Source organism: Amycolatopsis sp. NPDC058986 (assembly GCF_042741125.1).
Classification (GTDB): Bacteria; Actinomycetota; Actinomycetes; order Mycobacteriales; family Pseudonocardiaceae; genus Amycolatopsis.
In genome coordinates this window covers 55,250-112,098 of sequence record NZ_JBHYJW010000027.1, presented here as the reverse complement: position 1 = coordinate 112,098, position 56,849 = coordinate 55,250, and the positions used below count along the sequence as shown (strand labels likewise).

54 protein-coding genes (2 of these 54 running past the window's edge) are annotated in these 56,849 nt (G+C 70.6%); 36 read left to right on the top strand and 18 right to left on the bottom strand.

From position 1 onward, the window contains the following. Positions 1-56 carry the 3' end of an anti-sigma-D factor RsdA gene (locus tag ACFW0G_RS23890; RefSeq protein WP_378327583.1) on the top strand. 925 nt of this gene lie to the left of the window's left edge, so only the last 56 of its 981 coding nucleotides appear in the window; its start codon lies beyond the left edge, outside the window; the stop codon is at positions 54-56. A 66-nt stretch (positions 57-122) separates the two neighbouring features. Here the strand turns inward: ACFW0G_RS23890 and ACFW0G_RS23885 are convergent, their stop codons facing one another. After that, positions 123-518 (bottom strand): DUF5319 domain-containing protein, encoded by a 396-nt coding sequence (locus ACFW0G_RS23885; RefSeq protein WP_345397513.1) that lies wholly within the window; start codon positions 516-518, stop codon positions 123-125. A gap of 130 nt (positions 519-648) precedes the next feature. Between ACFW0G_RS23885 and guaB the strand changes: the two genes are divergently transcribed. The 5 genes from guaB (at position 649) to ACFW0G_RS23860 (ending at position 6,390) form a co-directional block, all read left to right on the top strand. Next, positions 649-2,160, top strand: a complete 1,512-nt coding sequence (guaB, locus tag ACFW0G_RS23880; protein WP_378327582.1) for an IMP dehydrogenase — start codon at positions 649-651, stop codon at positions 2,158-2,160. A gap of 88 nt (positions 2,161-2,248) precedes the next feature. Beyond that, positions 2,249-2,725, top strand: coding sequence for a DUF3574 domain-containing protein (locus ACFW0G_RS23875; RefSeq protein ID WP_378327581.1), 477 nt, complete (start codon positions 2,249-2,251; stop codon positions 2,723-2,725). 213 nt (positions 2,726-2,938) lie between these two features. Next, a complete protein-coding gene (locus ACFW0G_RS23870) occupies positions 2,939-4,072 on the top strand; it encodes a GuaB3 family IMP dehydrogenase-related protein (RefSeq protein ID WP_378327580.1) in 1,134 nt (377 codons plus the stop codon). Between the two features lie 285 nt (positions 4,073-4,357). Then, positions 4,358-4,555, top strand: a complete 198-nt coding sequence (locus ACFW0G_RS23865; protein ID WP_378327579.1) for a hypothetical protein — start codon at positions 4,358-4,360, stop codon at positions 4,553-4,555. A 125-nt stretch (positions 4,556-4,680) separates the two neighbouring features. After that, on the top strand, positions 4,681-6,390 hold the full coding sequence (locus ACFW0G_RS23860; RefSeq protein WP_378327578.1) for an FAD-dependent oxidoreductase: 1,710 nt from the start codon (positions 4,681-4,683) through the stop codon (positions 6,388-6,390). Positions 6,391-6,412: 22 nt separating this feature from the next. On the opposite strand, the gene ACFW0G_RS23855 is transcribed toward ACFW0G_RS23860, so the two are convergent. After that, on the bottom strand, positions 6,413-6,862 hold the full coding sequence (locus ACFW0G_RS23855; protein ID WP_378327577.1) for an ester cyclase: 450 nt from the start codon (positions 6,860-6,862) through the stop codon (positions 6,413-6,415). A 78-nt stretch (positions 6,863-6,940) separates the two neighbouring features. On the opposite strand from ACFW0G_RS23855, the gene ACFW0G_RS23850 reads away from it, so the two are divergent. Beyond that, a complete protein-coding gene (locus ACFW0G_RS23850; protein WP_378327576.1) occupies positions 6,941-7,585 on the top strand; it encodes a TetR/AcrR family transcriptional regulator C-terminal domain-containing protein in 645 nt (214 codons plus the stop codon). Positions 7,586-7,625: 40 nt separating this feature from the next. Next, positions 7,626-9,098, top strand: a complete 1,473-nt coding sequence (locus ACFW0G_RS23845; protein WP_378327575.1) for an FAD-binding oxidoreductase — start codon at positions 7,626-7,628, stop codon at positions 9,096-9,098. Here ACFW0G_RS23845 and ACFW0G_RS23840 read toward each other — a convergent pair. Further along, on the bottom strand, positions 9,095-10,540 hold the full coding sequence (locus ACFW0G_RS23840) for an aldehyde dehydrogenase family protein (RefSeq protein WP_378327574.1): 1,446 nt from the start codon (positions 10,538-10,540) through the stop codon (positions 9,095-9,097). The two genes, ACFW0G_RS23845 and ACFW0G_RS23840, sit on opposite strands and share 4 nt — an antisense overlap. A 156-nt stretch (positions 10,541-10,696) precedes the next feature. Here ACFW0G_RS23840 and ACFW0G_RS23835 point away from each other — a divergent pair, with 156 nt between their 5' ends. After that, the gene (locus tag ACFW0G_RS23835; RefSeq protein ID WP_378327573.1) at positions 10,697-11,332 is read left to right on the top strand and encodes a rhomboid family intramembrane serine protease; all 636 of its coding nucleotides are present in this window, start codon (positions 10,697-10,699) and stop codon (positions 11,330-11,332) included. A gap of 49 nt (positions 11,333-11,381) precedes the next feature. Here the strand turns inward: ACFW0G_RS23835 and ACFW0G_RS23830 are convergent, their stop codons facing one another. Then, positions 11,382-11,957 (bottom strand): DinB family protein, encoded by a 576-nt coding sequence (locus ACFW0G_RS23830; protein ID WP_378327572.1) that lies wholly within the window; start codon positions 11,955-11,957, stop codon positions 11,382-11,384. Between the two features lie 246 nt (positions 11,958-12,203). On the opposite strand from ACFW0G_RS23830, the gene guaA reads away from it, so the two are divergent. Beyond that, a complete protein-coding gene (gene guaA, locus ACFW0G_RS23825; protein WP_378327571.1) occupies positions 12,204-13,760 on the top strand; it encodes a glutamine-hydrolyzing GMP synthase in 1,557 nt (518 codons plus the stop codon). A gap of 241 nt (positions 13,761-14,001) precedes the next feature. Here the strand turns inward: guaA and ACFW0G_RS23820 are convergent, their stop codons facing one another. Next, complete coding sequence (locus ACFW0G_RS23820) at positions 14,002-14,247, bottom strand: hypothetical protein (protein ID WP_378327570.1); 246 nt, start codon at positions 14,245-14,247, stop codon at positions 14,002-14,004. Then, on the bottom strand, positions 14,240-15,577 hold the full coding sequence (locus ACFW0G_RS23815; protein WP_378327569.1) for a PspC domain-containing protein: 1,338 nt from the start codon (positions 15,575-15,577) through the stop codon (positions 14,240-14,242). Before ACFW0G_RS23815 ends, ACFW0G_RS23820 begins: the two co-directional genes overlap by 8 nt. Before the next feature lie 110 nt (positions 15,578-15,687). Here ACFW0G_RS23815 and ACFW0G_RS23810 point away from each other — a divergent pair, with 110 nt between their 5' ends. From ACFW0G_RS23810 to ACFW0G_RS23800, 3 genes are all read left to right on the top strand, one after another. Then, on the top strand, positions 15,688-17,034 hold the full coding sequence (locus ACFW0G_RS23810) for a PspC domain-containing protein (protein WP_378327568.1): 1,347 nt from the start codon (positions 15,688-15,690) through the stop codon (positions 17,032-17,034). A gap of 7 nt (positions 17,035-17,041) precedes the next feature. Further along, positions 17,042-17,749, top strand: coding sequence for a response regulator (locus tag ACFW0G_RS23805; RefSeq protein ID WP_378327567.1), 708 nt, complete (start codon positions 17,042-17,044; stop codon positions 17,747-17,749). Between the two features lie 206 nt (positions 17,750-17,955). Next, positions 17,956-19,578 (top strand): ABC-F family ATP-binding cassette domain-containing protein, encoded by a 1,623-nt coding sequence (locus ACFW0G_RS23800; protein WP_378327566.1) that lies wholly within the window; start codon positions 17,956-17,958, stop codon positions 19,576-19,578. A 177-nt stretch (positions 19,579-19,755) separates the two neighbouring features. Here ACFW0G_RS23800 and ACFW0G_RS23795 read toward each other — a convergent pair whose 3' ends face one another. Then, a complete protein-coding gene (locus ACFW0G_RS23795; RefSeq protein WP_378327565.1) occupies positions 19,756-20,703 on the bottom strand; it encodes a DMT family transporter in 948 nt (315 codons plus the stop codon). 103 nt (positions 20,704-20,806) lie between these two features. Here ACFW0G_RS23795 and ACFW0G_RS23790 point away from each other — a divergent pair, with 103 nt between their 5' ends. Next, positions 20,807-21,712, top strand: coding sequence for a LysR family transcriptional regulator (locus tag ACFW0G_RS23790; protein ID WP_378327564.1), 906 nt, complete (start codon positions 20,807-20,809; stop codon positions 21,710-21,712). Here ACFW0G_RS23790 and ACFW0G_RS23785 read toward each other — a convergent pair. From ACFW0G_RS23785 to ACFW0G_RS23755, 7 genes are all read right to left on the bottom strand, one after another. Then, entirely contained in the window at positions 21,709-22,818 is a 1,110-nt protein-coding gene (locus tag ACFW0G_RS23785) for a serine/threonine-protein kinase (protein WP_378327593.1), read from the bottom strand. The genes ACFW0G_RS23790 and ACFW0G_RS23785 overlap by 4 nt on opposite strands. Positions 22,819-22,830: 12 nt before the next feature. Next, the gene (locus ACFW0G_RS23780) at positions 22,831-24,474 is read right to left on the bottom strand and encodes a serine/threonine-protein kinase (protein ID WP_378327563.1); all 1,644 of its coding nucleotides are present in this window, start codon (positions 24,472-24,474) and stop codon (positions 22,831-22,833) included. 208 nt (positions 24,475-24,682) lie between these two features. Continuing rightward, positions 24,683-25,558, bottom strand: a complete 876-nt coding sequence (locus tag ACFW0G_RS23775; RefSeq protein ID WP_378327562.1) for a hypothetical protein — start codon at positions 25,556-25,558, stop codon at positions 24,683-24,685. 256 nt (positions 25,559-25,814) lie between these two features. Beyond that, positions 25,815-27,095, bottom strand: a complete 1,281-nt coding sequence (locus ACFW0G_RS23770) for a hypothetical protein (protein ID WP_378327561.1) — start codon at positions 27,093-27,095, stop codon at positions 25,815-25,817. 326 nt (positions 27,096-27,421) lie between these two features. Further along, positions 27,422-27,727, bottom strand: a complete 306-nt coding sequence (locus ACFW0G_RS23765; protein WP_378327560.1) for a hypothetical protein — start codon at positions 27,725-27,727, stop codon at positions 27,422-27,424. A gap of 212 nt (positions 27,728-27,939) precedes the next feature. Next, positions 27,940-28,236 (bottom strand): chorismate mutase, encoded by a 297-nt coding sequence (locus ACFW0G_RS23760; protein ID WP_378327559.1) that lies wholly within the window; start codon positions 28,234-28,236, stop codon positions 27,940-27,942. A gap of 164 nt (positions 28,237-28,400) precedes the next feature. Beyond that, positions 28,401-28,832: a DUF1707 domain-containing protein gene (locus tag ACFW0G_RS23755; RefSeq protein WP_378327558.1), complete on the bottom strand. Its 432-nt coding sequence runs from the start codon at positions 28,830-28,832 to the stop codon at positions 28,401-28,403. A gap of 108 nt (positions 28,833-28,940) precedes the next feature. On the opposite strand from ACFW0G_RS23755, the gene pcrA reads away from it, so the two are divergent. After that, entirely contained in the window at positions 28,941-31,364 is a 2,424-nt protein-coding gene (pcrA, locus tag ACFW0G_RS23750; RefSeq protein ID WP_378327557.1) for a DNA helicase PcrA, read from the top strand. A gap of 426 nt (positions 31,365-31,790) precedes the next feature. Beyond that, complete coding sequence (locus ACFW0G_RS23745; RefSeq protein WP_378327556.1) at positions 31,791-31,985, top strand: hypothetical protein; 195 nt, start codon at positions 31,791-31,793, stop codon at positions 31,983-31,985. Positions 31,986-32,307: 322 nt separating this feature from the next. On the opposite strand, the gene ACFW0G_RS23740 is transcribed toward ACFW0G_RS23745, so the two are convergent. Then, complete coding sequence (locus ACFW0G_RS23740; protein WP_378327592.1) at positions 32,308-32,994, bottom strand: M23 family metallopeptidase; 687 nt, start codon at positions 32,992-32,994, stop codon at positions 32,308-32,310. Between the two features lie 861 nt (positions 32,995-33,855). Between ACFW0G_RS23740 and ACFW0G_RS23735 the strand changes: the two genes are divergently transcribed. From ACFW0G_RS23735 to purH, 8 genes are all read left to right on the top strand, one after another. Beyond that, complete coding sequence (locus ACFW0G_RS23735; RefSeq protein ID WP_378327555.1) at positions 33,856-35,640, top strand: hypothetical protein; 1,785 nt, start codon at positions 33,856-33,858, stop codon at positions 35,638-35,640. A 76-nt stretch (positions 35,641-35,716) separates the two neighbouring features. After that, positions 35,717-36,100 carry a hypothetical protein gene (locus tag ACFW0G_RS23730; protein WP_378327554.1) on the top strand — a complete coding sequence of 128 codons (384 nt, stop codon included), beginning with the start codon at positions 35,717-35,719 and terminating at the stop codon, positions 36,098-36,100. A gap of 117 nt (positions 36,101-36,217) precedes the next feature. Continuing rightward, positions 36,218-37,387, top strand: a complete 1,170-nt coding sequence (sucC, locus tag ACFW0G_RS23725) for an ADP-forming succinate--CoA ligase subunit beta (RefSeq protein WP_378327553.1) — start codon at positions 36,218-36,220, stop codon at positions 37,385-37,387. 1 nt (position 37,388) lies between these two features. After that, a complete protein-coding gene (gene sucD, locus ACFW0G_RS23720; RefSeq protein WP_378327552.1) occupies positions 37,389-38,279 on the top strand; it encodes a succinate--CoA ligase subunit alpha in 891 nt (296 codons plus the stop codon). 234 nt (positions 38,280-38,513) lie between these two features. After that, positions 38,514-39,338 carry a DUF5336 domain-containing protein gene (locus tag ACFW0G_RS23715; protein ID WP_378327551.1) on the top strand — a complete coding sequence of 275 codons (825 nt, stop codon included), beginning with the start codon at positions 38,514-38,516 and terminating at the stop codon, positions 39,336-39,338. Between the two features lie 171 nt (positions 39,339-39,509). Continuing rightward, complete coding sequence (locus ACFW0G_RS23710; RefSeq protein WP_378327550.1) at positions 39,510-41,153, top strand: DUF6350 family protein; 1,644 nt, start codon at positions 39,510-39,512, stop codon at positions 41,151-41,153. Positions 41,154-41,227: 74 nt separating this feature from the next. Beyond that, on the top strand, positions 41,228-41,845 hold the full coding sequence (gene purN, locus ACFW0G_RS23705; RefSeq protein ID WP_378327591.1) for a phosphoribosylglycinamide formyltransferase: 618 nt from the start codon (positions 41,228-41,230) through the stop codon (positions 41,843-41,845). Beyond that, positions 41,835-43,397 (top strand): bifunctional phosphoribosylaminoimidazolecarboxamide formyltransferase/IMP cyclohydrolase, encoded by a 1,563-nt coding sequence (gene purH / locus ACFW0G_RS23700; RefSeq protein WP_378327549.1) that lies wholly within the window; start codon positions 41,835-41,837, stop codon positions 43,395-43,397. The genes purN and purH overlap by 11 nt, the downstream gene beginning before the upstream one ends. Positions 43,398-43,586: 189 nt before the next feature. Here purH and ACFW0G_RS23695 read toward each other — a convergent pair whose 3' ends face one another. Continuing rightward, positions 43,587-44,456, bottom strand: coding sequence for an acetylxylan esterase (locus tag ACFW0G_RS23695; protein ID WP_378327548.1), 870 nt, complete (start codon positions 44,454-44,456; stop codon positions 43,587-43,589). 236 nt (positions 44,457-44,692) lie between these two features. Here ACFW0G_RS23695 and ACFW0G_RS23690 point away from each other — a divergent pair, with 236 nt between their 5' ends. Next, positions 44,693-45,619, top strand: coding sequence for an aminoglycoside phosphotransferase family protein (locus ACFW0G_RS23690; RefSeq protein WP_378327547.1), 927 nt, complete (start codon positions 44,693-44,695; stop codon positions 45,617-45,619). 3 nt (positions 45,620-45,622) lie between these two features. Here the strand turns inward: ACFW0G_RS23690 and ACFW0G_RS23685 are convergent, their stop codons facing one another. Beyond that, positions 45,623-46,291 (bottom strand): isochorismatase family protein, encoded by a 669-nt coding sequence (locus tag ACFW0G_RS23685; protein ID WP_378327546.1) that lies wholly within the window; start codon positions 46,289-46,291, stop codon positions 45,623-45,625. Between the two features lie 93 nt (positions 46,292-46,384). On the opposite strand from ACFW0G_RS23685, the gene ACFW0G_RS23680 reads away from it, so the two are divergent. The 10 genes from ACFW0G_RS23680 (at position 46,385) to ACFW0G_RS23635 (ending at position 55,688) form a co-directional block, all read left to right on the top strand. Continuing rightward, positions 46,385-46,534, top strand: a complete 150-nt coding sequence (locus ACFW0G_RS23680; RefSeq protein ID WP_378327545.1) for a hypothetical protein — start codon at positions 46,385-46,387, stop codon at positions 46,532-46,534. Then, positions 46,492-46,671: a hypothetical protein gene (locus ACFW0G_RS23675; protein WP_378327544.1), complete on the top strand. Its 180-nt coding sequence runs from the start codon at positions 46,492-46,494 to the stop codon at positions 46,669-46,671. Before ACFW0G_RS23680 ends, ACFW0G_RS23675 begins: the two co-directional genes overlap by 43 nt. 98 nt (positions 46,672-46,769) lie before the next feature. Then, complete coding sequence (locus ACFW0G_RS23670; RefSeq protein ID WP_378327543.1) at positions 46,770-47,324, top strand: hypothetical protein; 555 nt, start codon at positions 46,770-46,772, stop codon at positions 47,322-47,324. Positions 47,325-47,466: 142 nt separating this feature from the next. Beyond that, positions 47,467-47,997, top strand: coding sequence for a pyridoxamine 5'-phosphate oxidase family protein (locus tag ACFW0G_RS23665; protein ID WP_378327542.1), 531 nt, complete (start codon positions 47,467-47,469; stop codon positions 47,995-47,997). Positions 47,998-48,177: 180 nt separating this feature from the next. Next, on the top strand, positions 48,178-48,768 hold the full coding sequence (locus tag ACFW0G_RS23660) for a TetR/AcrR family transcriptional regulator (protein ID WP_378327541.1): 591 nt from the start codon (positions 48,178-48,180) through the stop codon (positions 48,766-48,768). A 110-nt stretch (positions 48,769-48,878) separates the two neighbouring features. Next, positions 48,879-49,613 (top strand): SDR family NAD(P)-dependent oxidoreductase, encoded by a 735-nt coding sequence (locus ACFW0G_RS23655; RefSeq protein ID WP_378327540.1) that lies wholly within the window; start codon positions 48,879-48,881, stop codon positions 49,611-49,613. 274 nt (positions 49,614-49,887) lie between these two features. Continuing rightward, positions 49,888-50,616: a hypothetical protein gene (locus ACFW0G_RS23650; RefSeq protein WP_378327539.1), complete on the top strand. Its 729-nt coding sequence runs from the start codon at positions 49,888-49,890 to the stop codon at positions 50,614-50,616. A gap of 20 nt (positions 50,617-50,636) precedes the next feature. Continuing rightward, on the top strand, positions 50,637-52,196 hold the full coding sequence (locus ACFW0G_RS23645) for a DNA polymerase Y family protein (RefSeq protein ID WP_378327590.1): 1,560 nt from the start codon (positions 50,637-50,639) through the stop codon (positions 52,194-52,196). A 2-nt stretch (positions 52,197-52,198) separates the two neighbouring features. Further along, positions 52,199-52,345: a hypothetical protein gene (locus ACFW0G_RS23640; RefSeq protein WP_378327538.1), complete on the top strand. Its 147-nt coding sequence runs from the start codon at positions 52,199-52,201 to the stop codon at positions 52,343-52,345. A gap of 4 nt (positions 52,346-52,349) precedes the next feature. Next, entirely contained in the window at positions 52,350-55,688 is a 3,339-nt protein-coding gene (locus tag ACFW0G_RS23635) for an error-prone DNA polymerase (protein WP_378327537.1), read from the top strand. 6 nt (positions 55,689-55,694) lie between these two features. Here the strand turns inward: ACFW0G_RS23635 and ACFW0G_RS23630 are convergent, their stop codons facing one another. Then, a complete protein-coding gene (locus tag ACFW0G_RS23630; RefSeq protein WP_378327536.1) occupies positions 55,695-56,492 on the bottom strand; it encodes an SDR family oxidoreductase in 798 nt (265 codons plus the stop codon). 123 nt (positions 56,493-56,615) lie between these two features. Here ACFW0G_RS23630 and ACFW0G_RS23625 point away from each other — a divergent pair, with 123 nt between their 5' ends. Continuing rightward, a protein-coding gene (locus tag ACFW0G_RS23625; protein WP_378327535.1) for a winged helix-turn-helix transcriptional regulator crosses the window boundary here: on the top strand, positions 56,616-56,849 show its 5' portion. The gene runs 150 nt beyond the window's last position; only the first 234 of its 384 coding nucleotides appear in the window; its start codon is at positions 56,616-56,618; the stop codon falls past the right edge of the window.

The following is a 56,849-nucleotide window of genomic DNA, read 5'->3' as shown; positions in this document are numbered from 1 at the left end:
CGGGTGCGGGCGGCCAGGGCCAGCAGGGCCAGGCTGTCACGCCGTCGACGCCGTAACCCGGCACAGCAAAAAGGGCCTTGATGAGCGATCTCACCAAGGCCCTTTTTGCTGGTCGGCGGGCGTCAGTAGGCGCTTTCGTTCGCCGTCACGCCGTCCGCGAAGCCGCGGCAGTAGTCCCAGCTCACGTAGTCGCCGGGGTTGGGGTCGAAGGCCGGCTCGTGCGGCCGCATCCGGCCGTCGGCGAGCAGCTGCTCCAGGCTGGCCCGCAGCAGGTGCCAGTCGTGGTAGTGCGGCTCGTCGCATTCGCCGCAGTCCACCACGATGCCGCGCACCCCGCGCGGCTCGAGAAGTGCCTGGTAGACGGCCAGATCGGAGAGGTCGGCCAGCAGCTCGGTGCGCTCGTCGGGAGTGATCGGTTCGTCCAGCCTGTCGTCGCTGTCGAGGAAGGCGCGGGCCGGATCGTCCGGATCATCCGCGAAGGGGTCTGGGGGCAACACATCGTGCGGCACGGCCTGCACGGTACCGGGCGCGTGGTGCCGGTCCCCACCCGCCCGGGACCTGCGCGCGGCCCGGATATCATGAGGGGAAGGCCCACAGCGTCGTATCGCGGCCCTGTTCATCCCCCGCCAGGAAGGCCCTTCGCCTGCTATGACCAGCGACAGCGTGACCGCACCCGTGCCGAGCAAGTTCGCCATGCTCGGGCTGACCTTCGACGACGTGCTGCTGCTGCCCGCCGAATCGGACGTCGTACCGAGCGGGGTCGATACGAGTACGAGGCTGACCCGCAACATCACCCTGGGCGTCCCGCTGGTCTCCGCCGCGATGGACACCGTGACCGAGGCGCGGATGGCGATCGCCATGGCGCGTCAGGGCGGCATCGGCGTGCTGCAGCGCAACATGCCGATCGACGAGCAGGCCGCCGCGGTCGAGGTCGTCAAGCGCTCCGAGGCGGGGATGGTGACCGACCCGGTCACCTGCTCGCCCGACGCGACGCTGGCCGAGGTCGACGCCCTGTGCGCGCGGTTCCGGATCTCCGGTGTCCCGGTGACCGACGCGGCCGGGACGCTCGTCGGCATCATCACCAACCGCGACATGCGCTTCGAGGTCGACCACACCCGCCCGGTCAGCGACGTGATGACGAAGGCGCCGCTGGTCACCGCGCAGGTCGGCGTCACCGCGGACGCGGCGCTCGGGCTGCTGCGGCGGCACAAGATCGAGAAGCTGCCGATCGTCGACGGCGCGGGCAAGCTGCGCGGGCTGATCACGGTCAAGGACTTCGTCAAGACCGAGCAGTACCCGCGGGCCACCAAGGACCCGGACGGCAGGCTGGTCGTCGGTGCCGCGGTCGGCGTCGGCGTGGACGGCCACAAGCGCGCGATGGCGCTGGCCGACGCCGGTGTCGACGTGCTGATGGTGGACACCGCGCACGGCCACTCGCGGGCCGTCGTGGACGCCGTGGCGCTGCTGAAGAAGGAGCTGGGCGAGGCCGTCGACGTCGTCGGCGGGAACGTCGCGACGCGTGCGGGCGCGCAGGCGCTGGTGGACGCGGGCGTCGACGGCGTCAAGGTCGGGGTCGGGCCGGGTTCGATCTGCACCACGCGGATCGTCGCCGGCGTCGGCGTCCCGCAGATTTCCGCGATCTACGAGGCCGACCAGGCGTGCCGCCCGGCCGGGATCCCGGTGATCGGCGATGGCGGCATCCAGTACTCGGGCGACATCGCCAAGGCGATCGCCGCTGGCGCGTCCACGGTCATGCTGGGCAGCCTGCTGGCGGGCACCGCGGAGTCGCCCGGTGACCTGATCCTGGTCAACGGCAAGCAGTTCAAGGTCTACCGCGGGATGGGCTCGCTGGGCGCGATGCAGTCGCGTGGCGAGGCGAAGTCGTACTCGAAGGACCGCTACGCCCAGGACGACGTGCTCAACGAGGACAAGCTCGTCCCCGAGGGCATCGAGGGCCGGATCCCGTTCCGCGGGCCGCTGGCCAACGTCGTGCACCAGCTGGTCGGCGGGCTGCGCGCGGGCATGGGCTACGCCGGGGCGAACACGATCGCCGAGCTGCAGGAGGCGCAGCTGGTGCGGATCACCGCGGCCGGGCTCAAGGAGAGCCACCCGCACGACATCACGATGACCGTCGAGGCCCCGAACTACACGACCCGGTAGACAGCCCGTTCAGCCGTTCCGCCAGCCGGTCGGCACCCGGAAGACTTCCCGGATGTCGACCGGTTTCGGTTTCAGGAGGGACGGACGGATGTCGGTTTCGCGACGGGTGGTTTCGCGGCGGACGGTGGCGGCGGTGGCCGTGGTGGCGGTGCTGGGAGTCGGTGGGGGCGTCGCGGCGTCCTCGGCGTCGGCGTCCGCGGGCGGTGCGGCTTCTTCGGACGTCGCGGCGTCGCCTGGTGACGTGTGGAAGCGCACCGAGCTGTATTTCGGCACCGGGAAACCCGACGGCACCGAGGTGACGGACACCGAGTTCGGGATCTTCTCGGACAAGGAGCTGACCCGGGCCTTTCCGAACGGCTTCACGGAGCTGCCGGGCAAGGGACAGTGGAAGGGCGCGAACGGGCAGATCGTGCACGAACGGTCCCACGTGATCGTCATCGTGTACTCGTTCGCCGACGCCGCGAAGGCCAATACCGAGATCGAGCAGATCCGCGCGGACTACAAGAAGGAGTTCCAGCAGGAGGCCGTCATGCGCGCGGACTCCGTCCAGAAGGTCTCCTTCTAACCCCGCCGCCCCACCCTCCCCCGAGCGCGTTTAGCGGGCTAAATGCGCTCCTTAGCATGCCTAAGCGCCGCGTTTAGCCCGCTAACTGCACTTCAGGGCGGGTGCGCGAGGTGGGCCGCGGCGGGGTTGGGGTGCCCCCGTGCGTAGGTCACCCACGCGGCCTAGCGACAATGGGGCGTAAGACTGGGGCGTGACCACGAGAAGGGACTTACCGTGCGGGATCTGGTCGAGATCGGCATGGGCCGCACCGCGCGGCGGGCGTATGGCCTCGACGACGTGGAGATCGTGCCTTCGCGGCGCACCCGGTCGTCGTCGGTGGTGTCCACCGCCTGGCAGATCGACGCGTACCGGTTCGACCTGCCGCTGATCACCCACCCGACCGACGCGATCGTGTCGCCGGGCACGGCCGTGGCTGTCGGCGAGCTCGGCGGTCTCGGCGTGCTCAACGCCGAAGGGCTCTGGGCCCGGCACGCGAACGTCGAGGACACGATCTTCCGGCTAGTCCGTGCCGCCGAGGACACCGAGGACCCGACCGCCGTCGTGCGGGTCCTGCAGGAGCTGCACTCGGCGCCGATCCGGCTCGACCTGCTGAGCGAGGCGATCAAGACCGTCCGCGAGTCCGGGGTCACCGTGGCCGCGAGGGTCAGCCCGCAGCACGCCGCCGAGCTGACGCCCGACCTCCTCGCCGCCGGTGTCGAAATCCTGGTCGTCCAGGGCACGATCATCTCCGCCGAGCACGTCCAGCGCGACGCCGAGCCGCTGGACCTCAAGGACTTCATCGGGCGTCTCGACGTCCCGGTGATCGCGGGCGGTGTCAGCGACTACCGCACCGCGATGCACCTCATGCGCACCGGCGCGGCCGGGGTCATCGTCGGCCATGGCGCCACCCCCGGCGTGACCAGCACGGACCGCGTCCTCGGCATCGGCGTCCCGATGGCCACCGCGATCATCGACGCCGCCGCCGCGCGCCGTGACTACCTCGACGAGACCGGCGGCCGCTACGTGCACGTCCTCGCCGACGGCGGGATCAGCACCTCGGGCGACATCGCGAAGGCCATCGCCTGCGGTGCCGACGCCGTCATGCTGGGCGCGCCGCTGGCCGCGGCGTCCGACGCGCCGGGTCAGGGCCTGTACTGGACGGCCGCCGCCGCGCACCCGTCGCTGCCGCGTTCCCGCGTCGCCGCGGGCCCGGACTACGCCGTCGACCTCAAGACCCTGCTGTTCGGCCCGTCGTCGGACGCCGAGGGCGTCGTGAACCTCTTCGGCGCGCTGCGCCGCGCGATGGCGAAGACCGGCTACTCGGACCTGAAGGAGTTCCAGCGCGTCGGCCTCACCGTCCGCGCCTGACCTCGGCCGCGAAGTGCGTTTAGCCCGCTAAACGCACTTCGCGAGCCGCTTGGCGTAACGCTCCCGAGTCAGCTGGTCACCTGGTGTCCCAGGGCTTAGCATCGAACACGCGGAGGGGAGTATTCCCCTAGCGGCGGTGTCGTCAACACGGTGCCCGTTCTCCGAGGCCCCGGCACCGTCGGCCGGTTCCGAACCGGCGGAAGAGACCTCCGGCTGCTTGTTCATGCCTTCGTCCCGCTCGGGTCCGTCACGGACTTGGCCGGACGCTGCTTGAGAGGTCGCCGGATGAGTTCGATCAGCCCTGAGTACGTCCTGGGCGCGGGCGGTGCGGTCGTGGGAAGCCTGCTCATACGCCTGTTGGCCCTGTTCATCGCGCTACGCGGCACCACGCCGGGGGAGCGTCCGGCGATCATCCGGGCCCTCGGCGACCTCTTCCGGCTCTTTCCCCGGCGCCCACCCCGGCAACCTCCGCGCTCCCGCTGACCGCCCCACCAGTCACAGGAGCCCCAACCGAGCGCGTTTAGCGGGCTAAACGCACTCGGGGGCCCGGGTAACCGGCGGGTAACTTACCTCTGGTCAGGTGGCGTGGGCCGGGTTACGCTCAGGGTGTGACTGCCAGTAACACCACCACGGGGCAAGAGCTGGACTACGACGTCGTCGTGGTCGGATCCGGATTCGGCGGCAGTGTCGCCGCGCTCCGGCTCACCGAGAAGGGCTACCGCGTCGCCGTCGTCGAGGCGGGCCGCCGCTTCGCCGACGACGAGTTCGCGAAGACGTCCTGGGACCTCAAGCGCTACCTCTGGGCGCCCCAGCTCGGCTGCTACGGCATCCAGCGCGTCCACATGCTCTCCGACGTGATGGTGCTCGCGGGCGCCGGCGTCGGTGGTGGCTCACTGGTGTACGCCAACACGCTCTACCGTCCGCTCAAGCCGTTCTACCGCGACCGGCAGTGGGCGCACATCACCGACTGGGAGTCCGAGCTCGCGCCCCACTACGACCAGGCCAGTCGCATGCTCGGCGTCGTCACCAACCCGACGATCACACCGTCGGACGTCGTCATGCGTGACGTCGCGAAGGACATGGGCGTGGCAGACAGCTTCCACCCGACCCCGGTCGGCGTGTACTTCGGCAAGCCGGGCGAGCGCGTGCGGGACCCGTACTTCGGCGGTGCGGGGCCCGACCGCGTCGGCTGCACCGAATGCGGCTCATGCATGACCGGCTGCCGCGTCGGCGCGAAGAACACACTGGTCAAGAACTACCTCTACCTCGCCGAGCAGGACGGCGCGAAGGTCATCCCGCTCACCACGGTGACTGCGATTAGCCCGCTAAACGCAGGTCAGGGCTACGAGGTGAGCCTGCGGAAGACCGGGACGACGTCGCGCAGGTTCCGGCACACGATCACCGCGGGCCAGGTGGTGCTCGCCGCGGGGACCTGGGGCACGCAGAACCTCCTGCACAAGATGAAGGACACCGGCAGGCTGCCGAAGCTCTCGAAACGGCTCGGCGAGCTGACCCGCACCAACTCCGAGGCCATCATCGGCTCCGGGCGCACCAAGGTCGACCCGGACCGGGACTTCAGCCGTGGCGTCGCGATCACCTCGTCCATCCATCCGGACGAGAACACCCACATCGAGCCGGTCCGCTACGGCAAGGGCAGCAACGCGATGAGCATGCTGCAGACCATCGCCACCGACGGCGCTTCACGCGTCCCGCGCTGGCGCCAGGCCGTCAACTTCATGCTCAAACATCCCGTCCAGACCGCGCAGCTGCTCAACGGCTACCGCTGGAGCGAGCGCACGGTGATCCTGCTGGTGATGCAGAGCCTCGACAACTCGATCACCACCTACACCAAGCGCGGGCTCTTCGGCCGCCGCAAGTACACCTCGAAGCAGGGACACGGCGAGCCCAACCCGAGCTTCATCCCGGCCGGGCACGAGGCCAACGAGCGGACCGCGGAGCACATCGGCGGCATCGCGGGCGGGACATGGGGCGAGATCTTCGACATCCCGCTCACCGCGCACTTCATCGGCGGCGTGCCGATCGGTGCCAGCGCCGAAGAGGGCGTCATCGACCCGTACCACCGGGTGTACGGTTATCCCGGACTGTCCGTTGTGGACGGTGCGGCGATCACGGCGAATCTCGGCGTCAACCCGTCGCTCACCATCACCGCGCAGGCCGAGCGCGCGTTTTCGTTCTGGCCCAACAAGGGCGAGGCGGACGCGCGTCCCGGGCAGGAAACGGGTTACGTCCGCCTCGATCCGGTCGCGCCGAAGAACCCGGCCGTGCCCGCGAACGCGCCTGCCGCGCTGCGCCGCTGAGATGTTGATGTGCTGAGGCGCGTCACGACGCCTGGCGAGGCGCCGCGAGTTCGTCGTCGTCACCGATGATGCCGAGTTGCTGGAGCACGCCGAAGCGGTCGGTCAGCGCGTCGAATTCGGCGATCTTGCCGTCGTGCAGCCGGACCACGACAAAGCCGCGCCACGTCGCGTGCTTGCCGGTCGCTTCGCCGCGGCGGTAGTACCCGGTGTTCGTGGCCGACAGCGAGATAGTCGCCGCCACCGTGTCGCCCTCGGCGAGCATCGTCTCGACGCCGACGTGGATGTCCGGGAACGCGACGAGCATCTGCTCCCAGCCCGCCCGGAAGTTCTCGAGCCCGCCGCTGGGCGCGTCGACGACGATCGGGCCGGTCTCGGTGACGTCGTCCGTGACCACCTCGCCGATGTCGCGCAGGTCGTGCGCGTTGACCATGTCCAGGAACCGGCCCAGGACGTTCTTGGCGTGCTTGCTCACGTCTCCTCGTTTCTTACGCTGTAAGAGTGGCTGTGCGGCTAGTCTGCCCTTACGGTGTAAGAATCGTCAAGGGGCGTCATGAGCGATCGTCGTGCCAGGCCGCGAGCCGGTCTGACCAGAGAACGCGTCGTGGACGCGGCGCTGGAGTTTGTGGACGAGCACGGCGTGGCCGCGCTGTCGATGCGCAAGCTCGGCGCGACGCTGGACGTCGAGGCGATGACCCTCTACCACTACGTGCCCAACAAGGACGCGCTGTTCGAAGCGCTGGTCGACCGGCTCACCGCGCCGCTGGGGGACGTGCTGCCCGAGCCGGGCGAGACGTGGGAGCGGTGGCTGGGCCGTCTCGCCCGCGCGTACCGTGCCGAGTTGCTGGCCCATCCCGGGGTGCTACCCCTCGCCGCCACCCGGCCGGTGACCAGTCGCGCCGCGCTCGGACACGTCGAGACCGCGCTCCGGGTGCTCACCGACGCCGGATTCGAGCCGGTCCACGCGCTCGACGTGCTGAACACGGTGACGACGTTCGTGCTCGGTCACACGCTCGCCGAAGCCGGGCGGCCACCGGGTGCCGAACAGTCCGATGTGGACAGCACCGGCGAACTCGATCCGGCGGAATTCCCGCTGCTCACCAGGGCTCTGGCCGACGGTGCACGGCACGGCGAACGGTTCGATTTCGCGCTCGCCTCGCTGCTCGCCGGGCTGGTCTCGGGTGCCCCCGGCGGGTGAGGCCAGGCAACCGAGCCGCGGCACGGACGTCTTACCGGGCATGAGGGTCGGACGAAGGACGTTTCTGCGGCTGGCCGGGGTTTCGGCCGCCGGCGCGGTGGCCGCCGCCTGCTCGCCGGGCCGGGGTACGCCGCCGTCGACCTCGACGACCTCGGCGCCGGCACCGTCCACATCGGCCAGTCCGGTGCCCACGGGCCCGCCCGACTGGAACGCCTTGCGTGGCAAGCTTTCCGGCGATCTTGTGTTGCCACGCGACAGCGGGTTCGGTGTCGCCAAGAACGCCTACAATCCGCTCTTCGACAACCACACGCCCGCCGCGGTGGCGAAATGCGCGAATGCCGAAGACGTCCAGGCGTGCGTCACGGCGGCCGCACGACGGCTCCCGATCGCGGCGCGTGGCGGCGGGCACAGCTACGCCGGATACTCGGCACCCGACCAGGGCCTGGTCCTCGACCTCGGCAAACTGTCCAGTGTGGACGTTCAGGGAGACCGCGTCGTCGTCGGCGCGGGGGCACGGCTCAAGGACGTCTACGCGGCGCTCGGCCAGGCCGGGCGCAGCCTGCCCGCCGGGTCATGCCCGAGTGTCGGCATCGCCGGGCTGACCCTCGGCGGCGGGATCGGTGTGCTCACCCGCAAATACGGGCTGACGTGCGACCACCTGGAGTCCGCGCAGATCGTTACGGCGGACGGAAAGCTGCGCACGGTCTCCGCCGGTTCCGAGCCGGACCTCTTCTGGGCACTGCGTGGTGGGGGAGGCGGGAACTTCGGCGTGGTCACGTCGTTCACGTTCCGCACCGACCCGGCGCCGAGCGTCACCACCTTCTCGCTGAAGTTTCCGTCCGGCGCGGCGGACGACGTGCTCAACGCCTGGCAGTCCTGGATTTCGGCCGCACCACGGGAACTCTGGTCGAACCTCGTGATCTCCGGCGGCTCGCCGGTGCAGTGCCGTGTCGGCGGCTGCTACGTCGGCAGTTCCGCGGCGTTGACTCCGCTGCTGAACGATTTCGTTTCCCGGTCGGGTGCGACGCCGACCTCCCGCAGCGCGCGCGGCATGGGCTATTCGGCCGCCATGGACTACTTTTCCGGCAGCGAGGATCGACAGTCCTTTGTGGCCTCTTCGCGGATCGTCACGCACCCCGTGGACGGGGGAAAGGTCACCGCGCTCGCGTCGGGAAAGTCCGGAATGGACCTGCTGATCGATAGCCTCGGTGGTGCGGTGAGCGACGTGGCGCCGACGGAAACCGCTTTCTGGCACCGCAAAGCGCTTGCCAGCGTGCAGATCTACGCACCGGCGACGGCCCGGAACCGGGACGCGGTGGCCCGGTCGGTGGCCGAGGTCGTCTCCGGACTGGCCTCCGCCGGCGCCGGCGGTGGCTACGTCAACTACATCGATCCCGAGTTGCCCGACTGGGCCGCGGCGTACTACGGGGACAACGTCGCCCGGCTCAAGCAGATCGCGAAGACCTATGACCCGGACGCCGTCTTCCGTTTTGCCCAGGGCGTGACGGCCTAGAGTTCGATCCCGGTGAACACCGTGACCCGCTCCTCGGTGAGGTCGTTCATCGCCGACAGCACGCCCTCGCGTCCGACACCGGAGCCCTTGACGCCGCCATAGGGCATCTGGTCGGCTCGGTAGGACGGCACGTCGCCGATGATCACGCCGCCGACCTCCAGTTCCGACGCGGCGTGGAAGGCCAGCTGCACATCGGTGGTGAAAACCCCGGCCTGCAAGCCATACGCGGATTCGTTGACGGCGGCGAACGCCGCATCCACACCGTCCACAACGGACACCGCGAGCACGGGGCCGAAGATCTCCTCCGCCCACGCCTTCGCGTCCGCGGGGACGTCGGTGAGCAGGGTCGGCGCCACGTTCGCGCCGTCGCGGGTCCCGCCGGTGAGCACCTTCGCGCCGCCCGCGACGGCTTCACCGATCCACACCTCGATCCGCTCCGCCGCGGCTTCGTCGACGACCGGGCCGACGTCGGTGTTGCGGTCGTACGGATCGCCGACCCGCTGCGCCTCGACGGCTTCCCGCAGTGCCGGAAGGAATTCGCCGGCGATGGCGGCGTCGACGATCACCCGCTGGACCGCGATGCACGACTGGCCTGCCTGGTAATTGCCGAACGTCGCGATGCGCTGGGCAGCCCCCTCGGGGTCGGGCCAGTCCCGCAGCACGACGGCCGCCGCGTTGCCGCCGAGCTCCAGCACGACGTGCTTGCGAGGCGCGGCGTCCGCGAGCGACCAGCCGACCGGGCCGGAGCCGGTGAACGACACCACCGGCAGCCTGGCGTCCGCGACCAGTGCCGAAGTTTCCTCGTTTCCCAAGGGCAGCACCGAAAACGCGCCATCGGGCAGCTCCGTTTCGGCCAGGATCTCGCCGAGGATCAGCGCCGACAGCGGCGTGCGCGGGGCCGGTTTGACGATGATCGGGGCGCCGACGGCCAGTGCCGGGGCGACCTTGTGCGCCACGAGGTTCAGCGGGAAGTTGAACGGTGCGATGCCCAGCACCGGCCCGCGCGGCACCCGGCGGGTCAGCGCCAGCCGCGCCTCGCCCGCCGGATCGGTGTCCAGCCGCTGGACGTCGCCGGTGAACCGCCGGGCCTCCTCGGCGGCGATCCGGAACACCGAAACCGCGCGGTTCACCTCGGCTTCGGCCCACTTGAGCGGTTTGCCGTTCTCCGCCGTGATCACCTCGGCGATCTCCTCGGCACGGGCCTTGAGCCGGCGGGAGACGTGGTCGAGTGCGGCGGCGCGGACATGTGCCGAGGTGCGGCGGAACTCCTTCGCCACCGACACGGCCGCGGCGACGGCGCGTTCGACCTGGTCCGGACCCGGGACCGCCACGGTCGCGACCTCGCTGCCGTCGTACGGGTGATGCACGACGAGCGTCGAGGCGCCCTGCTCGGGGCGTCCGGCGATCCAGGCGGGGCGGGGCTCGGGGGTGATCATGTCCATGCGCACCAAGGTATTCGCCGCCGGTGTCCCCGGTGTGGATACCCACCCGTCCGGGGCAATCGGCGGGTCGTCACGGCTCGCTCCGTGACGCTTCGCCGGGAGGAGTGATGACAAACGTCGTGGGTCCGGCGCGACCCGCGGCTTTACCTTTCTTTCATGACCACTGTCGTATCCCGCCTGGCGTCCCGGAATCCGTATTTCGCCGTTTTCGCGCGTATCGGCGTTGCGCGGCGGCCGGTGCTGACGGCGGTGGTTTTCGCCGTGACCGCGCTGGCGGGTGTCGCCCAGCTCGTGAGCCCCGGCCTGTACGACCACGTACGGCGGGACGCGGCGGCGATCGACGCCGGTGAATGGTGGCGGCTGGTCACCGGGATGTTCTTCCAGGACGGCTGGGCGCTGGGGCTCGTGTTCAACCTGGTGATCCTGGCTTTGTTCGGGGTGGCCGCCGAGCAGGTCTTCGGGCGGACGCGGTGGCTGGTGCTCTACTTCGGCTGCGGGCTGTTCGGGCAGGCGATGAGCTATCTGTGGCTGAACCCGGCCGGGGCGGGCAACTCGATGTGTGTCGCGGGCCTGCTCGGGGCGTTGACGACGGCGGTGCTGCTCGCGCCGTCGCGGTTCGGGGTCCGCGTGGAGCGGCGGCTGTGGCTCGGCGCGTTCGCGGTTCCGGCGCTCGCGGTCGTCGACACGCTCGTCCACGACAACCACGGCCTGCCCGCACTCCTCGGGATGGCCCTCGCCTTCCTCCTGCTCCCGCGCTCCCGCACCCGCCCCGAGGCGCAGTTAGCGGGCTAATCGCGGTCCTTAGCGTGCCTAAGTGCCGCGTTTAGCCCGCTAAACGCACTCAGCTGGGGCTGAAGTGGCTGGTGTGACGGTTCCGGTAGAGGTCGCGGAGCAGCAGGATCTCGGCGCCGTGGTGGATGGTCTCGCGGTGGATGTGCAGGACGAGGGTGGTCATCGGCTCCTCGGCATAGGGGCCTTCGGCGGAGCCGCAGGGCTCGGCGAGGCCGTCGGCGTCGAGGCCACGGACGCCGCCGATCCAGCTCGCGTAGGCGTCGTCGAGCTGGCTGAGCGCTTCGGTGGCGGTGGTCGCGTAGGGGAAGGTGCCGTAGTCCATCGGCGGGCCGCCGAAGTGGGAGGCGGCGCGCATGCCGAGGACACCGACGATGACGTGCGCGAGCCGCCACGCGATGGTCGTCACCGGCGGCGGCTCCGGCGCGGGGAAGGCCCAGTCGATGACGTGACTGCCGCCGCCCGGCGCGTCAACGTCGTCGTCCCGGCGCGGGCGCACGGTCCAGCAGCCGTCCACGGGCTCCCAGCAGTATTCGTCGTCGGTCAGCGTCGCCAGTTTGGGGCGAAGGTGGTTGTGCCAATGCCAGTCGAGTTGCTCGGCGAGGTGGGCGGGCCAGTCGATGCTCATGTCCGCGACGGTACGGCCGATCGCGGTCAGCCACAGTCCTCGTTTCGCCTGGATTTGGTTGCTTGCGCCCGCTAAGTGCCGCGTTTAGCCCGCTAAACGCGCTCGCCTGGGGCGCGTGGGGCTGGTGGGGCGATGGGAAGGGGGTGGGGGAGGGAGGCGGTGAGCGCGGGGGCTGGGCGTGGGGTGACCCGGCCCACCTGGGACGATAGGAGGCGAAGCGTGCTCGCCGTCGCCAGGAGGTCGTAGGTGCCCAGTCCCACCGGTCCGGTTCTCGTCGTGGACTTCGGGGCGCAGTACGCGCAGCTGATCGCCCGGCGGGTGCGCGAGGCGCAGGTCTACTCCGAGGTCGTGCCGCACACCGCGACGGCCGCCGAGATCCTGGCGAAGAACCCGTCCGCGATCATCCTGTCCGGCGGCCCGGCGAGCGTGTACGCGGAGCACGCGCCGAACATGGACGCCGCGCTGGTCGAGGCAGGGGTCCCGATCCTCGGCATCTGCTACGGCCACCAGGTGCTCGCCCGCGCACTCGGCGGCACCGTCGAGCCCACCGGCGTCCGCGAGTTCGGCCGCACCGAGGTCCGCGTCCAGGGCGACGGCGGGGTCCTGCACGCCGGGTTGCCCAGTCAGCAGACCGCCTGGATGAGCCACAACGACAGCGTCACCAAGGCTCCCGAGGGCGCGGTCGTCACCGCTTCCTCCGAGGGCGCCGCGGTCGCCGGGTTCGAGGACGTCGAACGCCGCTTCGCCGGAGTCCAGTACCACCCCGAGGTCGCGCACTCGCCGCACGGCCAGGAGGTGCTGCGCCGCTTCCTGCACGATATCGCCGGTGTCCGTCCACAGTGGACGACGGCGTCGATCGTGGACGAACAGGTCGCGCGTGTCGCCGCGCAGATCGGCGAGGGCCGGGCGATCTGCGCGCTGTCCGGCGGCGTCGACTCCGCCGTCGCCGCCGCGCTCGTCCAGCGCGCCATCGGCGACAGGCTGACCTGCGTGTTCGTCGATCACGGCTTGCTGCGCGCCGGTGAGCGCACCCAGGTCGAGCGTGATTTCGTCGCCGCCACCGGGGTCAACCTGGTGACCGTCGACGCGCGTGAGCGCTTCCTCGACGCGCTGGCCGGGGTCACCGATCCCGAGGAGAAGCGCAAGATCATCGGCCGCGAGTTCATCCGCGTGTTCGAGCAGGCCGAGCGTGACCTCAAGGCCCAGGGCGACTACCGCTTCCTGGTGCAGGGAACCCTCTACCCCGACGTCGTCGAGTCCGGCGGTGGCGAGGGTGCCGCGAACATCAAGAGCCACCACAACGTCGGCGGACTGCCCGACGACCTGCAGTTCGAGCTGGTCGAACCGCTGCGGCTGCTGTTCAAGGACGAGGTCCGCCGGGTCGGCCTCGAACTGGGCCTGCCGGAGACGATCGTGCAGCGCCAGCCGTTCCCCGGACCGGGTCTCGGCATCCGGATCATCGGCGAGGTGACCGCCGAGCGGCTGGAGACGCTGCGCGCCGCGGACGCGATCGCCCGCGAGGAGCTGACCGCCGCCGGGCTCGACCGGAGCATCTGGCAGTGCCCGGTGGTCCTGCTCGCCGACGTCCGCAGTGTCGGCGTCCAGGGCGACGGCCGGACCTACGGTCACCCGATCGTGCTGCGGCCGGTGTCGTCCGAGGACGCGATGACCGCCGACTGGACGCGGTTGCCGTACGAGGTCCTGGAGCGCGTGTCGACCCGGATCACCAACGAGGTGGCCGAGGTCAACCGCGTGGTCCTCGACGTCACGAGCAAGCCGCCGGGCACCATCGAGTGGGAGTGACCCACTCCCTCCCCGCCTGACACCCCGGGCTCTCCCCGGGGCGCCTCCGCGCGCCCTCCGAACCGTCACATCAGCCCCACACGCCCCAGCCGAGCGCGTTTAGCGGGCTAAACGCGGCGTTTAGGCACGCTAAGGACCGCGTTTAGCCCGCTAACTGCGCTTCGGGCCGGGCACAAGGGGGAGGCCCCGGGAGAGGGGTGCCCGGGGCCTCCGTGTGAGAAGTGGTCTGTGCGCGGGAAGGTCAGTGCCGGCGTTTGCGGAAGGACGCGCCGAGCAGGAGCACCCCGACGAACACCGCCGCTCCGGCGATCATCCAGCGGAAGTCGAACCGGGGCAGCCAGGTCGCGCCGTCCGAGAGCACGTACCCGGACACCAGCAGCGTCGCGATCCCGACGATCAGGGTGAACGCGTCGACGCCACGTCGTGCCGGCTGGGCCGGAGTCTCGGTCGAGCCTTCGTCGTAGGCGTACGGGTTGTCCTCAGCCACGGCGCACCTCCACGTTGCCCACGGTGTTCGTCACGGTCAGGGTGATCTTCTGTCCGCCGGGGCCGTCGGTGCCGTTGTCCGTCACGTCCGTCGCGCTCTGCCCGACCCCGGAGGTCTCGTGGTTGAGGCAGTCGACCTGGCCCGCGTTGGTCTTGCACGAGACCGTCACATCCGCCGTCGCGGGCACGACCACCTTGGTGTCGCCGGCGCCGTTGGTGATCGTCGTCGTGAGCGGCTCACCTGCCGGCAGCTGCGTCAGGTCGAGGTGGATGTTCCCCGCCGAGTGCTCGTAGACCGGCTTCAGCTCGGCGAGGTTCCTCGGCGTCGCGTTGATGTCGCCGACGCCCCCGCGCAGCGAGAAGTTGTTGAACGGCACGGTCGTCAGCACCATACCGACGATCGCGAGCGGTACCGCGAGGCCGACCAGCCCGCGTCCGCCGCGGACGAACGCCCCCGCCACCATGCCGATCCCGACCACGGCGAGCACCAGGCCGATGATGTGCGGCAGCGTGAACCAGCTGTTGCCGTCCAGGTTCAGCGCGACCCCGGCACCCGCGACGACGATCGCGAGGCCGAACGTCGCCGAGCCGATCTTGGACCGGCGTCCGCGCGGAGCGGCCGCCCCTGGCGGCGGCCCCGGTCGCGGTGGTGCCGGCGGCGGCGTGGCCTCCGGCAGGTCCCAGCCCGCCGGGTCGGCCGCCAGCGGGTCGAAACCCGTGGGCGACGGCGACGGCGCGGTCGTCGTGTCGGTCATCGTGAAAGCTCCGTTCCCCAGAGAAGACCCAGCAGTCCCAGCAGTCCCCGAAGCGCCCGTGGTGGTGAAGGAGGCCGCGCCGTGCTTCACCCGCGGTGTCACCGGCTCGGGCCGGTTGAACTGGCCACGGCTGCGGTGCAGCAGGTACAGCGCCGCCGCGGTCAGCGCGAAGCCGATCAGGCCGCCGCCGTCGAACCAGCTGCCGCCGAAGGCCGTGATCGCGGACGGGAGCAGGGCCAGGCACAGCAGGACCGCGAACGCGGGCGACACCGCCGAGCGGCCTCGCCCGATCAACGCCTCGAACCCGGAGACCTCGTCGCCCTCGCCGGGGAAGAACAGCCAGCCGAGGATGTAGAACGCGATGCCGAAGCCGCCGAAGACGGTCGCGACCACCAGCGCCACGCGCACCACGACCGGGTCGATGCCGTAGCGGTTCCCCAGTCCCGCCGCCACCCCCGCGAACTTCCGCCCGGCGAACGGCCGCCGCGGCCTGCTCGCCCAGAAGTCCTTCACGGTCTCCTCGAAGTCGTTCACCAGCTGCGGCTTCGAGGACCGCGACTCGCTCGCACCACTCATACCCGAAAGCATGCGGCACGCGCGCGCCGCGGACATCCGGGATGGACCCTGAGGTTTCCCCAGAGTCCGGGGGTCAGGGGTTTCCCTGATGGATCACGACGTCGCGGCGTGTGACCATGGACGGCGTGCAGGATTCCCACGACCACGACACCGCCGAGCAGGTGACGTCGCAAGCCGCGGCACCCGTCGTGCCCGTCGCGCCCGCCGGGCCGCCGAAGATGTTCCGGCGCCGGTCCGGCCGGGCCATCGCGGGTGTGGCGGGCGGGCTCGCGGATCACCTCGGCGTGCAGGTCGTCTGGGTCCGCACCGCGTTCGCGCTGCTCGCCGCGGTCAACGGCGCCGGGCTGCTGGCCTACGGCCTGCTGTGGGTGTTCGTCCAGCAACGCGCCGAGGACGCCGAGCAGCCGCAGCCCACCGGCAAGGAACGGCAGCAGGCGTTCGGCCTGGTCGCGCTCGGCGTCGGCCTCGCCGTCGCGAGCGGCACGCTCACCGGGTTCATCAGCGGCTGGGTCGCGGTTCCGCTCGCGGTCGCGATGATCGGTGCCGCGGTCGTCTGGCGGGAGGCCGACGAATCGCAGCGGCGCCGCTGGCGCACCGGCGCGAAGGACAGCGTCGCCGGGGCGTTCCTCGGTGGAGGCGGCTGGAAGGCGGTCATCCGCGTCGTCGCGGGCGTCGCACTGGTGATGACCGGCATCGGCGTGGTCATCCTGCGATCCGGCAGTTTCGATCAGGTCCAGTTCGCGCTGGTCGCGGTACTCGCGACGCTCATCGGGGTCGCGGTGCTGACCGTGCCGTTCTGGCTCCGCCTTGTCCGTGACCTCAGCGACGAGCGCAAGGCCCGTATCCGCACCGACGAACGCGCCGAGATCGCCGCGCACCTGCACGACTCGGTGCTGCAGACGCTCGCGCTGATCCAGAAGCAGGCCGAGTCCCCGCGCGAGGTGGCGCGGCTGGCGCGGGGCCAGGAACGGGAGCTGCGTGGCTGGCTCTACGGTCCGTCCGGCTACGGCAAGAGCGCCGAAAGCGGGAAGAAGGACGACGCCGAGGTCACCGCCGGGTCGTTGTCGGAGGCACTGGCCACCGCGTGCGGGGAGGTCGAGGACACCTTCGCGATCTCGGTCGGCCAGGTCGTCGTCGGCGAGGCCGAGCTGAACGAATCACTGACCGCGCTCGTGCAGGCGGCCCGCGAGGCGATCGTGAACGCCGCCAAGCACGCCGGCGTCGAAGAGGTCAGCGTCTACGCGGAGGTCGAGCCGACGGAGGTCACCGTCTTCGTGCGCGACCGCGGCAAGGGCTTCGATCCGGACGTCGTCCCGGCCGACCGGCACGGGCTCGCCGATTCGATTCGCGGGCGGATGAGCAGGCACGGCGGGACGTGCAAGCTGCGCACCGCGCCGGGGGAGGGCACCGAGGTCCAGCTCGCCATGCCGGTGAAGGCGGGCAAGGGTGCCGCCTGAGACCGCTATGCTCGATGAGGCGGCCGATGAGGGGAGCAACGTGACGGAGAACCAGCAGGCGAGGGAGCCGGTGAAGGTCTTCCTCGTCGACGATCACGCGCTGTTCCGCGCTGGGGTGCGCACCGAACTCGACGCCATCACCGACGAGGTCAGGGTGGTCGGCGAGGCGGGCTCGGTCGGCGAGGCGGTCGCCGGGATCGCACGGACCAAACCGCAGGTCGTCCTGCTCGACGTGCACATGCCCGACGGCGGCGGCGCCGAAGTGCTGCGCCGCGTGCGCCCGGACCTGCCGGACGTCGTGTTCCTCGCGCTCTCGGTGTCCGACGCGGCCGAGGACGTCATCGCGGTCATCCGCGCCGGCGCGCGCGGCTACGTCACCAAGACGATCTCGTCGAAGGAACTGGTGCGCGCGGTGGTGCGCGTCGCCGACGGCGACGCCGTGTTCTCGCCGCGGCTGGCCGGGTTCGTGCTCGACGCCTTCGCGGACCGGCCGGGTTCCGCGCCGATCAACGACCCGGAACTGGACCTGCTGACCCCGCGCGAGCGCGACGTCCTGCGCCTGCTCGCGCGCGGGTACGCCTACAAGGAGATCGCCTCCGAGCTGTTCATTTCGGTGAAGACGGTCGAGACCCACGTGTCGAGCGTGCTGCGCAAAACCCAGCTGTCCAACCGTTACGAGCTTTCCCGCTGGGCTTCCGACCGCCGCCTGGTGTAGCGGCCGACACACGAAAAGCGTTTGCGGAGCCTTTCCCGGCTCCGTTAACGTCGCGGCGTGATGTACTTCTACTTCCTCTGATGGCGCCCGGCAAGGCTCGTCCTTGTCCTCGGTGACCACTGTCCATTTCGGACTACACGAATACCGTCGTCCGCTCCCGGATTTCTCCGGTGGTAGCGCGCGGGTATTCGGTACAGGAGGAAGTAATGACTCGCTCTTTAGTCGTGCCCGCGCGCCATCGGGCGCATCTCACCGCGTCGGATCTCCATGTCGCGCGCGGCGGTAAACCGGTTCTGGCCGGTGTCGACCTGACGGTTTCTCCCGGTGTCCGGCTGGGCGTGGCAGGGGAGAACGGACGCGGGAAAACCACGCTGCTGCAAGTGTTGTCGGGTGCGCTGGCGCCGGACAGCGGTTCGGTGCAGCTGGTCGGCACGTTCGGGGTCGCGGATCAGGAAATGCCCGTCGCGGACGACCGCACGGTCGGTGACCTGATCGATCTCGAACTGGCCGACGCCCGTTTCGCCGTGCAGGAACTCGACGCGGCGACCGAGGCACTCGTCGAGGAACGCCCTGGCGCGGAACAGCGCTACGCCGATGCTCTCGCGGCGGCGGAATCGCTGGACGCGTGGGACGCCGATCGCCGTGTCGACGTTTCGCTGGCCGCGCTCGGCGCTGTCGACGACCGGTCGCGATCGTTGGCGACGCTGTCGGTCGGCCAGCGGTACCGCGTCCGGCTGGCGTGCCTGCTCGGCGCGGGCCACGACCTGCTGCTGCTGGACGAGCCCACCAACCATCTGGACGCCGACGGCCTCGCGCATCTCACCGCGCGGCTTCGGGAACATCCCGGTGGGGTGGTGCTCGTGAGCCACGACAGGGCGTTGCTCACCGACGTCGTCACTGCGGTGCTCGACCTCGATCCGACCAGGGACGGGCGTCCGCGCACCTACGGCGGTGGCTACGCCGGCTATCGCGAAGGCCGGCGTGCCGAACGTGAACGCTGGCTCGCCGAATACCGCGATCAGCAGGCCGAACAGCAACGGCTGGCCGAGGACCTCGCGGCGGCGCAGGACCGGCTGTCGACCGGGTGGCGTCCGGCGAAGGGAACCGGCAAGCACACCCGGGCGACCCGTGCGCCGGGGCTGGTGCGGGCGGTGCATCGGCGGCAGGAGGACCTGGAGGCACATGTCGTCGCCGTTCCCGAGCCGCCGCTGCGACTGGACGTTCCCGAGCTTCCGGTGATGCCGGGCGTGACGTTGCTGGCGGCCGAGGACGTCACGGTCGACGGCCGGTTGACCCTGCCGCGGTCGGTGTCGCTCCGGTCGGGCGAGCGCCTGGTCGTTACGGGCGCGAATGGCTCCGGGAAGTCGACGCTGCTGTCGGTGCTCGCGGGCGGCGTCCCTCCCGCGTCCGGCACGGTGCGCCGGGCCAGGTCCGCGCGGGTGGCGTTGCTGGCGCAGGAATCGCCCGCGTCGTCACGGCGTTCCGCGCGGGACGTCTTTGCCGCGGCGGTGGACAAGCTCGTCGTCGAGGGGCGGCTGCGCGAAGCGGAGGTCGTGTCGCTGGAGCGGCTGGGCCTGCTGCCGGCGGCCGATGCGCGGCGTCGGGTGTCGGAGCTGTCGATCGGCCAGCAGCGACGTCTCGACCTGGCGATGCTGCTCGCGTCGCGGCCGCACGTCGTGTTGCTCGACGAGCCGACGAACCACCTGTCGATGTCGCTCGTCGAGGAACTGACCGAGGCGCTGGCCGCGACCGGCGCGGCCGTCGTACTCGCCACGCACGACCGGCAGCTCCTGCGCGACACCGCGAACTGGCCACGGCTCCGCCTCTGATCATTCCGTGGGGGTCGCATCGATAGGCCCCTGGTCCCTCGATGCGACCCCCACGGCCTCACCCCACTCCGTTTTCCATGAACTTGCGTACGCGCCCTAACGGGCGCGTTTAGCCCGCTAAACGCGCTCGGCTGGGGCGGGTGGGGCTGGTGTGACGGAGTGGGGGATGGGGCGGGGTCAGTCGGCGGCGGTGGCGAGGGGGCGCCGCTCCGTTTCCGGGGCGGCGGTGGAAGCGGGAGTAAAGGTCCCCTGCTCCCGCTTCCGGAGGCGGGTGAGGGCCACGCCGCCGAGGACCACGAGCATCCCGGCGATCACCCGGAGTTCGAGGGGCTCGTGGAGGAACACGGCGCCGAGCAGCACCGAGACCACCGGCAGCAGGTAGCCGACGACCGACGCCGCGACCGCGCCCTCACTGGCCAGTAGCTGGTAGTTCAGGACGAACGCGATCCCGGTCGAGCCGACGCCGAGGACGAGCACGGCGATCAGCGGCACCGGGCTCAGGTGGATCGGGGTGAGCCCGCCGAACGGCACCGCCAGCAGCATGAACCCGCTTGCCAGCAGCATCTGACCGCCCGACAGCGCGTACGGCGATACGCCGGTTCCGGACAGGTAGCGGCCTTCGTAGACGAACGCGAAGCCGTAGCTCGCCGCCGCCGCGAGGCACGCCAGCGCTCCCCAGCTCAGCAGCCCGGAGGCCTGCCACGGCGCGAAGATCAGCAGGATTCCGGCGAGTCCGACGATCAGCCCGGTCACCCGGACCGCCGTCATCCGGCTCGGCACGCCGAGCATCGGCGCCACGACCAGCACCCACAGCGGCGTCGTCGAGTTCAGCACGCCGGTGATCCCGGAGTCCACGGTCGTCTCGCCGATCGCGAACAGCAGGAACGGCAACGCGTTGTGGAAGAACGCGGCCACCGCCAGATGCCCCCATGTCCGGCGGTCCGCGGGCAGGCGGTTCCCGAACAGACGGCACAGCGCCAGCAGCACCACCGCGCCGAGCACGAGCCGCGCGAGGACCAGCTGGACCGGGGACAACGCCCCGAGCCCCAGCTTGATCCAGAAGAAACTCGACCCCCACATCAACGCCAGCGCGGCGATCCGCAGCAGGGTTTTGGTCTCACTCACCCCAGTCCTCCTCAACGATCACCACCAGCCTCGCCGCGAAAAGACGTAAGGACAAGCGAATATCACTACACGGATAGTTAAGGAGATCTGTAGTATCGGAGCCATGCTGGACGTACGGCGCATGCAGGTGCTGCGCGCGGTGATCACCAGCGGGTCGATCACCGCCGCGGCCAGGAACCTCGGCTACACCCCGTCCGCGATCAGCCAACAGCTGTCCACTTTGGAGCGTGAGGCCGGGGTCGAGCTGCTGATGCGCGTCGGCCGCGGCGTGCGGCCCACCCCGGCGGGCTCGCTGTTGTCCGAACACGCCGAGACGCTGAGTGCCGAGCTCGCCCGCGCCGAGGCGGCGCTCACCGAACTCAAGGCAGGACACACCGGGAGCCTCGGCATCCGTTACTTCGCGACCGCCGGCGCGTCGCTGGTTCCACCCGCCGTCGCCGCCGTACGCCGCGAACATCCGGGAATCCGGCTCGACCTCAAGCTTGTCGAACCGGACGATCCACTGCCCGAGGTGGAGGAGGGCCGCGCCGACGTCGCGATCGTGGTGTCCCCGCACGAGCGGTCGGCGGGCAAGGGCGTCGAGTTCGTGCATCTGCTCGACGATCCGTATCGCGCCGTGCTGCCGAAGGCGCATCCGCTGACCCGCAAGCGCGTCCTCGACCTCACCGAGCTGGCCGATGAACCGTGGATCGGCATCGACGGCGTTCCCGGCATCTGCCGCAACATCCTGCTCGACGCCTGCGCGTCGGCGGGTTTCTCCCCGAACTTCGTCGTGGAGTCCGAGGACTACCAGACCGCGCAGGGCTTCGTCGCCGCCGGTCTGGGGGTCGGGCTCATTCCCGACCTCGGGCTCGGCACCCCGCATCCCGGCGTCGTGACGCGCAAGATCCGCAACCCCGGCCCGTTCCGCTCCATCCACGCCGCGATCACCGAACGCGCCTGCGGCCGACCGGCCGTCCGCACACTGCTCGACGCCATGCGGGAGGCGACGAGCAAGGTGATGGCCTAGACGAAGAGCAGTTCCACGATGCCGATGCCGACGAGCACGGCGACCAGGACCGCGGCCACGGTGAGCAGCCACTTCCGCGTCGTCGGGGACAGTGAACCCCGCGACGCCGACGGCGCGGCCTGCGGCGCGGGCTGAACCGGCGGTGGCGCGTACTGCGTCGCGACCGGGCCGGGCATCTGCTGCGTCGCCGCCTGTTGAAGGGGCAGCTGCTGCTGCGGGAGTTGTTGCGGGAACGGTGCTTGTGCCTGCTGGAGCGGCATCTGCTGCGGGAGCTGCGCCCCCGCCGTGACCGGCCACGAGGCGGGCACGGTCGGCATCGCGGGCGCGGTCGGCGGGATGAACGCCGTCTCCTTGCCCTCGGTGATCGCGCTCAGCGAACGGACGGTGTCGGCCATGGTCGGCCGGACCAGCGGGTCCTCCCGCAGCATCTTGCGCAGCGCGCCGCTGAGCACGCCCGCCTTCTGCGGTGGCCGTTCCGAGGACTGCCCGTCCTCGCCGAACGGCGGCATCCCTTCGACCGCGGCATAAAGAGTCGCCCCGAGCGAGAACACGTCCGCCGGCGCAGACGGCGGAAGCCCGCGGGTGACCTCCGGTGCGCGGTACGCCGGGGTCGGGCCGCCGCCGGTGATGCCGATGTCGGTGAGCTTCACGCCGCCGTCGTCGGCCAGCAGCACCGTGCCCGGTTCGAGGGTGCGGTGCACGATCCCGGCCGCGTGGATCGCGGTCAGCGCCTTGCCCAGCTGGATGCCGAGCGACGCCGCCTGCTCCGGGGTGAGCGTGCCGTGCTCGGTCAGGAACGTCGACATGCTGCGCGAGGGGATGTACTCCATCACCAGCCAGATGTCGTCGCCGTCGGGCAGCACGTCGAACACCTTGATCGCGCAGGCGTGCTCGATCCGCGCCGCGTCCTTGCCCTCCTGCATCGCCGCCGCGCGCGCCTGCTCGGCACGGTCCGGCGGCAGTCCGACGGGCAGGTACAACCGTTTCATCGCGACGGTCCGGAACAGCCGGGTGTCGAACGCGAGCCAGACGATGCCCGCGCGGCCCCGGCCGATCGGCTGATCCAGCCGATAGCGGCTCCCGACGATGCTGCCTTCAGAACTCACCACGACTCCAGGTTATGGCGTGGTGGAGGAAGTCGGCGACGTCGTCGGCGAGCTAGGTGGCGACGACGGCGGTTTGCTCGGCGACGACTTCGTCGGTGTCGTCTCCGGAGTCGGAGTCGTTTCCCTTGTCGGCTGCGGGTTGTTGGGTTGCGTGTTGCGCGGAGTCGTGCGGCGCGTCGGGGTGTCGCTCGTCGTGGGCGCGGCAGACGACTCCGCGGTCGTCGGGCTGTCCGAAGTGGACGGAACCGACTCCGAGGTCGACGGAGCCTTGGAGCTGGACACCGGCGGCGGGGGCGCGGCGGGTGTCTCCGGGTTGTTCGAACCCAGCAGCCACACGCCGAGACCGACCAGCGCGACGAGGACGACGCCACCGATGATCGCGGGCTTCTTCCACGCGCCGGGCTTCTCGTCGTCCTCTTCGTCTTCGGGGCTCGTGTGGCCGCGGGCCGGAGGTGGCGGGGGCTCGTCGTAGTCGTGGTACGGGTCGTCGATCATCTCGGTCGCGGGCGCCGCGCCGGGCGCCATCAGCGCGGTGCGGTCCGGGCCCGCGCCGTGACCGTTGTCGTAGTGCTCGTCCGGGTAGTAGCCCTGCCGGTCGTAGTCGTCTTCCGGATATCCGGTGGCCGGCGCGTAGTCGTCCTCGTCGTCGTAGTACTGACCGTCCGGCTCCGGGCCGTCGAGCAGCGTGCCCGAGTGCCCGGCCGGGACCTCGTCCTCGCCCGCGAGCGCGGCCGCGCCCACCGCGCCCGCCGCGGCGCCGACCGCCGCGCCACCGAGCACTCCGGCGGCAGGTGACAGCACGGTCTCGTCCGCGGGCCCGCCGAGCGGCGTCTCCCCGCGCGCGACGGCGTCGAGCAGCTCTTCGCACTCCTCGGCGGTTGGCCGGTGCTCGATCTCGGGGTGCAGCAGCACCGCGAGCACACTGGCCAGCGGACCGGACTGCCGCGGCGGGTTGATCTGCCCGGCGGCGACCGCGTGCAGAAGGCTCAGTGTGTTCTCGGAAAGACCGAACGGTGGCTGGCCCTCGCACGCGGCGTACAGCGTGGAGCCCAGCGAGAACACGTCCGACTCGGGGCCGGGGTCGCCGCCGATGGCGACCTCGGGCGCGAGATACGCCGGTGTCCCGGCGATCATCCCGGTCTTGGTGACCGTGACGTCGTCCTTGGCGCGGGAGATCCCGAAGTCGGTGATCTTCACCGTGCCGTTCCCGGCGAGCAGGATGTTGCCGGGCTTGATGTCGCGGTGCACGATGCCCACCGCGTGCGCCTCGCGCAGCGCCGCGGCCACCTGCGCGCCGATCCGCGCCACCTCGATGGGCGGCAGCGTGCGGCGTTCCTGCAGGACCTGGGCCAGGCTCGTGGAGTTGAGGTACTCCATGATCAGGCAGGGCTGGCCGTTGTCGTCGGTGACGACGTCGAACACCGAGATCGCGTTCGGGTGATGCAGCCGCGCCGCGATTCTGCCCTCGCGCATGGTGCGCTGCCGGGCGTCCTCCGCGTCGTGTGCTTCGAGTCCCGGCTGGAGCAGCAGCTGCTTGATCGCCACTGTGCGGCCCAGTACCTCGTCGTGCGCTTGCCAGACGGCACCCATCGCGCCTGTACCGATCCGCTGGACAATGCGGTACCGGCCGGCGACCAGGCGACCCTCGTCGCTCACGCGACCTCCCTTTGGGGCTCCGACTTCACGGGACGGGGGTTCACCCGTCCCGGCGACGTGGCCATGGGCACGTCGCACCTCCGGAGCGTATGCACATGTTGTGGGCTGTGTGCCGGTTTCACCGAGACCGGCCCGTGACAAGGCTAGGCGTTCACTCTGTGCACACACACTCGGCACAGCCCGAACGCCTCCCGGCGGCCCGGCGCGGTCACATGTACTGGGCCGACAGCAGCCGGGCGTCGGTGATCAGAGCGGCGGTGTTCTCGGCGAACCGGAGCAGCTGGGTGACTCGCAGCAGGCCGCCGTCGGGCTGGCGCATGGTGACCACGGCGAGGACGGACCCGTCCGGTTGCACCTGGGTGTCCTTCTCCTGCACGTCGATGGCGTCCATGGTGCTCCAGGCACGCACGAGGTCACCGGGCTCGCCGCCCGCGAGTGCCGGGGCGAGCAGCGCGAGGGCACCGTTGGCGTCACGGCCGATCGTGGCGTAGAAGTTCTTCACCGCGGCCAGCTTGTCGCCGGGCGTCTTCGGTGCGGAGGTGGTGGCGGAGCTGGTGGGCGCCGCGCTGCTCGACGGCGTGACCGATGACTGGCCCGGTGCCGGCGCGGACGAGGACGCGGGTTGCTTGCCGTGGCCCGTCGTGTCCTGCTGGCCCGCGGTGGTGCCGCCGTCGGCGGCGTTGTGTTGCTGCTGCTGGTGCGGGACGGCGCGGCCACCGAGGGCGGCGGCACCGCTGAACCCGGCGGGCGCGGTGGCCTCGGTGACGGTGACCGGACGGTGTGCCGCGGTGAGCGTCGGCGCGACCACCACGGCGGTGGCGACGAGCCCGCCCGCCATGGCGAGCCCGGCCAGCTTGGCGCGGCGGGCGAAGCGGTTTTCCGGCTCGTCCCCGGAATCCTCGGCGCCTGCCTCGGCCGTGGCGCTGGACTGTCTGCGCGGGGGCAGGTACTTCTGCGGCTCGCGGAACACCTGCTCGAGATAGGCGCGGTCGGCGTCGCCGACATCGCCGAGAATCTCGGCCGGTATCACGTCCTCGACGCGGACGGCGTCCGGTTCACGCCGTGTGCGCTGCCGATCAAGCACGAAATCCTCGCTCTGGGGTCCGGGGACGACGGTAGGCCGTTCGGCTGCCGCCGCTGGGCCGGATGGCCGACTTGTGATCGGTTCCGGCCCCGCTGTCGTCAGGTAACCCTGCGCGGACGGCATCTGCCAGAGCCTGTCGCCGGGATGCCGTCGCGATACGACGAACGGCAGCCTATGTCACCCACCCGGACCAGGGGAGACCGTTCGGCGCACCGCACGTGCATCGGAACGGGAAGCCTGCACTTGCAGGTAACGGTTACCGGCTGTCGCTGGTGATCTTGTCCCCGTCGCCGAACTTCAGGGTGTGCTGCTCGATGGTCTTGGTGCCGTCCTTGTGCGTGACCTCGACGGTGTTGACGGTCTGCGACTTCCGCTGGTCGATGGAGACCTTCTTGACCTCGAAGTAGGCGACGTCGGCGTACCGCTCGGACAGCCGCTGGGGCCCCTCGTCGTGGAGTTCGCCGGTGGTCACCGACGAGGCTTCGCCGGGGTTGGTGGTGACGGTGTTGAAGAACTTCTCCGAGTTGTCCCCCATGGCCTGCGCGTTCTGCGGCGCCGCGTACCAGATGGGCGGTGGCGTGGTGGTCCGGTCGGCCGGGGTGACCGGCGGTTTCTGCGGAGCGCGGCTCGTCGACGGCGCGGACGGGCTGCCCGGCCTCGACGTCGAGGTGGTCAACGGCGTCCCCGCCGGATCCGTCGCCGAACCGTCCGGACTGTCCGAGGTGCCGGAGGTGGACCCGCCCGGCGAGTTGCTCGTGTTGCCGATCGCGCGCTCGGGGCGGCCGCTGCTCGGGTGCCCGCCGGTGCCGCCGTGCTGCCCCGGCGGCGTCAGCGCCGACGGATCTTCGCTGACGACCGGGGCGCCGCCGCGGTAACCGGGCCAGCCACCCTGGCTGGCCTGCTCGGTTTCCGGCTTGCCGACCAGCAGCGTCCCGGCGAACAGCAGGCCGACCACGACGGCGCCGGACGCGCCGGTCGCGAACCAGGCCGCCTTGCGCCAGGTCTTCGGCGGGGTGACCGAGGCGGGCACCGAACCGAGGTCGAACGTGCCGAGTCCGTCGGCGGGCGGGGCGAGGTAGACCCGGACGTCGTCCTCCTCCGGCACCGCGGGCCGCGGGGGCGGCGGGGTCAGCTTCACCCGGGTGCGCTGTGCCGCCTGCTCCTCGTGCCGCCCGGCGCGCTCCCGGCCCGGCGTCGCGAACGAGACCTGGACGCGGGCAGGCGGTTCGGCGGCCAGGGGCGGGGGAGCCGGACGCTCGCGGGGTGGCCGCTGCGGCTGAGGCAGGGGCAGGCTCCCGTGCGTGCCGAGGAAACCGGACGTCGAGCCCCGGCCCGGATCGGGTGTCCGCGGCGGGGGAAGCGGAAGGGAACCGGTCGACGGCGGGTCGACGGGCTCGGCGGCCCGCCGGTGATGGTGGCCGCCCTGCCTCGGCGGCACCGGCGGCGTCCAGGTACCCGCCGCGCCCGCCCGGTGCCTGCCCGGATGCGCGCCGCTCACGGCCCTGCCATGTCCTGGGTGTTCCGCCCCGACGGTCATATCGGACCGACCCTTCCGGCGGTCCGCCCTGACGCGGGTGCGGCCACGGTTAAGCCGAACGGAGCACACCGCTCACGCGCGGAATCACGAGCGGACTCCTGAGCAAATGCACGCGCATGCGAGAGGAGGCGCGCAGGGCCGCTGCCCCCGCGCGCCTCTCGGGCATCGCCCGACCCAGACGCAAGGGTCCTCACGCGGACCACCCTAAGAGGACCGGCCGCCGAAGTCTCGGCCGATCCTGCAAGTTGCAGATGATTCACCCGACCGGGCGCGGCCAAATGGGCGTGGCCAACGCTACGGAGTGCTATAACACCTGCTCCCGATGGTCACCCTCCGCTGCGATACTTCGCCTGGGTCGACTGAAGAGCCTTCGTCGCGACCGCGCCGCTGCCCACGGCGACGATGATCGAAACGATGTCGAGGAACGGTCCGCCGCTGGTCAGCAGCCAGGCGAACAGCGAGGCGGCGGTGGTCCCGCCCGCGATCGCCCACCGGCCGCGGACGTACTCGGCGACCGGCGCACCACCGGCGCGCTTACCCGCGGCGTTGTTCAGCAGGGCCAGGTAACCCACATGGCCCAGCGCGGCGAGCACGCTCGCGATCGCGATGACGACGGCGATGACGTTGATCATGATGTCCTTCCTTTTGTCACGCTTGCCCGTTTCGTTCCAGTGTGCCTGCGCGAGCATGCGGCAGGGGCACCCCGCGGGGTCTGCCGGTCGGGAGACGCGTGACTCCGCCGAAGCGGACGGCCCGGCCGTGGTCGCCGATGTGTGGTCACCACCAGTGTGCCCGGGCCGGGCGGTGCGTGGCTCGGGGAAAACCCTGAGTTCCTCCGGCGGCGTCAGCGGCCCAGCCGGCCGCGGCCGAGGTTCAGCAGCGCCATCGCCAGCTGACGGCCCTCCGGGCCCAGTTCGCGGTAGCGGGCGAGCACATCCATCTCGCGGTTGTAGACGATGCGGGTGCCGCCCGCGGCCATCCTGGCCGCGCCGATCGTCTTCGACACCTCCACGCGGCGTTTGACCAGCCGCAGGATCTCCGCGTCCAGCCAGTCGATCTCCTTGCGGAGCGACGAGATCTCGTCCGCCGAGGGGACGTCGGCAGGGGTCGGCTCTTCGGTGTTCTGCGTCTGCGCGTTCATCGGGACCTCTCTGAAGTCCGGAACCTCATTCGTCCCTGGGACGGCGAAGCCCCGGGTCCGAGGACTCCGGGGCTGGCGGTGACTGCGGTATCGGGCACTACGCGATCACGGGAGCCGGAGTCCGGGTCCCGTAAAAAAATCGCTCCGCGTGGTGCCGCACGAGATCAGTATGGCACAGCGTCGCGGCGCCGCTGCCGGAAACCGCGGATCCTCGCATGCGCGAAGAAGCTCGCCACGAGCCAGAACATCGGCACCAGCGGCCAGAAGAACGGCACGCCGGACATCGCCCAGCGGATGACGAGCAGCACGCTCAGCGCGACCACGGCGGCGAGGTGCACCCGCAACGCCGGGTGCCGTAGCGCGCCCGTGAGCGGTGGCCCGCCCCGGCGTTCCGCCTTCGGCTCCGGTCCCGGCAGATCGGCGGTGAGCTCGCCGAGTTCGTCGGTGTAGCGGGCGGCGTAGACCATGCTCAGCCGCTCCTCGACCTCGTCGAGACCGAGCCGCCCTTCGGCGCCGGCGGCCTGGATGACGGTGGCGACGCGTTCCCGGTCGCTGTCCGCGGCTCGCAGCCGCGCGGGGATCTTCTTCTCGTCCATACTCCCCGATGCTCCGCGCGGGCACGGCGGCGCGCGTCGGACGGCAGGCGACATCCACGCCTACGCCTGACGCGGTAGCTCCCGCCCCCGGGGTAGCGTGGACAGGCGATGGACACCCTCTTCGATCTCCCCGCCGAAAGCCCCGCACCCGTCGCGGACGGGCCAGCCGAGCTGCTCGAGGATCTCAACCCGGCACAACGCGAAGCGGTCACCCACGCCGGTGGCCCGCTGCTGGTCGTCGCGGGCGCGGGTTCGGGCAAGACCCGGGTGCTGACCCGCCGGATCGCCTACCTGCTCGCGGCCCGCCGCGTGCATCCGGGCGAGATCATGGCGATCACGTTCACCAACAAGGCGGCGGCCGAGATGCGCGAACGTGTCGCCACACTCGTCGGCAGGCGCGCGAACGCGATGTGGGTGTCGACGTTCCACTCGATGTGCGTGCGGATCCTGCGCAGGGAAGCCAAAACGCTGGAGATGTCGTCGAACTTCTCCATCTACGACTCCGACGACACGAAGCGGCTGATCACCCTCGTCGCACGCGACCTCGACATCGACCCCAAGCGCTACGCCGCGCGGACGCTGGCCGTGCACATCTCGAACCTCAAGAACGAACTCGTCGACGCCGAGACGGCGGCCGCCAACGCGGGCAACGACCTGGAGCGGCGCGTCGCGGAGGTCTACGGCGAGTACCAGCGGCGGCTCACCCAGGCCAACGCGATGGACTTCGACGACCTGATCATGCGCACGGTCGAGATGCTGCAGGCCTTCCCCGCCGTCGCCGAGTACTACCGGCGGCGGTTCCGGCACGTGCTGGTCGACGAGTACCAGGACACCAACCACGCGCAGTACACGCTGGTCCGCGAGCTGGCCGGGACCGAGCCGAGCGAGTCTGGGATCGAACCGGCCGAGCTGTGCGTCGTCGGTGACGCGGACCAGTCGATCTACGCCTTCCGTGGCGCGACCATCCGCAACATCGAGGAGTTCGAGCGGGACTTCCCGAACGCGCGCACCGTCCTGCTGGAGCAGAACTACCGCTCCACGCAGACGATCCTTTCCGCGGCGAACGCGGTGATCGCGCGTAACCCCAACAGGCGCGCGAAGCGGCTGTGGACCGATTCCGGCGACGGCGCGAAGATCGTCGGCTACGTCGCGGACAACGACCACGACGAGGCCGCGTTCATCGCGGGCGAGATCGACGCACTGGCCGAGAAGGGCGAAGCGGAGTACTCCGACATCGCCGTCTTTTACCGCACCAACAACCAATCCCGGGTCTTCGAGGAGATCTTCATCCGGCTCGGGCTGCCGTACAAAGTGGTCGGCGGCGTCCGCTTCTACGAGCGGCGCGAGGTCCGCGACATGATCGCGTACCTGCGGGTGCTGGCCAATCCGGAGGACACGGTCAGCCTGCGGCGCGTCCTCAACGTGCCCAAGCGCGGGATCGGCGACCGCGCCGAGGCCGTCGTCGCGACGCACGCCGAGCGCGAGCGGATCTCGTTCGCGGCCGCGCTGCGGGACGCGGTGGCCGGCAAGGTCCCGCTGCTGAATCCCCGCTCCGCCAAGGCGATCACCGGGTTCGTGGCGCTGCTGGACGAACTCGGCGAGGTCGTCGCGTCCGGCGCGGAGGTGCACGACGTGCTGGAGGCGGTGCTGGACAGGACCGGCTACCGCGTCGAGCTGGAGGAGTCGGACGATCCGCAGGACGCGTCGCGGGTGGAGAACCTGACCGAACTCGTCACGGTGGCCAGGGAGTTCGCCGAGTTCACCGCGGAGGTCCTCTCCGACGAGAACGCCGAACTGGTCGCCGACGCCGAGGGCACGCCCGCGCCCGGCTCGCTGCCGGCGTTCCTGGAACGCGTGTCGCTGGTGGCGGACGCGGACTCCATCCCGGCGGCCGACGGCGGCGAAGAGGGTGACGGCGGGGCCGGGGTGGTCACCCTGATGACCGTCCACACCGCGAAGGGCCTCGAATATCCGGTGGTGTTCTGCACCGGCTGGGAGGACGGCGTCTTCCCGCACATGCGGGCGCTGGGCGATCCGGCTGAGCTCGCCGAGGAACGGCGGCTGGCCTACGTCGCGATCACTCGCGCGCGGCAGCGGCTGTACGTCTCCCGCGCGCTGGTGCGCTCGGCGTGGGGCCAGCCACAAGCGAACCCGGCGTCGCGGTTCCTCGACGAGGTGCCGCCGGAACTCGTCGACTGGCGGCGGCTGGAACCCTCCTCGGGCAACGGTTTCGGTTCCTCCGGGCCCCGCGCGGCGACCACCTGGGGACGCCGGAGCGGCGGGTTCTCCTCGTCCTCGGGTTCTTCGGGGGCTTCGGGTTCTTCGGGCACGAGCCCGTTCGGCAAGGGCTGGAAGGACACCGTGGCGCTCAAACTGGACGTCGGCGACCGGGTCAGCCACGACAAGTACGGGCTCGGGACCGTCATCTCCTGCGACGGCACGGGGCCGAGGGCGACCGCGACGATCGATTTCGGCGCGTCGGGCAAGGTCCGGCTGATGCTGATCGGCAGCGTGCCCATGGTGAAGCTCTGATCCCCTCGTTCGAGTGAACATCCCCGGCGGGCTGCCCGCCGGGTCTTCTCGCGCTTTTCCTGTTCTCCCAAGGCATTCCGCCCTCCTGTCCGGAGGACGACTTGCGCTGAGGGCGGTGGCTCGGCCGTCACCGCCGCCCGGATCGTCGTCCCCCTCCGCTATACCTGAATTCATCGAACACGAGTTCGACGACATGGGGTAGGCTGACAGGGTCCGCCGCCCCGGAGGGGAGAACGGGGTGTGGACGCGGTTTTGTTTGGGCTCCTGGCGGGCGGGGTACAGGAGTACTTGCGGGGTGTGGTGGGGACATGTGCCCCGGATCGGGGTCCGGGACAGGTGGAATCCGTACCACGAGGATCGGCTTGCTCGGGGTCGATTCCTGCGGAGGCGTGCCGCCTGGCCGCCGCCTGGCGAGCGCTGTTGCGCATGCATGAGCTGGGCGGCGACGGGCGGTGTGTCGCCTGCGGCGGCCGCCGGTGGACCACCAGGGCGAGGGCGGCCGGGAAAGCGCACCACGGCTGGTTCGGCTGGTGGCCGGTCCGGCGGCAGGCGTCGCTGTGCACGGTCTGGCAGGTCGCGGTGGGCTACTTCGTCCGGCGGCTGCCGGGCGGGCAGCGGTAGCGCCGCTCAACGGCGGATGACGATGCCGCACGGGCAGGTAAGGGGACATCGGCCCGGCGGAGTGCTGAAGGCGGTGCTCGCCAGGATCTTCGCGCCACCGGATCGGCGGCGGACGCCCGGAAAGGCGCCGGAAGGGCCCTGGGGCACCCGGGCGACCGCGAGTGTCGCCGACCGGCGGCGGGGCGGGCCACGGCCGTATCAGGGGCCGAAACGTGTCATCCGAGGGCGAACCGGCGAGCCGGTGGTACGGCCGCCGTGCCCGGGGAAAGCTTCGCCGGGCACGCCGGAAGCGGTGCCCCGGGCCGGTGCGGAGTGCGCCGGATCAGAGTTCGACGCCGCGCTCGGCGAGCCACGGCCGCGGGTCGATCTTCTTCGTCCCGTTCTGCCACACCTCGAAGTGCAGGTGCGGGCCGGTGCTCTGGCCGCGGTTGCCGATCTCGGCGATCTGCTGACCGCACTTGACCTTCTGGCCGACGGAGACCGAGAAGCTGTTCATGTGGCCATAGACGTGGATCGTGCCGTCGGAGAGCTGCACGCGGACCCAGAGGCCGAAGCCGCTGGCGGGCCCGGCGTCGATCACGGTGCCGTCGGAAGCTGCGTAGATCGGGGTGCCGATCGCGTTGGCGATGTCGACGCCCATGTGGCTCGTGCCCCACCGGGCGCCGAAGCCGGAGCTGAAGGTGCCGTGCGCGGGCGCGCAGGTCTTGGGCCGCGCGGCTTCCTCGGCGGCCTTCCTGGCGGCCTCGGCCTCGCGCTTTTCACGGGCTTGGGTGACCTGCTCGCTGTCGGCCAGCTTCGCGGCTTCCGCGGAGGCGTCGGCGGCGTGGCCGGTGGGCAGCAGTTCGGGCGCGCCCCCCGCGGCGGCACCTCCCGCGGTGAAGGCGGCGCTCGCGTCCTGGCTGCTGGCCAGGGGGGTCACCTTCGCCTCGGAGTCGGATCCGCTGGTGGACTTCAGGGTCTGGCCCGCGGCCGCGGCGGCGAACGCGCCGGCGGCGACGGCCGCGACCACGACCCGGCCACGCAGGGCCGAGGACGGCGCGGGAAGCCGATGCGAGCCCCGGACGCGCACGACCGCACCGTCCAGTGCGTCCTGCAGTGCCGGGGAAGGAGCTTGGCCGCCGGGGGAGCGGTGTGAAGCCAAGACGGGGCCTTCCATCGTCGGGGAGTCAGACCTGAGGACCCGGGCGGGGGAACCCGGTGAGCCAACCTCGGGGGTGGTTCGCTCGTCGTCCTGCTTTGTGACCTGACTGTAATGGGGACCGGGGGACAGTAACGAAGGGAGACCGTTGTCGGCAAGATCTGTCCTCCGTGTCGGCCGAACGAGCGGCGCCGGCCCCGCGGCTAGCTGTGGGGATTACCCAAAGTTAACTGCCACCTACTTCACCGGATGTGACGTCGGTTACAGCTCTGTAGAGGCCATTCGGCGGTTCCGGGGGCCTGGAACGGCCTTCGGCGGGCCTCGGTGGGGCGGAGAGGAGGAATAAACGTTTGAGTGCCGATGTTGACGGGCGCTAATGCCCCGCTGGCACGGGCTTCGCCGTCCGGCTTGCTAGCGTCGCGCACGATGACTTCGCGCGCACGGCCCCCGTCGGAGGGCTCGCCGCCGGATCCCGTATCCGGCCGGGCCGAGCCTTCCGGTGACGAATCCGCCGAACTCCCGTCCGCTGATGAATCCGCAGGTACCGGCCGTTCCGAGAGGACGGATCCCGAGGACAGGGAGCCGGGGGAAGCGGATTCCGCGGTGGACGTCGTCGGCGAGAACCCCGCGGCCGGGATGCCCGCGACCGGGAATCCCGCTGGTGGGATTCCTCGGCCCGCGACTTCGGCTTCGGATGGCTCCCGGGCAGGGAGTCTCACGGCGGGGAAGCCGATGGCCACGGATGGCGGCTTGACCGCGGGCTCCGGGCTCGGCGCGGAATTCGAGGATCAGCGCCCTTCGCCGTCGTTGGTGGTCGCGCTGGTCCTGGTCGTCGCCGGTGCGCTCGCACTGACGGCGGGGGCGGTGCTGCCGGTGTCGCCCGACGTGTCGCCGGGGTTCACCAGCTGGCCGTTGCTCGTGGTGCTGGCCCTGGCCCCGGCCGCGGCGGCCCTGTGGTGCGGTGGCACCGGACGGCCCGGCACGGCGGCAGGCCTGGTGGTCGGCCTCGCCGCGCTGGCTCCGGGACGCCTGCTGCTGGACCTGCAGCTGCTCACGGCGGGACCGCTGGCCATCCGGCCGGAGCTGTACCTGCCGTCCCGGTTGCTGGACCGGACGGCCGCGGGTCCCGGACTGTGGCTGCTGCTGGCGGGGGACGTGCTCACCCTGGTCGCCCTGGTACCCGCGGCGCGGGCCGCCCGGCAGCGGGCGGAGATCGCCGGGGCTGTCAGCGGGCGGCGGCGGTGGCGGCTCGTGGTGCCGTTGCTCGCGGTGGCCGCGGCGGTCGGGCTGCTGATGGCGCCCGTCCGATCGGACGACGTCTACCTGCTGGCGCGGTCGGCGTTCGAAGGGCCGTGGCCCGGGTTGGGCGGGTTCCTGCTGCTCGCGTGCGCGCTTCCGCTGGTGCTGCTGCTCGGCCTCGCCTCGGCCTCCGACGGCGTCGCCAGGGGCACCCTGATCGGTGCGTCGGTGGCCGTGCTCGCGGTGGCGCTGCCCGCGGTGGTGTCCGGGCTCGCGGTGACGAACCTGCATCCCGGTTTCGGGCCCGCGCTCGCTGTCGTCGCGGTGGTCGTCGTGCTGGGCCTGGCCGCCACCCGGCTGACCGTGCCCGAACACGGCCGGGAGCCCGAAGGCGATCTGGCCGGGGAAGCGCGGCTGCCGGGTCTCTTCTGGTGGCGGTTCGCGTGTGGTGGTCTCGCGGTGCTGACGGCGATCGCGGCGGTGATCGGAGCGTTCGCGCCGCAGCTGGTGACCAAGGCCGGGGCCGTACTGACCGGTCCGCCGCCGGAGAGTCCGGCCCGCTGGCTGCTGCTGGCCGCCGGAGTGCTGGTCCTCGTCCTCGGCCTGCTCATGCTGGCGCCGCCGGCCGCCGGCGCCGTCCGGCCGGTGCTCGCGGTGGCCTGGGCGGCGGTCGTGCTCGCGGGCACGGCCGTGCTCGGCACGGCGGTCGCCGCCACCGACGCGACCAACCTCACCGGGTTCGGCGCGGACGCCGGGCAGACGGTGATCGGCTACGACCTCGGCGCCGGGGTCGGGTGGACGGTCGCCGCGCTGGTGCTCGCCCCGCTGACCGCGCTGGCCGCGGTCGCCGCCGGAGTGGTGGAACGGGAAGACAGCGGCGCCGAAGGGCCGCGTACCGGTGGCGCGGTGCTGACGCCGGTGGTCGCGGCGGCGGTCCTCGCGATCGCCGCCTTCGGTACGCCGGTGTTCACCGCCCCCGGGTACGTGCCGCCGGGGCTGTGGGCGAACTTCGATACGCCGTCCTGGGGACTGCTGACCGCGCTCGTGGTGGTCCTCGGTTCCTTGGCGCTGTCGCAGCGGTCCCGTCCTGGCCCGGCCGCGGCCGGGCTGATCGGCGCGGCGCTGCTGGTGGCGGTGCACGCGGCCGAGTACCCGCTCATCGGCTCCGCCCTCGACGGTGCGCGGCCCGCGACCGGGTTCTGGCTCGCCCTCGGTGCCCTTGTGGCCGTGCTCGCGGCAGCGGTGATGGCCTTCGGCGGCGCGCGGCGGCAGGCATGAGCGAAGCTTGCGAGCGAATCGTGGATGTCATGCGCCTAAAAGGATCCAACGCTGTCTCGCGGAGCGGGGCGATCGCATGAGCAGACCGTTGGCGCGTGTCCTGCTCGCCGAGATCGGCGACGGCGGTGCGGCGGCCGGGCTTCTCGGCCGCTTGTTGCGGGACGAGGGCATGGAGGTCGTCTACGCCGGTCCGCTCGGCACGGTCGAGCAGATCGTCCGCACCGCCGAACAAGAGGACCCTGACGCGCTCGGCGTCGTCGTGGGCACAGGCGCCGACATCGCCGGTCTCGAACCGCTCACCGGGCGCCTGCCGGAGGTGCACCTTTTCGTGCTCGGCGCGGCACCCGACGGCGTCACGCACAGCGGCGTGAAGGCCTTCGAAACCGCCGAGGAAGCCCTCGGCTGGCTCTCCGGTGTGCGTTCTCACACCGGTCAAGCACCGTCTGACCGCGCACGGTGACCGACTTCACCAGGTGCGGAGTCCCCTGCGTCTGCGCAGGTCGCTAACCTCGACTGGTCCGACAGCGCGGTCCGGCAGCGGACCACCACAGTGGCGTGTCGTCAGGAGACTGGAGTAGTGGACCTCTACGAATACCAGGCGAGGGATCTCTTCGCCGCCCACGGAGTACCGGTTCTGCCGGGCTCGGTGGCTAGCACCCCCGAAGAAGCCAAGACCGCCGCGGAGCAGATCGGTAACCAGGTCGTCGTCAAGGCGCAGGTGAAGGTCGGTGGCCGTGGCAAGGCGGGTGGCGTCAAGCTGGCGCAGACCCCCGACGAGGCCAAGGAGAAGGCGGAAGCCATTCTCGGGCTCGACATCAAGGGCCACATCACGCGCCGCGTGCTCGTGGCCGAAGCCTCGGACATCTCGTCCGAGTACTACTTCTCCTTCCTGCTGGACCGGGCGAACCGCACGTTCCTGGCGATGGCGTCCTCCGAGGGCGGCATGGAGATCGAGCAGCTCGCGGTCGAGCGCCCCGAGGCGCTCGCGAAGATCCCGGTCGACGCGATCACCGGTGTCGACAAGGCGAAGGCGCTCGAGATCCTGAAGGCCGGAAACTTCCCGGCCGAGATCATCGACGAGGCCGCCGACGTCGTGGTGAAGCTCTGGGAGACCTTCGTCTCCGAGGACGCCACCCTGGTCGAGGTCAACCCGCTGGTCCGTGACCCGCAGGACAAGATCATCGCCCTAGACGGCAAGGTCACCCTCGACGAGAACGCCTCGTTCCGCCACCCGGCGCACGAGGAGCTCGTCGACAAGCAGGCCGAGAACCCCCTCGAAGCCAAGGCCAAGGCCAAGGACCTCAACTACGTCAAGCTCGACGGCGAGGTCGGCATCATCGGCAACGGCGCGGGCCTCGTGATGTCCACTTTGGACGTCGTGGCCTACGCGGGTGAGAAGCACGGTGGCGTCAAGCCCGCCAACTTCCTCGACATCGGCGGCGGCGCGTCCGCCGAGGTGATGGCGGCCGGGCTGGACGTCATCCTCAACGACACCGACGTGAAGAGCGTGTTCGTCAACGTCTTCGGCGGCATCACCGCCTGCGACGCGGTGGCGAACGGCATCGTCGAGGCGCTGAAGATCCTGGGCGACGAGGCCACCAAGCCGCTGGTCGTCCGCCTGGACGGCAACAACGTCGTCGAGGGTCGCCAGATCCTGGCCGACGCGAACCACCCGCTGGTCACCGTGGTGGACACAATGGACAACGCGGCCGACAAGGCCGCCGAGCTCGCCGCGGCAGGTGCGTGACATGTCGATCTTCCTCACCGAGAACAGCAAGGTCATCGTGCAGGGCCTCACCGGCTCCGAGGGCACCAAGCACGCGACCAAGATGATCAAGTCCGGCACCAACATCGTGGGCGGCGTGAACGCCCGCAAGGCCGGCCAGAAGGTCACCATCGAGGGCAAGGAACTCACCGTGTTCGGCACGGTCGAGGAGGCCATCAAGGAGACCGGCGCCGACGTGTCGGTCATCTTCGTGCCGCCGAAGTTCGCCAAGGACGCGGTCATCGAGGCGATCGACGCCGAGATCGGCCTCGCCGTGGTCATCACCGAGGGCATCCCGGTGCACGACTCGGCCTACTTCTGGGCGCACGCGGTCGCGAAGGGCAACAAGACCCGCATCATCGGGCCGAACTGCCCCGGCGTGATCAGCCCCGGCAAGTCCAACGCGGGCATCATCCCGGCGGACATCTCCGGTGCCGGCAAGATCGGCCTGGTGTCGAAGTCCGGCACGCTGACCTACCAGATGATGTACGAGCTGCGCGACATCGGTTTCTCCACCGCCGTCGGCATCGGCGGTGACCCGGTCATCGGCACCACGCACATCGACGCGCTCGAGGCGTTCCAGAACGACCCCGAGACCGAGGTCATCGTGATGATCGGCGAGATCGGCGGCGACGCCGAGGAGCGTGCGGCCGACTACATCAAGGCCAACGTCACCAAGCCGGTCGTCGGCTACGTCGCGGGCTTCACCGCGCCCGAGGGCAAGACCATGGGCCACGCCGGCGCCATCGTCTCCGGCTCCTCCGGCACGGCCGCCGCGAAGAAGGAGGCCCTCGAGGCCGCCGGCGTCAAGGTCGGCAAGACCCCGAGCGAGACCGCCGTGCTCGCCAGGGAGCTGTACAACTCCCTCCACTGAGTGGGGCAAAAGCCGCTTTCCACACAGCGAACCGACGGGGCCGGACACCACAATGGGTGTCCGGCCCCGTCGGCGTTCGGGACCATGTGAACCGATCGGGTGAACCGGACGTCTCACGGCCCGTACAGAGGCTTGCCCCCGGGTGCGCTAGCGTTCGGTGAGCACAGCCGCCACGTTCCGTCCCCGGTGCTCCGCGCGGCCCGGGGTTGCCGGTCAAGCGACAGGAGAGCATCGATGACCTTCCCCAGTGGTGGGCCTGGCTACCCCCAGCAGGGTGGCGGCCAGCAGCCGCCCCACACCCCGCCCCACTCGGGCGCCTTCCCGCCGCAGGCGCCCCCGCAGGCTCCGCCGCCCGCGGCGCCGGGCGCCGCGATCCCGCAGAACCTGCCGATGCTGCTGTCCCTCGCCGTGACCGTGCTCGGCGTCGTGCAGTACTTCATCGGCTTCTCCGACGAAGCGAGCGTCGTCGGACAGGAGACGCTTTTCCTCCTCGTCGGCGGTCTGCTCGCCGCGCTGTACGTGCTGCCGAAGGGCCCGAAGGCGCTGCCGTTCGCCGCGCTGTTCAGCCTGCTCGGCGCGTTCGAGACGCTGGACGAGATCATCGGCGTTCGCGAAGGGGTCTCCGTCCCCGGCATCGTCACGGTGATCTTCATCCTCGGCATCCTGCAGATGCTCCTCGCGGTCGGCGCGTTGCTGCTCGCGCACGACGTCATCAAGCCGCCCGCGCCGAAGCCCGCCGCGCCGCAGAGCCAGTACGGCCCGCAGTTCGGCCAGCCCGGCCAGCAGGGGACGAGCCAGTTCGGCCAGCCAGCGCCGCAGCAGCAGTACGGGCAGCAGCAGCCGGGCCAGCAGGCACCGCAGGGGCCGGTGGCCGCAGCCGGTGAGCCCTCCGCGCCGTTCTCGCAGCCGACGACCTTCTCGCCGCCCGCCATGCCGCCGACCCAGCAGGCCACGACCTACGCGCCGCAGCAGGGCCAGTTCTTCCAGCAGCCCTCCTCGGGCGAGCAGGGACAGCAGAACCCGGGCACTCCGCCCGGCGGGTTCGGCAAGCAGAGCTGAGCCACCGACCGGCAACACCTCGCACCCACTGTGACTCCCGCTCCGGCGGTGTCACAGTGGGTGTTGGTCTTTCGGGGCTTTTGCCCCGACCGGGTGGGTTAGGTTCGCCACGCCCCGGAAGGGCGGCGTGGCTCACCCGGACGGACCAGTCCGGATGTCAGGGTGGCGATCATGGAGCTGCTCACCCGACCCGAACGCCCGCCGGGCGACGAGCCGGTGAGCGACCCCGAGCCCGACGCGGTCACTGGAGCCAAGCGGGTGCGGGTGTTGCTCGCCGCCGCGCTCGGCCCGCTGGTCATCGGCTATGCCGTGGTCGCCACGCTGCTCGCGCTCGTCACGCTGACCGCGGAGCGCGCGACGTTCTCCGCCGCCGGCTCCCTGCTCGCCGCGGGCCCCGGCTGGCTCGCCGCGCACCAGGTGCGGCTCGACATCGGCGGTCACCCACTCGGGGCACTGCCCCTGCTGCCCACCCTCGGCGTGGTGCTGCTGGCGATGCGCGCGGGATCCCGCGCCGCGCGGCGGCTCGGCTGCCGGAGCACGCACCGGGCGGTGCCGGTGATCGCCGTGATCGCCGGCGCGCACGCCGTTTTCGGCCTGACCATCGCGGTGCTTTCGCTCGGCGCTCCGGTGTCCGCGAATCCGTTCACCGCGTTCGTGGTGCCCGGCCTGTTCGGCGGGCTGTCCGCGACGATCGGCGTCGTCCGCCGCTGCGGTCTGCCGGGCATCGTGCGCGACCGTCTCGACCCGCTCGCCGTGCGCGGGCTCCGCGCCGGCGCGCTCGGCCTCGCCGCGCTGGTGCTCGGCGGGGCGCTCGTGTTCGCCCTCGCCACCGCGCTTTCGGCGTCCACAGTGGACAAGCTGTTCGCGCCGGGCGCCGGGAGCAGTTTCGGTCTCTTCCTGCTCTCGCTGCTCTACCTGCCCAACGCGGTCGTGGCCGCGCTGTCGTTCATGACCGGTCCGGGGTTCTCCATCGGCACGGCTTCGGCGGGCATCTTCGGGTCTTCCGGCGGGCCCGTGCCGGGCTTGCCGCTGCTCGGTGGCGTGCCCGAGCACCACGCGGGCTGGTGGTCCGTGCTGCTCGTCCTGCCCGCGCTCGCCGGTGGGCTCGTCGGCTGGTCGGTCCGCCGGATCGACGAGGACCCCGCGGCACGCGTGCGCACCGTCGCCATCGCGGGTGCGCTGGTCGGCTTCGGCTGCGTCGTACTCGGCACCCTCGCCGGCGGCCGGCTCGCCGACGGGCCGTTCGACCCGGTGAGCATCCCGGTCGGCGTGGCCTCGATCGTGGCCTTCTGCTGGATCGTCATCCCCGGCGGATTCGTGACCTTCTTCGCCGGGGCGCACGCTCCGGCCCGGCCGCCCGCGGAACTCGACGAGGACCTGCCCGACGTCGACACCGACGAGGTGGCAGACGAGGCCGCCGAAGCGGAAGAGCCAGAGGAGCCCGAAGCGTCCGAAGAGGACGGTGACGAGGCCGAAGACGCCGAAGCTGAGGACACCGACGGTGCGAACGGACCGTTCGCACCACCCGAAGGCCCCCTACCAGACAGCCTAGAGGTGGGGGACGACGATAACGGGGCGGCCGAGTCGGACGGCGGGGAAGCTCGGGCCGAGATCGAGTACGACGCCGAGTACGACGAGGAATTCGACGCCGAGGCCGAAGCGGAACTCGGTCTCGAGCGGCCCGAGGACATCGCCGTGGACCAGGCACTCGACCAGGTCGTGGACGAGCCCGCGCCGAAGGCGGAGGAGCCGGGACCTGTGACGGAGTCCACCGAGGGGTCCGGCGACGACACGTCCCCGGGAGCCGACCGTTAGGGTTGACGCGACCTGCTGAAGCGCCGTGCGCCCGGGGCGCACCGCCGAGCAAGGAGCCCGTTCTGGCCAGCCGCTTGGACCTGCCCACTCCGGTGAAGATCGTCGTGCTCGCCTCCGGATCGGGCACGCTGCTGCAAGCGCTGCTGGACGCCGCCGGCCGGTCCGGCTACCCCGCGAAGATCGTCGCCGTCGGCGCCGACCGCCTCGGCATCGAGGCGCTGGCCAGGGCCGAGCGCGCGGGCGTCCCGTCGTTCACCGTGCGGGTCGCCGACCATCCCGACCGCGCCGCGTGGGACAAGGCACTGACTGAGGCCACCGCCGCCTACCAGCCCGACCTGGTCGTCTCGGCCGGGTTCATGAAGATCCTCGGCGCCGAGTTCCTCGGCCGCTTCGCGGTGGTGAACACGCATCCGGCGCTGCTGCCGTCCTTCCCCGGCATGCACGCGGTGCGCGACGCGCTCGCCGCAGGCGTCCGCGTCACCGGGTCGACCGTGCACTTCGCGGACGCCGGGGTGGACACCGGGCCGATCATCGCGCAGGAGGCGGTGACCGTGGAGCCCGGCGACGGCGAAGACGTCCTGCACGAGCGGATCAAGGCCGTGGAACGCAGGCTCCTGGTGGAAACAATCGAGCGGCTGGGCCGTGGTGGCTGCACTATCGACGGACGAAAGGTGACTTTTCGTGAGCACTGACCAAGGACGGCGCCCCATCCGCCGGGCACTGATCGGCGTCTCGGACAAGGCCGGCCTGCTCGAACTCGCCACCGGGCTGCACGCGGCGGGCGTGGAGATCGTGTCGACCGGCGGCACCGCCAAGGTCATCGCGAACGCCGGCGTCCCGGTCACCCCGGTCGACCAGGTCACCGGCTTCCCCGAGTCGCTCGACGGCCGGGTCAAGACGCTCCACCCGCGCGTGCACGCCGGGCTGCTCGCCGACCAGGACAACGCCGACCACGTCGACCAGCTGCGCAAGCTCGAAATCGCGCCGTTCGACCTGCTCGTGGTCAACCTGTACCCGTTCACCCAGACGGTCGCCTCCGGCGCGAGCCCCGAGGACTGCGTCGAGAACATCGACATCGGCGGCCCTGCCATGGTGCGCGCCGCCGCGAAGAACCACGGCAGCGTCGCGGTCGTTGTCGATCCGGCCCGCTACGAATGGGTTCTGGAGCGCGTCGCCGAAGGCGGCTTCGACCTCAACGACCGCAAGCGGCTCGCGGCGCAGGCCTACGCGCACACCGCGGCGTACGACACGGCGGTCGCGTCCTGGTTCGCCAACGTCTACGCGCCGGCCGACGACTCCGGCTTCCCCGACTTCACCGGCGCCACCTGGGAACGCGCGGACGTCCTGCGCTACGGCGAGAACCCGCACCAGAAGGCCGCGCTCTACCGGCACCACCGGCCCGGCCTCGCGCACGCCGAGCAGCTGCACGGCAAGGCCATGTCGTACAACAACTACGTCGACACCGACGCCGCGCGCCGCGCCGCCTTCGACTTCGCCGAACCCGCCGTCGCGATCATCAAGCACGCCAACCCGTGCGGCATCGCGGTCGGCGTCGACGTCGCCGAAGCCCACCGCAAGGCCCACGCGTGCGACCCGGTCTCCGCGTACGGCGGCGTGATCGCCACGAACCGGCCGGTCAGCCGCGAGGCCGCCGAGCAGATCGCCGAGGTGTTCACCGAGGTCGTGCTCGCCCCGAGCTTCGATCCGGAGGCGCTGGAGATCCTGCAGCGCAAGAAGAACGTGCGGCTGCTGAAGCTGCCGGTGCTCGAGAACCCGGACCCGATCGAGTTCCGGCCGATCTCCGGCGGACTGCTGGTGCAGACCGTCGACGCGATCGACGCCCCCGGCGACTCCCCGGCGAACTGGCAGCTTGCCACTGGCGCGCCCGCCGACGAGCAGACCCTGGCCGACCTGGAGTTCGCGTGGCGCTCGCTGCGTGCGGTGAAGTCCAACGCGATCCTGCTCGCGCACGACCGCGCCACGGTCGGCGTCGGCATGGGCCAGGTCAACCGCGTCGACTCCTCGCGGCTCGCGGTGTCGCGGGCGGGGGACCGGGCCAAGGGCTCGGTCGGCGCGTCCGACGCGTTCTTCCCGTTCCCGGACGGCCTCGAGGTGCTCATCGAGGCCGGTGTCCGCGCGGTGGTGCAGCCCGGCGGGTCGATCCGCGACCCCGAGGTCATCGCCGCCGCCGAGGCCGCCGGGATCACCCTGTACCTCACCGGCACCCGCCACTTCGCTCACTGAGCCCCTGACCTCGCTGACCTGCCGCGCGCGGTGGATGTCCAGCAGCGGAGGCGAGACGATGAGGTAGTCCTGGCCACCGAGGATGAACTTCTCACTCGTTTACAAATTTCCCATCACTCCGCCTATACCTCGTCTCCCGCGCCGCCCTTTGGTGTTAGCCCCCTAAACCCTAATCCCCGGCGGGTCGGGTCAGGAGCCGGGGACGGCCTCGGCCTTCTTGTTGCGCCGGACGCTCGACCACGCCTGGTCGTTGCACAGCTGACAGCTCGACGCCGGGCCGAAGAACACCGGCCTCGCCTGTTCGTCGCCCATCAGCCAGAAGCGGAACCACGCGGTGATCGCGCCACGGAAGCCACCGCCGTCGCCGACCGGCGTGAAGTGCGTGGCACCCGCCAGTTCGCCATAGATCGCCGGGATCTGCGTTGCCTGGTTGTAACGGGGGATCACCAGCAGCGGCGGCGAGACGATGATGTCGGCCTGGCCACCGAGGATGAACATCGGGCTGTGCAGCGCGCCGATGCTGCCCTGCGGGCCCGGCTCGATCGGGATCGTCGCCGAGATCCGCGCGTCGGCCCCCGCCGCGATCGCTCCACCACCGCCCTGCGAATGCCCGGTAGCGCCGACATGCGCGGTGTCGATCTTCTGGTAGTACTTGCTGCCCGCACGGCCGTTCTCCGCGATGAGCGTGGTGGCGCCGTCGAGCATTTCCCGCCCCGACCCGGAGTTCGTCGTGTTCGCCGCGGCGACGACGAACCCGTGCGACGCGAGATGCCGCAGCAGCCCGGCGTAGATCGGCGGCGTCGCGCCGGTGCCGTTGCCCCACACGATCACCGGATGCTTCAAGCCGTTCTCGCCGAGCGCGGTGGGCCGGTACACGGTGTGGGCCGCGTCCAAGGCCTCGGTCGTGACCGGGAACGGACCCGGATCGGCCCAATGCCCGTCGACGAGGGGAAAACCGGTCTGCGAGCCGGACGCGGCCGGAGCCGTGAGCAGCCCGACCGCGGTGACGATCGCGAGGAGCCCGGACCACCACCGGACCCGGCGAAGCCTGCCTGCCATGCCATCACTCCTTTGTGACGCGGATGCGGACCAGCCCATGATCGCGCGGTGACCGGCTCGTCACCGTTGGGAACCGGCTCAATGTTCGCCCGGTCCGGTCGTGACGGAGCACAGCGGCCGGGCTTGATCGAATTCGGGTACCGTCGGTGACATGCTTTGACGCCTGCCCGGCAGCCGGGCACCCCCAGCACTCCTTCGTGCCACCACCGAATCGGAAGCCACGAAGGAGAACCCCCATGAACACGTCGATGCCCATCGACGTCCCCCACGCACTGGCCGCGATACACGACAAGAGCGAAAGCGGCCGCGCGTGGCTCGCCGCGCTGCCCCGGCAGGCGGACGAGTTCCTCGAACGCTGGGCGCTGCGCCCGGACGGCCCCACCGCCCACGGCATGGCCTCGCTCGTCGTGCCGGTTACCCGCGCCGACGGCATCCGCGCCGTGCTCAAGCTCCAGCAGCCCAGCGAGGAGAACGAGGGCGCTCCGCTGGGCCTGCGGACCTGGAACGGCGACGGCATCGTCCAGCTGCTCGACCACGACGAAGACACCGGCGTCATGCTGCTGGAACGGCTCGACGAGACCCGCCCGCTGTCTTCCGTGCCCGACGACGGCGACGCCATCCGCATCCTGGCGGAGCTGCTGGCCCGGCTCGTCGCCGTGCCCGCGCCGGAAGGACTCCGGCGGCTCGCCGACGTCGCCGCAGCCATGCTGGTGCAGACACCGCAAGCGGTTCCGGCGTTGCGCGATCCGGACGAGCAGCGCCTGGTGCTCACGTGTGCGTCCGCCGTCGCCGAGTTGCTCGGCGAACCCGGCGACCGCCTGCTGCACTGGGATCTGCACTACGACAACATCCTCGCCGGGCACCGGGAACCGTGGCTGGCCATCGACCCCGAGCCGCTCGCCGGCGACCCCGGTTTCGATCTGCTGCCCGCGCTGGACAACCGCTGGGACGAGGTGCTCGCGACCGGGGACGCGCCCCGCGCGGTGCTCCGCCGTTTCGACCTGCTGACCGAGGCGCTGGACCTCGACCGGCTGCGAGCGACCGGCTGGACGCTCGGGCGCGTGCTGCAGAACGCCTTGTGGGACATCGAAGACGGCAAGACCATGCTGGAACCTGCTCAGGTCGTCATCGCGAAAACCTTGCTGCGTAAGCGAAAGGTGTGATCGTCAGGCAGCCTCGTTGAGCATTGTGAGCACCTCCTCGGTGGACCGGACGTCACCGAACGACCGGTAGATGGTGTGGAGCGTGGCGTTGTGCTCTTCGTCGCGCGAGGCCGCGTTGGCGTCCGCGACCATGACGACTCGCAGGCCGAGGGTGCTCGCGTCGCGAGCCGAGGATTCGCAGCACACATTGGTGACGGTGCCGGTGATCAGCACGGTGTCGATTCCGCGCTGTGCCAGCGAATCCGGTAACGAGCACCGGCCGGGGAAGAACGCGCTGGCCGCGGACTTCTCGGCCAGTACATCGGCCTCGTGCACGCGGAGGCCCGGCCAGAGCCGTGTCGCGGGTGGCCCCGTGCCGCCCGCGACACGGTAGCGCTCGGCCACTTCCTGGCCGTGGAACTCTTCGGCGGCCGGCCTCCGTTCCGTCGACGGCACCACCCACGCGACCGTCCCGCCCGCCCGGCGGAGGGTGTCCGCGAGACGGCCGATGGCGGGCACGATGCCCCGGCAGTACGGGTTTCCGTGCACGAAGAACGGGATCATGTCGACGACTACCAGCGCGGTCCGCCCGGGAACGAGCCGGGGGAACGCGAAACGCCTGCCACGACGGGCCTCGTGCCGGGCGTACTCCCGGGGCTCGATCCGCCACGCGTGCTGCTTGCCGATGTCCACGCGGCGGACTGTAGCCGGGCGCACCGACAGAAACGCGCCGGATCCGGCGTCGAGCGGGATGACGGACGGTGGGGTCCGTTCTAGATTCGGGCCATGGAAATCTCCGAGCAGATCGTGGTTCCCGCGGACGCCGAGCGCACCTGGCGGCTGGTCACCGCGCCCGGGAACTTCCAGCGGTGGTACGCCGCTTCGCTTTCCGTTTGCTGCTGCCGGAACCCGGTGACCTGGTCGACATCGCGATGACTCCGGCGGAAGGGGGAGCGCAGGTACGGATCACCGAAAGCGGCACGCTGGCCGACGCCGGGACGAGCGCCATGGCCTGGCGCAATTCGCTGTCGCTGCTCCGGGAACTCGCGAGTTCGGGCGATGCCGATCTGTGATCCTCCCGAGGGGCAACCAATCGTGCCCTCCGATCGTCTTCGGTCGGTGAGAGGGTGGCAGGGGGCCACCCGAAAGTCCTTGAGGGGGAAGGAAAACAATGCGAAGAGGCATTCGCTTCCTGGTCGCCGGTATCGCCGCGGCCACAGTCACGACGCTGGTTTCGGGGGCTGCGGCCGAGGCCACGCAGCAGTCACGCGTGGCACGGGCGCAGGCGTCGGAAACACTGGGGCCGGACGGCTACAAGGCCGTCAAACTGGGGATGTCCGAGGAGGAGGCCGTCGCCACCGGCGAACTGATCCGGCGCACCGACGTGCCTTCAACGGAGTACTGCGGCTGGTATGCACTGAAGGACTGGCCGGGTGGTCCTGGGGCCGAAGGGGCGGGCGTGGTCGTCTCGCCCACCTACGGTGTGGTGGCGATCTGGGCCTATCCGAGCGTCCAGACCCCGGAAGGGATCGGCCTGGGTTCCACGGTGTCCGAGGTCAAGGCGGCTTACCCGGACTACGAGGAGGGCGAGCAGTACCACGGTGGCCGGGCGCCGGTGCCGGGGGGAGCCGAAGGTTCCTTGTACCGGTTCGGGCGTTTCGACGGCGACAACGGCCGGATCACCAGAATGTTCCTGCAGGCTCCGAGGCAGGACTGCTACGAATAACCGGCGTCCCGCCTGAACGGAATGCGACGGGTGTGCCGCCCGGTTCCCTCCGGCGGCACACCCGTTCCCGACGCGACGACACTCGGGAAGAATTCGCCGGTTCCCGGTGTCGATCCGGGCTCGTCCCGTTCGACGCACTGGTATGACTGACACTGCTTTCGAGCCGGCCTCGACCACCAACCTCGACCGATACGGGTCCGCGGAGCTGCCGTGGAGCCGTCCGCGCGACGTCCTCGTCAACGACACCCCCAAGGCCGATCTGACCTTCTTCCTGGCCACCGTGCGGCCCGACGGGCGGCCGCATTCGGCGGGCGTCGGGGCTTTGTGGCTGGACGACGCGCTGTACTTCACGAGCGGGCCCGGCACCCGCAAGTCACGCAACCTGGCCGCCAACCCGGCCTGCAGCGTGTCGGTGCGCCTGCGCGGCATCGACCTGGTGCTCGACGGCGAGGCCCGCCGGATCACCGATCCGTCCACTTTGGAGCGAGCGGCGGGCGTCTACCGCACGGGTGGCTGGCCGGTTTCGGCGATGAGCGACGGTTTCACGGCCCCCTACAGCGCGCCGAGCGCGGGTCCCGCGCCGTGGCACCTCTACCGCCTTACCCTGCACACCGCCGTCGGTGTGGCCACCGCCGAGCCCTACGGCGCCACCCGCTGGGACTTCCGGCGCTGAACCACCGCGCTGTGACTGTCAGCCGCAGACGACTGTCAGTTCGGCGGTGCTCGCTGACACCGCGTCGCGGCGGCTGGCTGGTCGGCGGCCCACGGTTACGTCCGACGCGCCGTGGGGACGCGGCAGCCATCCCCGCGACGATGCTGGACCGACCGGTCCACTATAGGTAGTATCGGCTCCGTGCCACGTCCGCGACAGTTCGATGAAGAGCGCGTGCTGTCGGCTGTGCAGGCGGCGTTTTGGGACAACGGGTACGCGGGCACGTCGCTCGAAGATCTCCTGCTGGCCAGCGGACTCGGCAAGGGGAGCCTGTACGGAGCGTTCGGAGACAAGAAGAGCTTGTTCTTGCGCGTGCTGCGCAAGTATGACGAGGCCAATGATCAAATGCTGCGTAGGTGGCTTGAGCAAGCCGAGCGCGGCGTCGATGTAATCCGGGGTTTCGTGACCGGGCCCGTGCGTGATCCCAGTGGCGAGCAGGCTCGTCGGGGTTGTCTGCTCGCCAACACCGCGATGGAACTGTCGGTGAGCACCGCTGAGGTGGCCGCGGAGGCGCGGCGCAGCTACGCCTCGACCACTGCCGTGCTGACCGACGCGGTACGACGAGCGCAGCGCGAGGGCGACGTCGCGCCCCGCCTCGACCCGGACGTCACCGCACGTGCGGTGCTGGCCGGTCAGCTTGGGCTAATCGTGCTCGGTCGAGTCGGTCAGGATCCGGCTGCATTGCTGGCCATGGCCGAGGCTCTGCTCGACGGCCTGCTGCCTGCGTTCTGAACACTCCTGTCGCAGTGGTGTACGGCACAGCGCCGCGCAGGTTATTGACCGTGCGGTCCATATAGGGAATGTTATGGACTGCACGGTCAATAATCTGGATGGGAGCTGTCATGAAGGCGCTGGAGGACAAGGTCGCGGTCGTGACCGGGGCGAACGCGGGTATTGGGCTGGCGATCACGCGGGCCTATCGCGCCGAGGGGGCGAGGGTGTTCGCCGTCGGTCGTCGCCAGGCGCAGCTCGACGAGGTCGAGGCCGAACTCGGCCCCGAGGTCACCGGGATTCGCTGCGACGTAGGTCGACTTGAAGACCTCGACGAGCTCTATGCGACCGTCGCCGAGCAGGCGGGCCGGATCGATGTCCTGGTGGCCAACGCGGGGATCGGGATCGCTGCCCCGCTGGGCGAGATCACCGAAGAGCAGTTCGACGCCATGTTCACCACCAACGTCAAGGGCTCGCTGTTCACCGTGCAGAAGGCGTTGCCGCTGCTGTCGCCGGGGGCGTCGATCATCCTCACCGGGTCGACGGCGGTCTCGCGCCCCCAGTCCTACCTGCCTGTGTACGGGGCGACCAAGGCCGCGATCCGCAATCTGGTTCGCGGGTTCGCCCACGACGCCGGGGCGCGTCAGTACCGGATCAACGTGCTCTCGCCCGGCGGTACCCGCACGCAGGGCTTGCAAGACCTGGTCTCACCCGACGAGCTCGCCGCCGTCGGGGCGTCGGTTCCGCTCGGCCGATTGGCCGAGCCAGAGGAAATCGCCGCGGCGGCTGTCTTCCTCGCCTCCGACGCGTCCAGCTATGTCAACGGCTCCGAACTCGCCGTGGACGGCGGCTTCGCCCAGGTCTGAGGCACGCAGGCACACCACGTCGCACCAGCCGCGGACGAACCATCCGCCGTCCGCGTCGGCAACTCGCGTTGACAAACGTCAAGTACCGCTGTCCGTCGCACCTCGCTTGACAACCGGCGCGGATCCGGGTTGACTGAATACGTCGAACAGGTGTTCGACATGTTGGGAGAGTGCAACACCGAGTGAAGCCGCCTTCCCCGCGGCATCCGTTGTCCTCCTGCCACGTTTCCGGGCGTGGCGGGCGGGCACGTGTCCGCAGTGGGGAGGTGCAGCAGTGACGGCCGTGGTGGAAACGCCGGTCGCGCCCGTGGCGCGGCTCGCGGCACTGCCCGGAGTGAGCACGGCCAGCCGTGCGCAGGCGAGAACGCCGGGAAGGGTGCTCCCGGTCTCTCCTGCCCTGGCCGATCTCCTCCCCGCCACAGGGCTCCGGCGCGGGAGCACCGTGGCAGTGCACGGATCGACCTCATTGCTGCTCGCCCTGCTCGCCGGGGCCACCGCCGCCGGGTCGTGGGCGGCGGTGGTCGGCGTGCCTTCACTCGGGCTGGCCGCGGCGGACGAGCTCGGGGTGGACCTGTCCCGCCTCGCGCTCGTCCCCCGGCCCGGCACGGAGTTCGCCGCGGTGGTGGCGGCCCTGCTCGACGGGGTCGATCTCGTCGTGGCCAACGGGAACGCGGTGCCGCCCGCGGTGGCGCGCCGGTTGTCCACCCGGGCCCGGCACCGGGGCGCGGTGCTGCTCTCCCTCGGCCCCTGGCCGGGAGCCGAGGTGGAGCTCTCGAGCAGCCGTGACCGCTGGCAGGGGCTGGCCGGCGGTCACGGCTCCCTGCAGGCGCGGCGGATGTCGGTGCGGGCGTGGGGCCGGGGCGCGGCGGCCCGCCCGGCATCGGCGGAGCTGCTGCTGCCGGGGCCAGGGGGTGACGTCGTCCGTACGGACACGGCGGCAGCGGTCCCGGCGGCAGTGTCTTCGGGGGTGTCCTCGGGGATGTGCGAGGAGGCCACCGGATGACCGGCCCGCTGCCCGCCCGGATGCTGGTGCTGTGGTGCCCCGACTGGCCCGCGGTCGCCGCGGCCGCCACCGCCGGGATACCGGTGGCCCGGCCGGTCGCGGTGTTCTCGGCGAACCGGGTCGTCGCCTGTTCCGCCGTGGCGCGGACCAGGGGGGTGCGCCGGGGAATGCGGCGGCGCGAGGCGCAGTCCCGCTGCCCGGACCTCGCCGTGTTCGGCGCGGACGAGGGCCGCGACGCCCGGCTCTTCGAAGCCGTGGCACGAGCGGTCGAGGAACTGGTGGTCGGCGTCGAGGTGGTACGGCCCGGCGTCGTCGCGGTCCCGGTTTCCGGGGCGGCGGGCTACTTCGGCGGGGAACACCGGCTCGTCGAGACGCTGGTCGACAAGGTGGCCGCGGACGCGGGCGTGGAGTGCCAGGTCGGCGTTTCCGAGGGGCTCTTCGCCGCGACTCTCGCCGCCCGCCACGGTGAGCTGGTCGAGGCCGGTCGTGGCGCGGAGTTCCTGGCACCGCTGCCCATCCGGGAGCTGGACCAGCCGGACACCGAGCGTGCCGAGCTGGTCGATCTGCTCGGCAGGCTCGGCCTGCGGACGCTCGGCGCCTTCGCTGAACTCGCCGAGCGGGATGTGGCCTCCCGGTTCGGGCTCGCCGGAGTGCTCGCGCACCGGCTTGCCCGCGGGCGGTCCGAACGCCCGCCGCTGCGCCGTACGCCGTCCCCGGAGCTGGCGTTGCCGGAGACCTTCGACCCGCCACTGGACCGGATCGACGTCGCCGCGTTCCGGGCCAAGGGACTCGGCGAGAAGTTCCACGCCCGCCTCGCCGATCGCGGGCTCGCCTGCACCCGGCTCGGCATCTACGCCACCACCGAGGAAGGCGAACAGCTCGGCCGGGTGTGGCGCTGCGCCGAACCGCTGACTCCGCACGGCGTCGCCGACAGGGTGCGCTGGCAGTTCGAGAGCTGGCTGCGTGCCGCGCCGGGAGAACGTCCGACAGCGGGGGTGGAACGGCTGCTGCTGGAGCCGGAAGAACTCGTCGAAGGACGCTCCCTGCAACTCGGGTTGTGGCGGGGCAAGGCCGGTGGCTTCACGGGTTTGGAGGAGGACGACGCCGTCGCCACCGAGCGGGCGGGCCGGGCGTTCGCCAGGATCCAGGGCCTGCTCGGCCCGGAAGGGGTGCTCACCGCCGTTCTCGACGGCGGCTTCGGCCCGGCCGATCGGGTCCGGAACGTGCCGTGGGGCGACCGGCACGAGCCGAGCCCGGCGGACGGCCGCTGGGACGAGAAGATGCCTTCGATATCTCCCGCGACAGTACTGGAACAGCCTTTGCCCGCACAGGTTGTGGACGAAACGGGCCGGGCAGTGGGGATCACCGCGCGGCTGTGCGTCACCGCCACGCCACACAGGATCAGCTTTTCCACTGGTACCAGGGAAATCATCGATTGGGCGCTGCTACCCGCCGGCACCAGGGGTGCCCGTGTCCAGCTGCTGCTCGCCGGCGATCGGAACGAGGGTGAAGAGGCCGTGCTGGTGCGGTGCTCGGGTACCGAAAATCCCGTGTGGACAGTGGAAGGGATGTACGACTGACCATGGACGAAGAACACCGGAGGAGCATGCGGGACCGGCTGCGGGCGGAGCCGGGGATACCCCCGCAGCGACAGGTCCGGGACCTCCCCGAGGACTTCGTGCCGTCGCTGCCGATTCCCGTACCCCGGGTTTCCCCGGAGAACTGGTGATCCGATGAGCTGGAACAACCCGCCGGTCCCCTGGAAGGATCTCGCCGGCGCGCTCTCGGGGGCACAGCTGGGCGATGTCACCGGGGAATGGGGCGGTCGCGGGGAGAACCGGCAGCGGCCGAAAGACCCGCCGCCCCTGAGAGGCGTCGAAGACGCGGGGAGCGGGGTCCGGATTCCTTATGCCGAACTGCACTGTCACTCCAACTTCAGCTTCCTCGACGGGGCAAGTCATCCGGAGGAGCTGGTGGAGGAAGCCGCCCGGCTCGGGCTGGACGCGATCGCGATCACCGACCACGACGGCATGTACGGAGCGGTGCGGTTCGCCGAAGCGGCGAAGGAACTCGGCATGGCCACGGTGTACGGCGCGGAGCTGAGCATCGGGCTTTCCGGGCCACAGAACGGGATCGCCGACCCCGAAGGTGAGCACCTCCTGGTACTGGCCAGGGAGGCCACGGGATATCGCAGCCTCTGCCGGGCGATCACCGCGGGCCAGCTGCACGGATACGACAGAACGGATGTCTCGCCGGATTTCCGTGCGGAGAAGGGGCGGCCGGTCTACCAGCTGGAGGCGGTCGCCGAAGAGGTGGCGGGAAACTGTGTCGTACTCACCGGGTGCCGCAAGGGGCCGGTGCGTTCGGCGCTGGTCGAGGAGGGGCCCGCGGCGGCGGCCGCGCGCCTGGTGGAGCTCATCGACCTTTTCGGCAAGGACAACGTCTATGTCGAACTGACCTATCACGGGTTACCGCGTGACTGTATGTACAACGATCTCCTCACGGAGATGGCGCGGGAGTACGGGGTGCCGACGGTGGCCACGACTGGTGCTCACTATCCCTGGCCGGAAAGGGGAAAGCTGGCCGAAGCGCTGGCGGCGATCCGGGCCCGGCGGAGTATCGAGGAGATGGAAGGCTGGCTGCTGCCGGCCACGACGGCGTTCCTGCGTTCGGGTGCGGAGATGGCGAAGCTCTTCGAACGCTATCCCGGTGCGGTGCAACGCTCGGCGCTGCTGGGGCAGGAGTGCGCCTTCGACCTCGAACTGCTCGAACCGAAACTGCCGCCGTTCGAGGTTCCCTCCGGTGCGACCGAGGCGACGCATTTGCGTGATCTCACCTACGCGGGCGCGGAGAAGTACTTCAAGGGCAAGGACTACGAGGACAGGGCGTATCGTCAGATCAAGCACGAGCTGGCGATCATCGAGGAACTGGGGTTTCCCGGCTACTTCCTGATCGTGCACGATATCGTCGATTTCTGCCGCCGCAACGACATCATGTGTCAAGGACGTGGATCGGCGGCGAATTCGGCGGTCTGTTACGCGCTGGGGATCACCAAGGTCGACTCGGTTCGCTACAATCTGCTCTTCGAACGGTTTCTCGCTCCGGACCGTGACGGTTATCCGGACATCGATCTCGACATCGAATCGGATCGCCGTGAGGAAGCCATTCAGCACGTCTACCGGAAGTACGGCCGGTTGCGCACCGCTCAGGTCGCGAACGTGATCACCTACCGCGCGCGCTCGGCGGTGCGCGACGCCGCGCGTGCGCTGGGGTACGCACCCGGGCAACAGGACGCCTGGAGCAAGCAGATCGACCGCTGGGGTGCGTTGCACGACACCGAGAAAGACCACGACCACGACATCCCGGAAGAGGTCGTCCAGCTCGCCTACGCACTCGAAGACTTCCCGCGGCATCTCGGAATCCACTCCGGCGGGATGGTGATCTGTGACGAGCCGGTGAGCCAGGTGTGCCCCATCGAATGGGCAAGGATGGAGAACCGCAGTGTGCTGCAGTGGGAGAAAGACGACTGTGCCGCGGCGAAATTGGTCAAGTTCGACCTGCTCGGTCTCGGCATGCTCTCCGCGCTGCACTACATGCTCGACCTGGTCCGGGAATACAAAGGCTTGGAAATCGACCTCGCCGAACTGGACCTCGAAGACAGGAACATCTATGAAATGCTGCACCGTGCCGATGCGATCGGTGTGTTCCAGGTGGAGAGCAGGGCCCAGCTGGCCACGCTGCCGCGGCTGAAACCGGATGACTTCTACGAACTCGCCGTCGAAGTGGCCTTGATCCGGCCGGGGCCGATCCAAGGTGGCTCAGTACACCCGTACATCCGCCGTAAGAGCAAAAAGGAGGAGGTGAAGTACGACCACCCGCTCCTGAAGAAGGCGCTCGAGAAAACCCTCGGTGTGCCGCTGTTCCAGGAGCAGATGATGCAGATCGCCCTCGACGTCGCGGACTTCACCGCCGCCGAGGCCGACCAGTTGCGGCACGCGATGGGCGCCAAACGGTCCGAGAAGAAGATGGAGCGGCTGCGGCGGCGGTTCCTCGACGGCGCGACCGCGAAGGGCGTCGAACCCGAACTCGCGGAGCAGATCTTCGGCAAGCTCAAGGCGTTCTCGAACTTCGGCTTCCCGGAAAGCCACGCGCTGAGCTTCGCGCATCTGGTGTTTTCCAGTGCCTACTTCAAGTTCTATCATCCGGACGCGTTCTGCGCCGGCCTGCTGCGCGCGCAGCCCATGGGGTTCTACTCGCCGCAGTCGCTCGTGGCCGACGCGCGGCGGCACGGGGTCGTCGTGCACGGTCCGGACATCAACCGCAGCCTGCCCCACGCGACGCTGGAACCCTTGCCGGACGGGGGAGAACTGCACGCCGTCCGTACCGGGCTCGGCACGGTACGCACGATCGGCGAGGAACTGGCCAAGACGATCGTGGCCGAGCGCGTGGACGGCGGTCCGTTCGCGAGCATGTCCGATCTCGCGCGGCGCGTGCGGCTGACCCGCCCACAGGTCGAAGCGCTGGCCACGGCCGGGGCGTTCGCCTGCTTCGACCTCGAACGCCGTGAGGCGCTCTGGGCGGCGGGCGCGGCCGCCGAGGACCGCCCGGAGAAACTCCCCGGCACCTCGGCCGGCGTCCACGCCCCCACCCTCCCCGGAATGTCCGAAATGGACACCGCGGCCGCGGACGTCTGGGCGACGGGGCTGTCCCCGGACAGCTTCCCGACCCAGTTCATCCGTGACCGGCTCGACGAACTCGGCGTGCTTTCGGCCGAGCGGCTGGCGAAGCACGGGCACGGCAGCCACGTCCTGGTGGGCGGCGCGGTGACGCATCGCCAGCGGCCGGGGACCGCGGGCGGGATCACCTTCCTCAATCTCGAAGACGAGACCGGCATGGTCAACGTCGTCTGCACCCGCCACGTCTGGCAGCGTTATCACCGGGTGGCCCGGTCCAGTTCCGCGCTGCTGGTCCACGGCATGGTGGAGAAGGTCGACGGGGTGATCAACGTGCTCGCCGAACGGTTCGAGCCGCTGCCGATGCGGATCCCGTCGAAATCCCGGGACTTCCGCTGACCGTGCTCAAACGGGCTTCGTCAGTACGGCCCGCACCCCGCCGAGCTTCTGCTCCAGCACGTCACGGCCGCCGTCGACGCGGATGATCTGTCCCGTCGCCGCACCGAAACCGTCGCCGGCCACCAGCGCGATCGTGCGCGCGATGTCTTCGGGCGTGAGCACCCTGCCGAGCGCCGAGTGCTCCCGCAGGTAGTGCCGGACGCCATCGGTGATCACCTCCGCGGTCGCGTCGGTGTCGACGGCGCCGGGCGAGACCGTGTTCACCGTGACGCCGTATTGGGCGGCGTCGGCGGCGATGTGCCGGCTGAACGTGTTGAGCGCCGCCTTCGCGGTGGAATGCGCGATGGAACCGCCGACGTCGTCGGCGGCGGTGCTCGAAACGTAGACGATCCGCCCGGAGCGCTGCTCCCGCATGATCGCCAGCACGCGCTGGGTCAGGAAGTACACGCCGGACAGCTCGTTGTTGACCTTCTCGGCGAAAACCTCCCACGGCAGCGAGATGAGCGGTTCGAGTGGCGGCTGCGCGGTGTTGGCGTTGCACACCAGGACATCGACGCGGCCGTGGGCGGTACGGACGCGCTCGGCCAGTTCCGACACCTGCTGCTCGTCGCACACGTCCGCCTGGATCGCCTCCGCGCTTCCGCCCGCCGTTTCGATCGCTTTGACGACACCGGCGGCGGCCTCGGCGTTGCTGTGGAAGTTGACGATCACGTGGTGGCCGCGTCGCGCGAGCTCCCGGGCCGTTGCCGCCCCGACACCACGGCTCGCGCCGCTGACCACGGCGACCGGTGTTGACTGGCTCATGGATTCCTCCGTCGTACCAAGGAAATCCGGCGGTTCCGCCGGCAGGGCCAGACAACCATATCGGCTTTCCTTTGGTAAGGACCTACCTTCAGGTAGGCTCCCTACCGACCGGGAGGTGCGCAGATGGGCAAGGGTGTTTCGGTCCCCGTGGGTGACGTGTTCACCAGCGCGTGCCCCGGGCGCATGATCGTCGAGAACCTCACCAGCCGGTGGATGACGCTCATCCTCGCCGCGCTGCGCGACGGTACGCTGCGGTTCTACGAACTCCGCGACAAGGTCGACGGCATCAGCGAAAAGGTACTGACGCAGAAGCTCCGGATCCTGGTCCGCGACGGCCTCGTCGAGCGCACCGTCGAG

Coding starts and splice junctions, on each gene's coding strand:
- guaB (WP_378327582.1), top strand. CDS start 649: ATGACCAGCGACAGCGTGACCGCACCCGTGCCGAGCAAGTTCGCCATG.
- ACFW0G_RS23875 (WP_378327581.1), top strand. CDS start 2,249: ATGTCGGTTTCGCGACGGGTGGTTTCGCGGCGGACGGTGGCGGCGGTG.
- ACFW0G_RS23865 (WP_378327579.1), top strand. CDS start 4,358: ATGAGTTCGATCAGCCCTGAGTACGTCCTGGGCGCGGGCGGTGCGGTC.
- ACFW0G_RS23850 (WP_378327576.1), top strand. CDS start 6,941: ATGAGCGATCGTCGTGCCAGGCCGCGAGCCGGTCTGACCAGAGAACGC.
- ACFW0G_RS23845 (WP_378327575.1), top strand. CDS start 7,626: ATGAGGGTCGGACGAAGGACGTTTCTGCGGCTGGCCGGGGTTTCGGCC.
- ACFW0G_RS23840 (WP_378327574.1), bottom strand. CDS start 10,540: ATGGACATGATCACCCCCGAGCCCCGCCCCGCCTGGATCGCCGGACGC.
- ACFW0G_RS23835 (WP_378327573.1), top strand. CDS start 10,697: ATGACCACTGTCGTATCCCGCCTGGCGTCCCGGAATCCGTATTTCGCC.
- ACFW0G_RS23830 (WP_378327572.1), bottom strand. CDS start 11,957: ATGAGCATCGACTGGCCCGCCCACCTCGCCGAGCAACTCGACTGGCAT.
- ACFW0G_RS23815 (WP_378327569.1), bottom strand. CDS start 15,577: ATGAGTGGTGCGAGCGAGTCGCGGTCCTCGAAGCCGCAGCTGGTGAAC.
- ACFW0G_RS23805 (WP_378327567.1), top strand. CDS start 17,042: ATGCTCGATGAGGCGGCCGATGAGGGGAGCAACGTGACGGAGAACCAG.
- ACFW0G_RS23800 (WP_378327566.1), top strand. CDS start 17,956: ATGACTCGCTCTTTAGTCGTGCCCGCGCGCCATCGGGCGCATCTCACC.
- ACFW0G_RS23790 (WP_378327564.1), top strand. CDS start 20,807: ATGCTGGACGTACGGCGCATGCAGGTGCTGCGCGCGGTGATCACCAGC.
- ACFW0G_RS23770 (WP_378327561.1), bottom strand. CDS start 27,095: ATGACCGTCGGGGCGGAACACCCAGGACATGGCAGGGCCGTGAGCGGC.
- ACFW0G_RS23765 (WP_378327560.1), bottom strand. CDS start 27,727: ATGATCAACGTCATCGCCGTCGTCATCGCGATCGCGAGCGTGCTCGCC.
- ACFW0G_RS23760 (WP_378327559.1), bottom strand. CDS start 28,236: ATGAACGCGCAGACGCAGAACACCGAAGAGCCGACCCCTGCCGACGTC.
- ACFW0G_RS23755 (WP_378327558.1), bottom strand. CDS start 28,832: ATGGACGAGAAGAAGATCCCCGCGCGGCTGCGAGCCGCGGACAGCGAC.
- pcrA (WP_378327557.1), top strand. CDS start 28,941: ATGGACACCCTCTTCGATCTCCCCGCCGAAAGCCCCGCACCCGTCGCG.
- ACFW0G_RS23745 (WP_378327556.1), top strand. CDS start 31,791: ATGCATGAGCTGGGCGGCGACGGGCGGTGTGTCGCCTGCGGCGGCCGC.
- ACFW0G_RS23735 (WP_378327555.1), top strand. CDS start 33,856: ATGGCCACGGATGGCGGCTTGACCGCGGGCTCCGGGCTCGGCGCGGAA.
- ACFW0G_RS23730 (WP_378327554.1), top strand. CDS start 35,717: ATGAGCAGACCGTTGGCGCGTGTCCTGCTCGCCGAGATCGGCGACGGC.
- sucD (WP_378327552.1), top strand. CDS start 37,389: ATGTCGATCTTCCTCACCGAGAACAGCAAGGTCATCGTGCAGGGCCTC.
- ACFW0G_RS23715 (WP_378327551.1), top strand. CDS start 38,514: ATGACCTTCCCCAGTGGTGGGCCTGGCTACCCCCAGCAGGGTGGCGGC.
- ACFW0G_RS23710 (WP_378327550.1), top strand. CDS start 39,510: ATGGAGCTGCTCACCCGACCCGAACGCCCGCCGGGCGACGAGCCGGTG.
- ACFW0G_RS23695 (WP_378327548.1), bottom strand. CDS start 44,456: ATGGCAGGCAGGCTTCGCCGGGTCCGGTGGTGGTCCGGGCTCCTCGCG.
- ACFW0G_RS23690 (WP_378327547.1), top strand. CDS start 44,693: ATGAACACGTCGATGCCCATCGACGTCCCCCACGCACTGGCCGCGATA.
- ACFW0G_RS23680 (WP_378327545.1), top strand. CDS start 46,385: ATGGAAATCTCCGAGCAGATCGTGGTTCCCGCGGACGCCGAGCGCACC.
- ACFW0G_RS23670 (WP_378327543.1), top strand. CDS start 46,770: ATGCGAAGAGGCATTCGCTTCCTGGTCGCCGGTATCGCCGCGGCCACA.
- ACFW0G_RS23665 (WP_378327542.1), top strand. CDS start 47,467: ATGACTGACACTGCTTTCGAGCCGGCCTCGACCACCAACCTCGACCGA.
- ACFW0G_RS23655 (WP_378327540.1), top strand. CDS start 48,879: ATGAAGGCGCTGGAGGACAAGGTCGCGGTCGTGACCGGGGCGAACGCG.
- ACFW0G_RS23645 (WP_378327590.1), top strand. CDS start 50,637: ATGCTGGTGCTGTGGTGCCCCGACTGGCCCGCGGTCGCCGCGGCCGCC.
- ACFW0G_RS23640 (WP_378327538.1), top strand. CDS start 52,199: ATGGACGAAGAACACCGGAGGAGCATGCGGGACCGGCTGCGGGCGGAG.
- ACFW0G_RS23635 (WP_378327537.1), top strand. CDS start 52,350: ATGAGCTGGAACAACCCGCCGGTCCCCTGGAAGGATCTCGCCGGCGCG.
- ACFW0G_RS23630 (WP_378327536.1), bottom strand. CDS start 56,492: ATGAGCCAGTCAACACCGGTCGCCGTGGTCAGCGGCGCGAGCCGTGGT.